At 72.2% G+C, this 56,360-nt stretch carries 52 protein-coding genes and 3 pseudogenes (1 of these 55 running past the window's edge); 31 read left to right on the top strand and 24 right to left on the bottom strand.

The window, feature by feature from the left end; all coding sequences use genetic code 11:
- Positions 1-800, bottom strand: partial view of an alpha/beta hydrolase family protein gene (locus PV721_RS03525; protein WP_416371014.1) — the 5' portion only. Its footprint begins 274 nt before the window's first position; 800 of the gene's 1,074 nt are visible here — the first part of the coding sequence; the start codon lies at positions 798-800; its stop codon lies off the left edge, out of view.
- Positions 801-885: 85 nt separating this feature from the next.
- On the opposite strand from PV721_RS03525, the gene PV721_RS03520 reads away from it, so the two are divergent.
- A complete protein-coding gene (locus PV721_RS03520) occupies positions 886-1,842 on the top strand; it encodes a winged helix-turn-helix domain-containing protein (protein WP_319721289.1) in 957 nt (318 codons plus the stop codon).
- A gap of 309 nt (positions 1,843-2,151) precedes the next feature.
- Here the strand turns inward: PV721_RS03520 and PV721_RS03515 are convergent.
- A pseudogene (locus PV721_RS03515) lies at positions 2,152-2,372 on the bottom strand (hypothetical protein); the annotation flags it as partial.
- Positions 2,373-2,376: 4 nt separating this feature from the next.
- Positions 2,377-3,285 (bottom strand): MerR family transcriptional regulator, encoded by a 909-nt coding sequence (locus tag PV721_RS03510; protein WP_319721288.1) that lies wholly within the window; start codon positions 3,283-3,285, stop codon positions 2,377-2,379.
- 509 nt (positions 3,286-3,794) lie between these two features.
- Between PV721_RS03510 and PV721_RS03505 the strand changes: the two genes are divergently transcribed.
- Positions 3,795-4,340 (top strand): DM13 domain-containing protein, encoded by a 546-nt coding sequence (locus tag PV721_RS03505; RefSeq protein ID WP_319721287.1) that lies wholly within the window; start codon positions 3,795-3,797, stop codon positions 4,338-4,340.
- Here PV721_RS03505 and PV721_RS03500 read toward each other — a convergent pair.
- Positions 4,337-4,966 (bottom strand): sigma-70 family RNA polymerase sigma factor, encoded by a 630-nt coding sequence (locus PV721_RS03500; RefSeq protein ID WP_319721286.1) that lies wholly within the window; start codon positions 4,964-4,966, stop codon positions 4,337-4,339. The two genes, PV721_RS03505 and PV721_RS03500, sit on opposite strands and share 4 nt — an antisense overlap.
- Before the next feature lie 78 nt (positions 4,967-5,044).
- Here PV721_RS03500 and PV721_RS03495 point away from each other — a divergent pair, with 78 nt between their 5' ends.
- Positions 5,045-5,944: an alpha/beta hydrolase gene (locus PV721_RS03495; protein ID WP_319721285.1), complete on the top strand. Its 900-nt coding sequence runs from the start codon at positions 5,045-5,047 to the stop codon at positions 5,942-5,944.
- Here PV721_RS03495 and PV721_RS03490 read toward each other — a convergent pair.
- From PV721_RS03490 to PV721_RS03460, 7 genes are all read right to left on the bottom strand, one after another.
- Entirely contained in the window at positions 5,890-7,077 is a 1,188-nt protein-coding gene (locus tag PV721_RS03490) for a DUF2201 family putative metallopeptidase (RefSeq protein WP_416371016.1), read from the bottom strand. The genes PV721_RS03495 and PV721_RS03490 overlap by 55 nt on opposite strands.
- Before the next feature lie 110 nt (positions 7,078-7,187).
- Entirely contained in the window at positions 7,188-8,492 is a 1,305-nt protein-coding gene (locus tag PV721_RS03485) for a MoxR family ATPase (protein WP_319721283.1), read from the bottom strand.
- 60 nt (positions 8,493-8,552) lie between these two features.
- Positions 8,553-9,965 carry a hypothetical protein gene (locus PV721_RS03480; protein ID WP_319721282.1) on the bottom strand — a complete coding sequence of 471 codons (1,413 nt, stop codon included), beginning with the start codon at positions 9,963-9,965 and terminating at the stop codon, positions 8,553-8,555.
- A gap of 118 nt (positions 9,966-10,083) precedes the next feature.
- Positions 10,084-11,421, bottom strand: a complete 1,338-nt coding sequence (locus tag PV721_RS03475; RefSeq protein WP_319721310.1) for an MFS transporter — start codon at positions 11,419-11,421, stop codon at positions 10,084-10,086.
- A gap of 136 nt (positions 11,422-11,557) precedes the next feature.
- Positions 11,558-11,908, bottom strand: a complete 351-nt coding sequence (locus tag PV721_RS03470; RefSeq protein WP_319721281.1) for an ArsR/SmtB family transcription factor — start codon at positions 11,906-11,908, stop codon at positions 11,558-11,560.
- Positions 11,909-12,003: 95 nt separating this feature from the next.
- Positions 12,004-12,843 (bottom strand): CbtA family protein, encoded by an 840-nt coding sequence (locus PV721_RS03465; protein WP_319721280.1) that lies wholly within the window; start codon positions 12,841-12,843, stop codon positions 12,004-12,006.
- Positions 12,844-12,855: 12 nt separating this feature from the next.
- Positions 12,856-13,083 (bottom strand): CbtB domain-containing protein, encoded by a 228-nt coding sequence (locus PV721_RS03460; RefSeq protein ID WP_319721279.1) that lies wholly within the window; start codon positions 13,081-13,083, stop codon positions 12,856-12,858.
- A 369-nt stretch (positions 13,084-13,452) separates the two neighbouring features.
- On the opposite strand from PV721_RS03460, the gene PV721_RS03455 reads away from it, so the two are divergent.
- The 3 genes from PV721_RS03455 to PV721_RS03445 all read left to right on the top strand — a co-directional run bounded on the left by PV721_RS03455 (position 13,453) and on the right by PV721_RS03445 (position 15,915).
- Positions 13,453-14,697, top strand: a complete 1,245-nt coding sequence (locus PV721_RS03455; protein ID WP_319721278.1) for an MFS transporter — start codon at positions 13,453-13,455, stop codon at positions 14,695-14,697.
- A gap of 151 nt (positions 14,698-14,848) precedes the next feature.
- Positions 14,849-15,214 carry a VOC family protein gene (locus PV721_RS03450; protein WP_319721277.1) on the top strand — a complete coding sequence of 122 codons (366 nt, stop codon included), beginning with the start codon at positions 14,849-14,851 and terminating at the stop codon, positions 15,212-15,214.
- Positions 15,215-15,279: 65 nt separating this feature from the next.
- Positions 15,280-15,915, top strand: coding sequence for an alpha-ketoglutarate-dependent dioxygenase AlkB (locus PV721_RS03445; RefSeq protein WP_319721276.1), 636 nt, complete (start codon positions 15,280-15,282; stop codon positions 15,913-15,915).
- An 88-nt stretch (positions 15,916-16,003) separates the two neighbouring features.
- Here the strand turns inward: PV721_RS03445 and PV721_RS03440 are convergent, their stop codons facing one another.
- Together PV721_RS03440 and PV721_RS03435 are read right to left on the bottom strand one after the other, a co-directional pair.
- A complete protein-coding gene (locus PV721_RS03440; RefSeq protein WP_319721275.1) occupies positions 16,004-16,300 on the bottom strand; it encodes a YkvA family protein in 297 nt (98 codons plus the stop codon).
- A 55-nt stretch (positions 16,301-16,355) separates the two neighbouring features.
- Positions 16,356-16,820: a MarR family winged helix-turn-helix transcriptional regulator gene (locus PV721_RS03435; RefSeq protein WP_319721274.1), complete on the bottom strand. Its 465-nt coding sequence runs from the start codon at positions 16,818-16,820 to the stop codon at positions 16,356-16,358.
- A gap of 120 nt (positions 16,821-16,940) precedes the next feature.
- Between PV721_RS03435 and PV721_RS03430 the strand changes: the two genes are divergently transcribed.
- Complete coding sequence (locus PV721_RS03430; RefSeq protein ID WP_319721273.1) at positions 16,941-17,504, top strand: DoxX family membrane protein; 564 nt, start codon at positions 16,941-16,943, stop codon at positions 17,502-17,504.
- A gap of 83 nt (positions 17,505-17,587) precedes the next feature.
- A complete protein-coding gene (locus tag PV721_RS03425; RefSeq protein ID WP_319721272.1) occupies positions 17,588-19,432 on the top strand; it encodes a glycoside hydrolase family 15 protein in 1,845 nt (614 codons plus the stop codon).
- Positions 19,433-19,461: 29 nt separating this feature from the next.
- Here the strand turns inward: PV721_RS03425 and PV721_RS03420 are convergent, their stop codons facing one another.
- Together PV721_RS03420 and PV721_RS03415 are read right to left on the bottom strand one after the other, a co-directional pair.
- Positions 19,462-21,564, bottom strand: a complete 2,103-nt coding sequence (locus tag PV721_RS03420) for a SpoIIE family protein phosphatase (protein ID WP_319721309.1) — start codon at positions 21,562-21,564, stop codon at positions 19,462-19,464.
- A 49-nt stretch (positions 21,565-21,613) separates the two neighbouring features.
- Positions 21,614-23,080, bottom strand: a complete 1,467-nt coding sequence (locus PV721_RS03415) for an MFS transporter (RefSeq protein ID WP_319721271.1) — start codon at positions 23,078-23,080, stop codon at positions 21,614-21,616.
- Positions 23,081-23,242: 162 nt separating this feature from the next.
- Between PV721_RS03415 and PV721_RS03410 the strand changes: the two genes are divergently transcribed.
- Positions 23,243-24,172 (top strand): LysR family transcriptional regulator, encoded by a 930-nt coding sequence (locus PV721_RS03410; protein WP_319721270.1) that lies wholly within the window; start codon positions 23,243-23,245, stop codon positions 24,170-24,172.
- 115 nt (positions 24,173-24,287) lie between these two features.
- Positions 24,288-25,025 (top strand): class I SAM-dependent methyltransferase, encoded by a 738-nt coding sequence (locus PV721_RS03405; protein WP_319721269.1) that lies wholly within the window; start codon positions 24,288-24,290, stop codon positions 25,023-25,025.
- Between the two features lie 105 nt (positions 25,026-25,130).
- On the opposite strand, the gene PV721_RS03400 is transcribed toward PV721_RS03405, so the two are convergent.
- Positions 25,131-26,039, bottom strand: coding sequence for an alpha/beta hydrolase (locus PV721_RS03400; RefSeq protein WP_319721268.1), 909 nt, complete (start codon positions 26,037-26,039; stop codon positions 25,131-25,133).
- A 211-nt stretch (positions 26,040-26,250) separates the two neighbouring features.
- Here PV721_RS03400 and tdh point away from each other — a divergent pair, with 211 nt between their 5' ends.
- The 3 genes from tdh (at position 26,251) to PV721_RS03385 (ending at position 29,708) form a co-directional block, all read left to right on the top strand.
- Positions 26,251-27,279 carry an L-threonine 3-dehydrogenase gene (tdh, locus tag PV721_RS03395; RefSeq protein ID WP_319721267.1) on the top strand — a complete coding sequence of 343 codons (1,029 nt, stop codon included), beginning with the start codon at positions 26,251-26,253 and terminating at the stop codon, positions 27,277-27,279.
- A gap of 141 nt (positions 27,280-27,420) precedes the next feature.
- Entirely contained in the window at positions 27,421-28,629 is a 1,209-nt protein-coding gene (locus PV721_RS03390) for a glycine C-acetyltransferase (RefSeq protein ID WP_319721266.1), read from the top strand.
- 164 nt (positions 28,630-28,793) lie between these two features.
- Positions 28,794-29,708, top strand: a complete 915-nt coding sequence (locus tag PV721_RS03385) for a LysR family transcriptional regulator (protein ID WP_319721265.1) — start codon at positions 28,794-28,796, stop codon at positions 29,706-29,708.
- A gap of 52 nt (positions 29,709-29,760) precedes the next feature.
- Here the strand turns inward: PV721_RS03385 and PV721_RS03380 are convergent, their stop codons facing one another.
- Both PV721_RS03380 and PV721_RS03375 read right to left on the bottom strand, forming a co-directional pair.
- Positions 29,761-30,537 (bottom strand): MBL fold metallo-hydrolase, encoded by a 777-nt coding sequence (locus PV721_RS03380; protein WP_319721264.1) that lies wholly within the window; start codon positions 30,535-30,537, stop codon positions 29,761-29,763.
- A 128-nt stretch (positions 30,538-30,665) separates the two neighbouring features.
- Entirely contained in the window at positions 30,666-31,445 is a 780-nt protein-coding gene (locus tag PV721_RS03375; protein ID WP_319721263.1) for a DeoR/GlpR family DNA-binding transcription regulator, read from the bottom strand.
- 190 nt (positions 31,446-31,635) lie between these two features.
- On the opposite strand from PV721_RS03375, the gene PV721_RS03370 reads away from it, so the two are divergent.
- Genes PV721_RS03370 through PV721_RS03360 form a run of 3 tightly spaced genes read left to right on the top strand, consistent with a single transcriptional unit; the run spans position 31,636 to position 33,922 of the window.
- A complete protein-coding gene (locus tag PV721_RS03370) occupies positions 31,636-32,538 on the top strand; it encodes an SIS domain-containing protein (protein ID WP_319721262.1) in 903 nt (300 codons plus the stop codon).
- A complete protein-coding gene (locus PV721_RS03365; RefSeq protein WP_319721261.1) occupies positions 32,535-33,371 on the top strand; it encodes a class II fructose-bisphosphate aldolase in 837 nt (278 codons plus the stop codon). Before PV721_RS03370 ends, PV721_RS03365 begins: the two co-directional genes overlap by 4 nt.
- Positions 33,372-33,394: 23 nt before the next feature.
- Positions 33,395-33,922 carry a hypothetical protein gene (locus tag PV721_RS03360; protein ID WP_319721260.1) on the top strand — a complete coding sequence of 176 codons (528 nt, stop codon included), beginning with the start codon at positions 33,395-33,397 and terminating at the stop codon, positions 33,920-33,922.
- Positions 33,923-34,118: 196 nt separating this feature from the next.
- Here PV721_RS03360 and PV721_RS03355 read toward each other — a convergent pair whose 3' ends face one another.
- Positions 34,119-34,670, bottom strand: coding sequence for a DinB family protein (locus PV721_RS03355; RefSeq protein ID WP_319721259.1), 552 nt, complete (start codon positions 34,668-34,670; stop codon positions 34,119-34,121).
- A gap of 174 nt (positions 34,671-34,844) precedes the next feature.
- Between PV721_RS03355 and PV721_RS03350 the strand changes: the two genes are divergently transcribed.
- On the top strand, positions 34,845-36,035 hold the full coding sequence (locus PV721_RS03350; RefSeq protein WP_319721258.1) for an acyl-CoA dehydrogenase family protein: 1,191 nt from the start codon (positions 34,845-34,847) through the stop codon (positions 36,033-36,035).
- A 466-nt stretch (positions 36,036-36,501) separates the two neighbouring features.
- Entirely contained in the window at positions 36,502-38,109 is a 1,608-nt protein-coding gene (locus PV721_RS03345) for a DUF6119 family protein (protein WP_319721257.1), read from the top strand.
- An 82-nt stretch (positions 38,110-38,191) separates the two neighbouring features.
- Here PV721_RS03345 and PV721_RS03340 read toward each other — a convergent pair whose 3' ends face one another.
- The 3 genes from PV721_RS03340 to PV721_RS03330 form a co-directional block, all read right to left on the bottom strand.
- Positions 38,192-38,845, bottom strand: a complete 654-nt coding sequence (locus PV721_RS03340) for a CBS domain-containing protein (protein WP_319721256.1) — start codon at positions 38,843-38,845, stop codon at positions 38,192-38,194.
- Between the two features lie 10 nt (positions 38,846-38,855).
- Complete coding sequence (locus tag PV721_RS03335; RefSeq protein WP_319721255.1) at positions 38,856-39,041, bottom strand: hypothetical protein; 186 nt, start codon at positions 39,039-39,041, stop codon at positions 38,856-38,858.
- 356 nt (positions 39,042-39,397) lie between these two features.
- The gene (locus tag PV721_RS03330; RefSeq protein WP_319721254.1) at positions 39,398-40,819 is read right to left on the bottom strand and encodes an MBL fold metallo-hydrolase; all 1,422 of its coding nucleotides are present in this window, start codon (positions 40,817-40,819) and stop codon (positions 39,398-39,400) included.
- 176 nt (positions 40,820-40,995) lie between these two features.
- Here PV721_RS03330 and PV721_RS03325 point away from each other — a divergent pair, with 176 nt between their 5' ends.
- The 10 genes and pseudogenes from PV721_RS03325 (at position 40,996) to PV721_RS03285 (ending at position 51,288) form a co-directional block, all read left to right on the top strand.
- On the top strand, positions 40,996-42,072 hold the full coding sequence (locus PV721_RS03325) for a zinc-dependent alcohol dehydrogenase family protein (protein ID WP_319721253.1): 1,077 nt from the start codon (positions 40,996-40,998) through the stop codon (positions 42,070-42,072).
- Positions 42,073-42,077: 5 nt separating this feature from the next.
- The gene (locus PV721_RS03320; RefSeq protein ID WP_319721252.1) at positions 42,078-42,764 is read left to right on the top strand and encodes a helix-turn-helix domain-containing protein; all 687 of its coding nucleotides are present in this window, start codon (positions 42,078-42,080) and stop codon (positions 42,762-42,764) included.
- On the top strand, positions 42,761-43,519 hold the full coding sequence (locus tag PV721_RS03315; protein WP_319721251.1) for an HAD-IA family hydrolase: 759 nt from the start codon (positions 42,761-42,763) through the stop codon (positions 43,517-43,519). Before PV721_RS03320 ends, PV721_RS03315 begins: the two co-directional genes overlap by 4 nt.
- Entirely contained in the window at positions 43,516-45,915 is a 2,400-nt protein-coding gene (locus PV721_RS03310) for a glycoside hydrolase family 65 protein (protein WP_319721249.1), read from the top strand. The genes PV721_RS03315 and PV721_RS03310 overlap by 4 nt, the downstream gene beginning before the upstream one ends.
- A gap of 84 nt (positions 45,916-45,999) precedes the next feature.
- Entirely contained in the window at positions 46,000-46,449 is a 450-nt protein-coding gene (locus tag PV721_RS03305; RefSeq protein WP_030758210.1) for a universal stress protein, read from the top strand.
- A 432-nt stretch (positions 46,450-46,881) separates the two neighbouring features.
- A pseudogene (locus PV721_RS43845) lies at positions 46,882-47,073 on the top strand (hypothetical protein); the annotation flags it as partial.
- Positions 47,072-47,434, top strand: a complete 363-nt coding sequence (locus PV721_RS03300; protein ID WP_319721248.1) for a putative PEP-binding protein — start codon at positions 47,072-47,074, stop codon at positions 47,432-47,434. The pseudogene PV721_RS43845 and the gene PV721_RS03300, both read left to right, overlap by 2 nt.
- Positions 47,435-47,477: 43 nt before the next feature.
- Positions 47,478-47,978: a flavodoxin domain-containing protein gene (locus PV721_RS03295; RefSeq protein ID WP_319721247.1), complete on the top strand. Its 501-nt coding sequence runs from the start codon at positions 47,478-47,480 to the stop codon at positions 47,976-47,978.
- 111 nt (positions 47,979-48,089) lie between these two features.
- The gene (locus tag PV721_RS03290; RefSeq protein WP_319721246.1) at positions 48,090-48,617 is read left to right on the top strand and encodes a hypothetical protein; all 528 of its coding nucleotides are present in this window, start codon (positions 48,090-48,092) and stop codon (positions 48,615-48,617) included.
- Positions 48,610-51,288, top strand: coding sequence for a cation-transporting P-type ATPase (locus PV721_RS03285; protein WP_319721245.1), 2,679 nt, complete (start codon positions 48,610-48,612; stop codon positions 51,286-51,288). Before PV721_RS03290 ends, PV721_RS03285 begins: the two co-directional genes overlap by 8 nt.
- Before the next feature lie 806 nt (positions 51,289-52,094).
- On the opposite strand, the gene PV721_RS03280 is transcribed toward PV721_RS03285, so the two are convergent.
- Both PV721_RS03280 and PV721_RS03275 read right to left on the bottom strand, forming a co-directional pair.
- Entirely contained in the window at positions 52,095-53,321 is a 1,227-nt protein-coding gene (locus PV721_RS03280; RefSeq protein ID WP_319721308.1) for a PP2C family protein-serine/threonine phosphatase, read from the bottom strand.
- A gap of 195 nt (positions 53,322-53,516) precedes the next feature.
- Positions 53,517-53,791: pseudogene (locus tag PV721_RS03275) on the bottom strand (IS5/IS1182 family transposase); the annotation flags it as partial.
- A 120-nt stretch (positions 53,792-53,911) separates the two neighbouring features.
- On the opposite strand from PV721_RS03275, the gene PV721_RS03270 reads away from it, so the two are divergent.
- The 3 genes from PV721_RS03270 to PV721_RS03260 form a co-directional block, all read left to right on the top strand.
- Positions 53,912-54,517 carry an ABC transporter ATP-binding protein gene (locus PV721_RS03270; protein ID WP_319721244.1) on the top strand — a complete coding sequence of 202 codons (606 nt, stop codon included), beginning with the start codon at positions 53,912-53,914 and terminating at the stop codon, positions 54,515-54,517.
- The gene (locus PV721_RS03265) at positions 54,514-55,377 is read left to right on the top strand and encodes an ABC transporter permease (protein WP_319721243.1); all 864 of its coding nucleotides are present in this window, start codon (positions 54,514-54,516) and stop codon (positions 55,375-55,377) included. The genes PV721_RS03270 and PV721_RS03265 overlap by 4 nt, the downstream gene beginning before the upstream one ends.
- 99 nt (positions 55,378-55,476) lie before the next feature.
- Positions 55,477-56,360 (top strand): squalene/phytoene synthase family protein (locus tag PV721_RS03260; protein ID WP_319721242.1); only part of this gene is annotated, 884 nt, incomplete at its 3' end.

Here is a 56,360-nt window from a genome sequence, read left to right as displayed (position 1 = left end):
AAGCCGGCCGGCATCGGGTACAGGTCGAGGTAGCCCTCCAGGTTCACCACCGCGCCGACCCGGCGGTCGTCACGGGCCGCGTACACCGCCGCCGTGCCGCCTGCGGAGTGCCCGTACATCCCGATCCGGCAGGAGTCCACGACCGGTGCGAGCGGCAGGTCGCCGAGCCGGTCCAGGACCAGGCGGAGGTCCGCGATCCGGGTGTCCACCATCGTGCGGAAGGTCGCCGGGTCCGGGGGTCCGATCAGGACGGTCGTCCGCATTCCGGTGGGCAGCTCCACCTGAGAAGCGTCACCGGGGTGGTCGACGAGGACGACCACTCGGCCGTTACTCGCCAGGTCCTCGGCGAGGGTTGTGCCGAGCGTGCGGGAGTCACCGCCGCCGGGTGAGTACACCAGCACCGGCCGCTGCCCAGGCAGCGGCGGCGCGTCCACGTACCCGTGGGTGAGGACCGCGCCCCAGTCCACCACTCCCGGCTCCGGCAGCCCCGGATGAACGTGCGGCGCGTACTTTGCGAACTCCCTGGCCTCGGCCGGGGTGAGCTGCGGGGCCCGGGAGAAGCCGCGTACCGATCGGGCCGGGTACAGGACGGTCAGCATCAACTCCCGCACGCCGCCCACCCATGGGTCGGTCCGGGACGGGTCCGTCAGATGGACCGTCTGCATGCCTACGGGGTACGGGCCGGCGGGCGCGGGCAGCCGGAGGATCGAGCCGCCACCGGAGGCGGACGCAGCCGTGGGCAGCAGGGCGGCGGCACTCCCGAATAGGGTGCCTTTCAAAAGAATGCGTCGAGAAGTCATACGAACATCCTTGGGGCGGGGGCCATCACGGTGCGAAGGTTCAGGCCCTGGCCAAAAGGCTGGCCCAGGACGAGGAGCTGTGAGGGTGCTGCGAATCCACTTCACCGCGCAGGACTTCGCCCGGATCCGCTTCGCACCCCGCCCGGCGCCGCTCCAAGAGCTGCACGCCGCCCTGACGACAGCCGTGGCCCAGCGTGGCGGGCCGCGGTTCGCGAGGTGGCGCGGACGCGTCCTGCGCTCCCTCCCGGCCGCAACCAACCCGCTCGCCGAACTGGTTCCGGCGGGCCGCCCTCCTTCCTTCCTCGACGTCCTCGGCGACACCATGGCCGACGGCTTCGAACAGATCCGCGCCACCAGCCCCGGTCTCGTCCGCTCCGAGCTGGAGCGGGTCTACGGGACGATGCCCGCGCCTCGCTGGATCCGCGGCCTGCACGCGGGCGACGGGACGGCCTGGCGCACCCTGCACCGCGCCCAGCGGGCTGCGTACGAGACGGTCCTCGCCCCGGTCTGGTCCGTCGTACAGGATCTGCACCGTGAGGAGTTCACCCGCTACGCCCTGACGGTCGCCGAGTACGGCGTGGCCGCCACCTTGACCGGCCTGGCCCCGGGCAGCCGGCTCCACGAGGGTGTGTGGGAATGGCCCGGCGCAGCGCCGGACCGCGACGTCTGCCTCAACGGGCGTGGCCTGGTTCTGCTGCCCACCTTCCACCACCCGGCGGGCCCACTTCTCCACGACACCCCGGGCCGTCCCGCAGTCCTGACGTACCCGGCCGGTCCCGGGCTCCCGCCCACTGCGGGGCGCCCGGTCGTCCCCGCCGAGACCCTGGCCGCCGTCCTGGGCCGCACCCGGCTGGACGCCCTGCGCCTCCTCGCCGAGCCTCACACCACGACATCCCTGGCCCGCGCCCTCCACGTCAGCAACGCGACGGCCTCGTCCCACGCGGCGGCGCTCAGATCGGCAGGCATGGCGACGACGACCCGCACAGGCCGCTCGGTCACCCACCAGCGCACGGCCCTCGGCACGCTGGTTGCGGGCGCCTGACCGCCGTTGCCACCGGCACGATCCGGACCCTAGCCAGCCCCGGCGCAGGCCCGGAGGCATTTCACCGAACCCCAGCGGCGACGTGGATCACTGTGCTAGCCGACCATGATCGCTCTCACCGATAACCGCTGTACCGGTGTTCCCCGAGGCCGGGGAGCCCCGCGGGTTCAGGGAAACAGGAGGTCCTTCAGCGCGAACCCACGGGTCCATCGGTGTGCGTCAGGCCGATGCATCCGTGGGTTCGGGTGCAACACGAGGATGCTGAGCGATCCGAAGGGTCTCGACGGTGACGTCGGCCTGGATGACCTCTCACGACCGCCTGCCGAACTGCCAGTTGTGCACCCAGGGTCGGCGTACCGGTCCGGGGTCGGGATGGCGCGTGCCGTGTCCGGGTCCGGCCTCCGGACCAACGCCGCAGTCCCCAGCCGGGTGGCGCCGTTGTCGGACAGCCGCGGCCCGTAGGCGATCAGCTCGTCCCGGTCGAGCGGCCCCGCAAGGTCGGCGGCCTGCCCCGTGCCGAGGTCGAGCACCGGGTCAGGTCTGATCCGCGGCGCGCAGGGCCCGCGCCAGCCATTCCAGCTCCTCGGTTGCGTCGGGCGACGAATTCTGCCCGCGCACACGGGCGACGAGCCTGCGGTAGTGCTCCGCTCCTGCCTCGATCCCGGCCTCCAGGCTGCGCAGCACGGCGGCCCGATCGGCGCCACCGAACAGCTCAGACAGCACCTCGGCCGCTGCCGGCCCCTCGGGAGCGACCCCGCCCTTTCTGACCTCCGCGACGGTCTGCACGATCTGCCTGGCCCACCAGATGGACGCCCCGGGGGGACGGCTCTGCCCCGGTACGGGCGTGTTGAGCTCCATCCATGTGCGCAACCGGGCGCGGAACCCGGGGTCCCGAACCAATTCCGCCAATTCGATCCAGGCGTCGACCTGCTCAGGTGTGGGATCGTCGGGCAATTCGATGCTGAAGGCGCGCATGCGGTCGCGCAGGCGCGGGTCGTCGAGGCCGCCGAACACCTCCTCCTTGAACTCGTCGATGATCTGCTTGCGCTCGGCGGCGGAAAGCCGCGCCAACCGGTTCATCAGTGCTGTCTCCTCAACGGTCGAACCCCGTTTCGCCACGGTGGACAGGACGGCCCGGCTCACCTTGAGGGAGCGGATCTGCGCGTCGAGCGCGGCCACATGCGCGTCAGCGACCCCGGCGACCGTGGTGCGGCCGCTCAGGACACGGCACACGTCGTCGAGCCCGAGGCCCAGCTCCCGCAGGGTGCGGACCAGCTCGACGCGGGCCACGGACTCGGCGTCGTACAACCGGTAGCCGCCCGCGGAACGGCCCACAGGCGGTACCGCCCCCTCGTCCGACCAGAAGCGCAGGGTACGTACCGGGAGTCCCGTGCGATGCGCGAGCCGGCCAATGGTGAGCACGTCGGGGCGTTCGTCGTCCATGAGTAAGATCCTGAACCCTCCGGCGGCTGGAGACTCAAGCGCCTCAGTGCGACATCCCGTGAGTTCTCCAGAACTCTGCCGAGTTTTCTCACCACCGCCAGCGTCGACAGCATGCGCCTCCCCGCCTTCGACCAGACTGCAGACTGATCAGATCGGACGAGAAAGCTTCAGGAATCCCGAAGTCACGTCACTGACCGGCCGATCACGCGAACGAGAGAGAAGCCCCAGGCCAGGGGCTCAGGCTTCCGGCAAGAACCACGGGAACCCACGGGATGTCGCACAGGTGCGGCGCTCGGCCTGTCTGCACCGGGGCGCCGCCTCGACGTCGCCGTCCTCTCCCTGCTCCGTGCGGAGTGGGAGGCGCAGGCACGCTCGAGGTCCTGGGACCTCTGACGCCGCCGCACGCCCGGCGGGGGCGTGGTTTGATGACCGGGCCGGGCGGGCGCATCCCCCGGCGCGCCGTCACCACAACGGGCGGCGCCGCACAGCGGCATGACGGAGGACCGGGCGTGGTACTTGAGCGTGGGCGGCGGCGCAGGCCCCTGCTGATCGGCGGCGCGGTGGTCGCGGCGGCCGGGCTGGCCTTCGGCCTGTACTGGTTCGAGCCCTGGAAGCTGTGGGTGGAGGACACGGTGAACGAGGCCGTCCCCACCGTCTCGGCCGCCCCGAAGGCCAACGCGTCGGCGAGCCCGCCCGCCGCACCGCGGACGGTGGCCCAGGGCACCCTGATCAGCCACGAGCACGCCACCACCGGCACCGTCACACTCCTCCGCCTCGCCGACGGCTCGCACGTCCTCCGCCTGGAGGACCTGGACACGAGCAACGGACCCGACCTCAAAGTCTGGCTGACCGATGCCCCGGTCGTCGAGGGCGTCGCCGGCTGGCGCGTCTTCGACGACGGCGAGCACGTCAGCCTCGGTGCTCTCAAGGGGAACAAGGGCGACCAGAACTATGCCGTTCCGGCCGACGTGAACCCGGCCGACTACAGCAGCCTCGCCATCTGGTGCGACCGCTTCGACGTCTCCTTCGGCGCCGCCGCCCTCAAGCCCGTCTAGACGGCGTTCGCGCCGGCGCCGAGGTGGTCGCGCTGGATCCGGTGGGCGAGGGCGCGCCGCACCGAGGCCGACGCGGTGCTCGTGCCGGTGGCAGGGGCTGCGGCCTGCGGCGGGACGTCGAGGCCGCGGCTGATCCGGTCGTACGCCGTCCGGTAGCCGGCGGGCAGCCCGTCCCGGTGCAGCATCAGGTCCTCTTCGACCAGGCGCCGCAGCTCGTCGACGGTCCGGGGCGTGAAGCGCTTCCTTCCCCGGGCGACGGCGTCGACGTAACGGGAGCAGCGGGCGGTGTCGCCGAGGGTCTCGGAGATCTCCTCGGCGAGGCCCCACAGACGGCCTTCGAGCCAGGGCGCGTCGTGCTGGTCCAGCGAGAGCGCCATCGGCGTCGGCGGCTCGCCCGTCCGGTGCTTCGCCGCCTGCTTGGACACGGCGGGCTGGCTCATGTCGGCGAGCCGGGCGATCCGGTCCTGGGTCCAGCCCAGCCCGGATAGCACCTGGATCATTTCGGTGCGCAGCTTCCGCATCTCCTCTCCGGCGCGGATGACCTCGTTCATGCCGGCGAACATCCGCTCGGCCTGTTCCTCGGTCAATGCCCCGGGGCCGCGGTGCGTGTCCTCTTCCCCTGTCATGACCCGGTTATACACCCCGGCCCCACCCTCGCCATAACCAGGTTGTACAACCTGGTTATGGCTGGCAGGATCCGCGGCATGCCCACCTTCTCAGCGCCCGACGGAACCCGGCTCGCCTACCGCGTGACCGGGGACGGCGAGCCGCTCGTCTGCCTGCCCGGGGGTCCCTCGGACTCCCGCTACCTCGGCGACCTCGGCGGCCTGTCCGCGCGCCGCCGGCTCATCGTCCTGGACCTTCGCGGCACCGGCCGGTCCGCGGTTCCCGAAGACACCGCCTCCTACCGCTGCGACCGCCTGGTCGGCGACGTCGAAGCCCTGCGCGAACACCTCGGGCTGCCCCGGATCGACCTGCTGGCCCACTCGGGCGGCGCGAACCTCGCGGCGCAGTACGCGGCGACGTACCCGGACAAGATCCGCAGGCTCGCCCTGATCGGCCCCGGCGTCCGGGCCGTCGGCATCGCCGTCACCGGCGAGACGCGACGCGAACTCGCGCTGCTCAGGAGGAACGAGCCGTGGTTCCCCGCGGCCTTCGCCGCCCTGGAGGCGATCACCGGGGGCACCGGCAGCGACTGGGACGCCGTCGCACCCTTCTTCTGCGGCCGGTGGGACGCTGCGGCGCAGCAGCACCACGCGGCCGGTCGGCCGGCCAACGGCGAGGCCGTCGCCCTCTTCGCGGCCGAGGGCGCCTTCGACCCGGAGAACACCCGTGCGGCGCTCGCCGCTCTCGAGGCACCCGTACTGCTCCTCGTCGGGGAGTTCGACCTGAACAGCCCTCCCCGGACGGTGACCCGGTTCGCGGAGCTGTTCCCCGACGCCACGCTCGCCGTACAGCCCGGAGCGGGCCACTACCCGTGGCTCGACGACGCCGACCGCTTCGTGGCGACCGCCACGGCGTTCCTGGACCGACGGGCACCGGCCCGCGCTCACGCGTCGATGGTCACCACGCGGGCCCACCCGGGCGGAGAGTCCGGCACGTAGTCGGGATCCTCCTCGTCCCACTGGGCCGGGCGCCCACGGGGGAAGAGCCCCACCACCGTCCGGCACGGCGGCCGGGTGTCCGGCCAGGGGGTCTGGCCGTCGGTCAGGACCACGATCACGTCCGGCCGCGGCCCCGTCCGGAGCGCCTTGGCGAACCCCTCACGCAGGTTCGTACCCCCACCGCCCAGCAGCGGGATGCCCTCGCCCCGGCACAGCGGGTGCACGATCCGGGCCGCCGCGTCGCACGGCACCACGGTGACCAGGTCGCGCCGGCCGCCCACGGCGCGGGAGATCGCGGCGACCTCCAGGAGCGCACTGCCCAGTTCGGCATCGCTGACCGACGCGGAGGTGTCGATGACCACCGTGACCCGGGGCGGCCTGCGCCGCAGGCTCGGCAGAACGGCCCCGGGCACCCCGGCCGAACGCCGGGACGGACGGCCGTAGCTGTAGTCCTCGCCCGCACCCGAGCCGGAGATCGCCGACCGGATGGCCGCCCCCAGCAGGTCGCGCCACGGCTGCGGCGGATGGAACGCCTCGTCCGCCCACCGCTGCCACCCCTTCGGGGCGCTTCCCGGACGGCCGTTGATGCCCTGGGCCACCCGGAACCGGACCGCGTCCCGTTCCTGCGTGCTGAGCCCGTGAGCGCCGTCCGGGCCCAGGTCCCACTCCCGGTCCAGGCCGTCGGCGCCACTGCCGCAGTCCAGCCAGGCCAGACCCTGCGTATGCGCCGAGAGCCGGAACTGGCGCAGGTAGTCCTCCATCAGCTGACCGGCGGGCAGCCCCAGGGCCTCCGGCGTCACGGCGTCCCCGGGCCCGACCAGACCGTCTCCGAAGGCGTCGTCGTTGATTTCGCAGTCCGCGGCGATGTTCATCCGCAGCCGCTCTCCCGGGCCGGTCAGCCCGTGCGCCCGCGCGTAGCGGTCACCGCGCCCGTGATGGTCGCGCAGGAGGTGCGACACCTCGTGCACCCAGACCCCGGCGAGCTCCTCCACCGGCGTCCGGTCCACGAAGGAGGGCGAGACGTAGCACCGCCAGTGCCGGTCGACGGCCATCGTCGGCACCCGCCGTGACTCCACGGTGTGCAGGGCGAAGAGGGCCGTCGCCAGGTACGGCCGGACCCGGGCGGCCTGCAGTCGGGCGGCGAAGAGCTTCTCGAAGTCGAGGGCGAGGCCGAGGCAGAGGTGCTGTCTCCCCGGTGTCGCCGGTGTCGCCGGTGTCGCCGGTGCCCCCGGTGCGTCCGGGCTCACCGGCCGGCCTGGACGGGGACCGCGGTCCGCGCCGCGGCCCGGTCCGCCGCCCGGTCCGCCCGCCGGGACAGGGACACCACTCCGGCGAGCCGCTCGATCGATGCCGGAACGTCCCAGTCCTCCTGGCGCAGCGTGGCGAGCGTGGTCGCGGGCACGACCAGCAGGTCCGGGGCTCCGGTCTCCAGCGCCCGGACCAGCAGCGCCCACGCGGCGTCCCAGCGGGACTTCTCCGGACGCTTGCGGACGGCCGCCACCACCGCGTCGAGCACGGCCTGGCGCAGATCTCCCCGCTCGGGCAGGACGGCACCCGCCGGGTCGGCGAGCAGATCCTCGGGGTCGGGGAGGTCCATCCGGTCCATGCCCGCCAGCAACTCCAGCGCGGGACCGTCCCCCACGGTGCCCCGGACCAGCAGGGAGAGCACCTCCCTGGAGGAGCCGGCGGCGGTCGCGAAGGCGATCAGACTCAGTGTCATGTCCCAGCTGCGCGGGGACGGCCAGGGACCGCCCCGCCGCGTCTCGCTGTTGGGCAGCCGGTGCACGAGCGCGGGGCGGGCGGAGAGGAACCCGCACACCGCGCGGCGGGCGTGGTCCACGGCCGCCGGCAGGGCCTGCGCGTCGAGGCGCGGCAGGCTCGCGCGGGGCCACGTCCCGCCGAGCCCGCGCACCACGACCTCGTGGTCGTGGGTCCACTGGAGATGGACGAACCGGTTGGCCAGGGGCGGGCTCAGCTCCCAGCCGTCGGCAGCCGAGGACCGCGGGTTGGCGGCCGCCACGATCCGTACCCCGGGCGGCAGTTGCAGGGCGCCGATCCGCCGTTCGAGTACGAGGCGCAGCAGGGCGGCCTGGACGGCCGGCGGGGCGGTGGACAGCTCGTCGAGGAACAGCAGCCCCCGGCCGGCCCGTACGAGCCGGACGGCCCAGTCCGGCGGGGCCATCGGGACGCCCTGTTCCGCGGGGTCGTCGCCCAGGACGGGCAGCCCGGAGAAGTCGGACGGTTCGTGGACGCTGGCGATGACGGTCGTCAGCGGAAGGTCCAGCGACTCCGCGAGCTGGGTCAGGGCCGCCGTCTTCCCGATCCCCGGCTCGCCCCACAGGAGTACGGGCAGGTCGGCGGCCACGGCCAGGGTCAGCGCCTCCAGTTGTGCGTCGGGGCGCGGTTCGGTGGTGGTGTCGCGGAGCAGCGACAGCAGTGCGCCGGCGACGTCGAGCTGGGAGGCACCGGCCGGGTCGGCGGGGGAAGGGTTCGGAGAGGAAGGGGTGCCGGCGACGTCGGTGGCAGCGAACGGAAGGGTTGCGGGCATGGTCGATCACCTTGTGGTTTCGTGAGGGCGGAGCGGGCGCGGGGGAGGGAAGTCCCCCGGTCAGCGCAGGGCTTGGCGCGGGTGCGAGCGGTACCGCCGGGGGCGGCGGGCCCCCCGGTCGATGCGGCCGGGTCCGGGTCCGGCCAGGCCGGCCCGGAACAGCCCGTAGGTGATCCGCCGCAGGGCGGCCGCCTCCAGGGCGTCCCGCAGGGCGCCGGCGCGCAGCAGTGCGCCGGGGCCCAGCAGACCCTCGACGACGGCCAGCGCACCGGCGGTGTCGCCGTGGTCCAGGCGTTCGCGCACGCCGGTCAGACAGTCCGGATGGCGGTGCGCCGCGTCGATGACCTGCAGGCAGGGGAGCGGAGTGCCGGTGAGCGCCACCAGCAGTTCCTCCCGGCGGATCTCTGCCGGATCGTGGTCCAGCGGGGCCAGCACGCCGTCGACCAGGCCGATCCGGTGCAGGGCTCCCCGGCATTCGACGAGGCGCGGTTGCCCCGCCGGGTCCGGGATCCGGGGCGGCCCGGCCGGCGCGTGGCCCGGTACGAGTGCGGCGGCGACCAGGGGGTGCAGCCGGTCGGCATCGAGCGCACCGGCGCGGAGCAGGTCCAGGTCGGGCAGCACCCGGACCGCCGCGTCGGGCAGGACCGGCAGGGCGGAGACGCCGCCGTCGGCGGGCGGTGCCCCGACCCGCAGGGCAAGGGGCCCGTCTTCCGTGTCCCCGTCCCCGTCCGCGACCAGGTCCAGGACCAGCCGCCGCCGGGCGCCGAACCGTACGGTGACGGCCCCGGGGGGCCGTCCCTCGGCGCGGAGCAGGATCTGTGCCTCCTCGGTCCACCGGTCCACGGCGCAGTGGTGCCCCGGTGGGAGCATCGCCCTTAGATCCGGGTCCTCAAGGCACCCGTGGGCGGTCGGCCGTTCGGCCCCGGACCGGGCCCTCAGCTCGTCGGACCTGCGCGCGTCCCACGAGTGGCGGTGCAGGTCGAGGCGGAACCGCCGTTCGGGACGGGCGCGGGGGCGCGGATCACCGCAGGCGCCCGATCCGTCCCACAGTGCGAGGCTGATCCGCTGACCGGCGTCCGCCCAGGCCGGGGCGGTCCGGGCGACGAGGTGGACCGGACGTGCCCTCGACCGCGGCCCGTCCCCCTCCGCGACCTCGTACCGGGCCAGGGAGAGGGTCAGGTCCGGGCGCAGCAGCCCGTCGGGAGCGATGCGCGGCATGTGCCAGCGCAGCAGGTCGGGCGCCAGATGGCGGAGATCGGCCCGGATCCGGGCCGTGAGGTCGTGGCCGTAGGAGCGTGCCACGGAACGCAGATGGAGATCGACGTCGACGCCTGCGGCGGCGCAGGCCCCGGCCCAGTCCCCGACGGAACGGCGGGCGGTCGCGGTCTCGATCATGGACGGCGGCACGGCGTACTCGCGTACGCGCAGCCAGAAGGAAAGGCGGGAATCCCCGTACGCGGTCTGAGTGGGCATCAGCACTCACCTTGCGCGGACGGGACCCCCGATCTGTGAGCGGTATGAGTGGTCATCGCGGTGATCGTAACCCCCTCGGCGGCGACCGACCAGCGATTTTCGGTGGCCCCCGGATCCGTCAGGGCCAGCGGTGGTGGTGCCGGTCGATGACGTAGTGGTGGTCGTGCCGCCAGCCGCCGCCGGAGGGGCGGGCGTCGGCGAGGTGGGGGTGGCCGGGAGGCAGGTCGGGGTGGACGTGTTCCAGCCGGTACGGGTCACGGGCGGGCCAGATCACGGCAGCGGCCGTCGTGGAACCGAGGGCGACGGCCGCCAGGACCAGGGCGGTCGGCGGCAGGCCCGCCCCCGCGCCGAGCCACCCGGCCAGCGGATAGGTGAGCAGCCAGCAGCCGTGGGAGAGGGAGAACCGGGCGGCGAAGGCGGCGGGCAGGTCCGCGTCGGCGGTGGAGCGGCGGATCAGGCGGCCCCCGGGAGTCAGGACGGCGGAGCAGGCGGCGCCGAGCGCTGCCCAGAGCACGAGGAGCGCGGGCCAGGACCAGGAGCCCGGGCTGGTGGAGGTGACGGCCGCCGCGGCGGCCAGGAGCGCCGGGAGGGCGAAGGCGGCGCGGAGCATCACCGTGCGGTCGGCGGCGTGCTGCAGGAGCCGGGGCAGGACCAGTGCGGCCAGCACGGATCCGGCGCCGTACGCGCCGAGCGCGAGCGAGACGGCGCCGGCCGCGCGGCCGAAGTGGCCGCGGACCAGGGCGACGGTGCCGACGAAGACGAGGGCGCCGGCGGCGGCGACGGCGAGGTCGAGGGCGAGCAGGGCGCGCAGTCGGGGAGTCGCCAGGAAGAGACGGATACCGAAGGCGGCCCGGGCGCGGAGGCCGTCGGCCGGTTCGGCGGGGGCGGGCCGGGGCAGCACGGTGGCGACGACGAGCGCGGCGGAGGCGAGGAAGCCGAGGGCCGTGCCGGCGAACAGCCAGTCGTAGGAGACCAGCGTCAGCAGGGCCGTGGCCAGGACCGGGCTGAAGAGGCTCTCCAGGTCGTAGGCGAGCCGGGTCATCGACAGGGCCCGGGTGTAGTCGCGTTCGGCGGGAAGGACCTCGGGAACGGTGGCCTGGAACGTCGGCGTGAAGGCGGCCGACGCCGCCTGCAGCAGGAAGATCAGGACGTGGATCTGCCAGACCTCGGTGACGAACGGAAGGGCCGAGGCGACGCCGGCGCGGGTGAGGTCCATCGCCGCCATGAGGCTGCGGCGGGGGATCCGGCCGGCGACCGCGCCGATCAGCGGGGCGATGCCGACGTAGGCGATCATCTTGATCGCGAGCGCGGTGCCGAGGACCGCCGAGGCGTCGGCGCCCGCCAGGTCGTAGGCGAGCAGGCTCAGCGCGACGGTGGCGAGACCGGTTCCGACCAGGGCGACGACCTGGGCGGTGAAGAGGCGGCGGTAGGTGCCGTTGCGCAGTACGGACAGCACGGGCGGCCCCGTCCGGTCGGCGGATCGATGACTCCACGTCAGCGTAGCCAACATGTGCGCACCTGTGCACGTGTTGGACGTGCGGACGGGTGGACGTACGGACGGACGGATTGCGGCGGTCCGGCCGGTCGCCGGCTCAGTCGTGCGGGGGCAGGGAACCGAGCTGGTGGTCGGCGGCGTTCAGGGCCTCGTCCACCAGCCGCCGCAGATGCCCGTGGCGTACGGCGTAGACGACCCGGCGGCCGTCCTTGCGGGTGGTCACCAGCCCGGCGAGGCGGAGCTTGGCGAGGTGCTGGCTGACCGAGGGCCTGGCCGCCCCGCACGCCTCGGTGAGGGTGGTGACATCGGCCTCGCCGCGGGCGAGCCGCTCCATCAGCGCCAGGCGGGTGCGGTCCGCGAGCAGGGCCAGAACGGACGCGGCGACCTCCAGCCGGTCACCCCGCTCCTGCGAAACCTGTGCACCTGCCAGATCCGTGCCTGCGCTCATGCGCACATCGTAGGGCGGTCACGGTGCAAAGCCACGGGCCCCGTCACCCCCGGCCGGGGGTGACGGGGCCCGTGGTGCAGGCAGGGCGGGTGGGATCAGCCGAGGGCGGGCGCCGTCTGCTGGGCCGTGGCCTCCGTGCCGTCCGCGCGCGAGGCCAGGAGCCGCTGGGCCAGGACGCCGAAGACGATGGCGAACACCGCCCACAACACCAACTGGACGGCCAGCGAGGCGACCCGGAACTCCCAGAGCAGGGCGGCCGGGAAACCGGGCTGGACCGCGTCGCTGTTGTCCGGCAGGAACACGAACGCCAGGGCGGCGGCGACGACGAAGGCGCCGCTCGCGGCCAGCGTCGCGTTCCAGTTGCCCAGACGCGGTGCCAGCCGTCGCCCGAGGATGATCGCGCCGATGCCGAGCAGCACGCTCAGCAGGATCATCAGGAAGAACAGCGTGGTGCGCTGTCCGATGGTGTCCGGATTGCCCACCGCCGGCGGAGTGGCCGGGTACTTGAGGAACGGCACCAGGTAGACGGTGGCGAACGCACCGGCCGCGGTGAGCGCCGCCGTGGCCCGCGGGCTGAACCCGCCGATGCGGCCGAGGGCGAACGAGAACGCGAGCGAGGCGATGCCGCCCAGCGCGACCCCGTAGACCAGGAGGCCCGTGGCCAGACCGAAGGTGGACTGCACCGGCCGGCTGACCAGTTCCTCCTCTTCGGCGGCTTCGGCGGCTTCGGCCGGTGCGGCGTCGCCGCCGCCGTGCCCGGCGTGAGCGCTCGGGGCGCCCGCCGCGTCCTGGGCGGCCTGGGCCTCCTCCACGGCGATGGAGCCCCGTACCGGGGGCTCACCCACCACGTAGGCGACGGCGAAGGCGAACAGGCCGGCGATCAGGCCCGCGAGCATGCCGCGGACCAACAGACCTCTGACAGTGGAGGCGTGCATGTGCGTGGCCTCTCAGTGGCAGGGGAAGCCGAGCAGGTGACGACCGTCGTGGACCCACTCGTGCACGCCCTCGCCGGCGAACACGGCAGTGGCGCCCTGCTCGGCGCCGACGAAGTACAGGGCGACGAGCGCCAGGAGACCGATGAAGAGCGCCCAGGGCAGGACCGCGCGCACGGGCAGCGGGGCCGACAGGGAGCCTGCGGGGGTGGATACGGCAGCGGAAGCGACAGCCTCGGCCATGATGGAACCTCCTCGGGGAACAACGCGTCCCATACGGTGGTGCAGGACGACGGTCCTCGGGTCTGACTCGCCACGGCGCCCCCCGGAGGGGATGTCACCGCAGCACACAGTGGCGCGACCATGCCGGATTCACACCGGGCTTCCGTCTCGCCGTCGTCGCTATGTGCAAATGTCGCGGTGACGCTACCGTGCGGCGGGCCTGCGGCCAAGTGCGTGAGTTTCTGATCACATGCGGCTGCGGCGGAGATGCCGCCCCGGACCTGGGCAGATGGCCGGAAGCGTCCAAGGAGTGGTACGGAAAAGACTGCTAGAATCCCGGTGTTGGCCTTCGGCGTGCGTGCCCCGTGCACGTGTCCGGAGGCTTTTTTCATGCCTTCTTCCCTTCCTCCCTCTCCCTCCTCTCCTCCCTCTCCTTCCTCCAAGCCGTCCTCCAGGCCTTCCCGGCACACCACCGGCTACCGCGACCTGCTCCGCAACCGGGAGTTCACCGGCCTCTACGCCGGCTTCACCCTGACCGTCGCCGCGAGCACCCTGTCGGGCTTCGCCCTCGGCACCCTCGTCGCCCAGCAGACCCGTTCCCCCTTCCTGACGGCCGTGAGCATGTACGGCGCCACGTTCGCGACGGTGCTCGGCGCGCTGACGCTGATGTCGGTCGCGGACGGGAGCCGGCCGCGCCGGACCGTCGTCGCGCTCCAGTTCGCCTCGCTGGTCGGTGTCTGCGCCCAGGCCGTTCCGGGGCTGCCGCTGGCCGCCCGGTTCGGGCTGCTGCTGGTGCTGGGCTTCTTCCAGTCCCTCGGGACCGGCACCCGGCTGGGGCTGCTCGCCGAGATCGTGCCGAACTCCGCCTACGCGCCCGCGCGTTCGCTCATGAACATCACCTCGGGCGGCACGGCGATCCTCGGCTACGCCGCCGGCGCCGTACTGCTGTCGCACCTGAGCCCGTACGGGGTCTTCCTCGTGGCCGCCGCCCTGGCCGCCCTCGGACTCGCCGTGGTGGCGGCCACCGTCCGGGAGCGCTCGATCCGGCTCACCCGTCGCCCCGGACTGCGCCGGACCTGGACGACGAACGCCGAGCTGTTCTCCCACCCGGGCCGGCGGGCACTGCTGCTGAACCTGTGGGTCCCCAACGGTCTGATCGTCGGCTGCGAGGCCCTGTTCATCTCCTACGACCCCGGCCACGCCGGCACCCTCCTGGCCGCCGGATCGGCCGGCATGCTCCTCGGGGACCTGGCCGTCGGCAGGCTGCTGAGCGCCGAGCGGCGCCGCCGCCACGCCTTCGCCCTGCGGCTGCTGCTCGCCGTCCCCTTCCTGCTGTTCGCGTTCCACCCGCCCCTCCCGGTGGTGGCGGCCGCGGTGTTCCTCGCCAGTGCCGGATTCGCTGCGACCATGCCCCTCCAGGAGCAGCTCCTGGACCTGACCCCCGACCGGGTCCGCGGCCAGGTCCAGGGGGTCGAGTCGGCCGGCCGGATGACCTGGCAGGGCCTCGGCGCCGCCCTCGCCGGCGGCCTGGCCCAGTACCTCGCCCCCGGCGCGGCGATCGCGCTCGTCGCCGCCGTCTCCGTCGCCGTCACCGTCCTCTCCCGGCCGTGCGTCGTCCGCGCGGGTGGCAGTTGAGCGGGCGCGCCGAAGCCCCGGCCCGCCGCTGCCGGTACGGGCGGGTGCGGCGGGGCGGGGCGGGACCTACGGTGGGAGGACGGTCCGGGCGCGGCTCGCATGCGACGTGTGCTGCGTGCTGCGTGACGGAATCGGGTGACGGGAGTCGGCGATGGCCGGTGAGCTTTCCTTCTTCGAGCTGGGCGCGGGCGACAGCGAGCAGGCCCGTGTCTTCTTCGGCGGACTCTTCGGCTGGACCTTCGAGCCGGGTCCGACCGGCGGCGGCGGGTTCGCGATCCGGACGCCCAACGTCCCCGGCGGACTGCACGGCAACGACCCCGGCGCCGGCCCGTACCTCTTCTTCGCGGTCGACGACATGGAGACGGCGCTGGAAAGGGTCCGCGCGCTCGGCGGCTCCGCCGACGGCACCGACCTGGGGAGCGGCGACGGGTCGGTCGCCCGGTTCGGCCGCTTCCAGCTCTGCCGCGACGACCAGGGCACGCCGTTCGGCCTGCACCAGCCCCCGTCGGGCCGATGAGGACGAGGCCGTCGCCAAGGCCTGAATTCGCGCATGTGTTCGGTTTATGGGGTTAGGCTGGGGTCATGCACGCAGTCCAGGGCCTTCAGGGTTCCCTCTTCGACCAGGGTGACGAGATCCGGCTCGGCCCCCTGGGCGGCATGCGGCGCACCGGGCTCGGCGCCGGGGCCTGGGTCGACCACCTGCCCGGCTGGCTGAGCGGCGCCGACGCGCTCTTCGAGCGGCTGGCCGCCGACGTGCCCTGGCACGCCGAGCGGCGGCAGATGTACGAGCGCGAGGTGGAGGTGCCCAGGCTGCTCGCCTTCTACGGGGAGGGCGAGGCCCTGCCGCACCCCTCGCTCACCGAGGCACGCGAGGAGCTGACCCGCCACTACGCCGCCGAGCTCGGCGAACCCTTCGCCACCGCCGGCCTGTGCCTCTACCGCGACGGCCGGGACAGCGTCGCCTGGCACGGGGACCGGACCGGCCGCTCCTCGACCGAGGACACCATGGTCGCCATCGTCTCCGTCGGCGACCCGCGCGACCTCGCCTTCCGCCCCCGCAACGGCGGAGCCACCCTGCTGCGACTGCCCCTCGGTCACGGCGACCTCGTCGTCATGGGCGGCTCCTGCCAGCGCACCATGGAGCACGCGGTGCCCAAGTCGGTGCGGGCGGTCGGGCCCCGCATCAGCGTGCAGTTCCGGACCCGGGGCGTGCGTTGAGCGCCGGCTCCGGGCCCGGCCCTCGGCCGGTCCTCTTCGGCCAGCAACGCTGAGTCCGTACGCGCCGACCGACCCGTACCCCCACGGCTCACGCGACGGCGTCCGGCTCCTTCGTCGTGCGGGCGGCCCCGGCCGCCGCGTGCAGGGAGCGCAGCGCCAGCATCAGCACGCCGATGTCGTCCAGGTACACCGGGTCCGGAATCAGGTCCACCGGCGAGACGGTGTAGACCACGGCGACCCAGAACAGGGCCTTGTCGCGCAGCGGGATCCCCGCGTCGAGCAGCAGCCGCCGCGCCTTGAAGACCCGTACGAGCAGCACGGCCGCAGCGATCGCGAGCCCCACCGCGACGACCGCGAACAAGGAGAGCCAGACCTTTCCGTCCATGCCGCCCCTATACCCCGGGACCGGCACCCGCTACCGGGCCCGCGGCCGGATCCACTCAGGCGCCCTGTTCGCGCAGCCTGCGGCCGACCTCGCCCAGCCCGTCGGCGAGCGCGTCGAGCTGTCCGGGGGTCAGGACGTCGACGAGGATCTCCCGGACCGTCGCCACGTGCCCCGGTGCGGCCTCTTCCAGCTTGGCGCTGCCGGCGTCGGTGAGGACGGCGAAGACGCCGCGGACGTCGGAGGGGCAGCTGCGGCGGCGGACCAGTCCGGCCTTCTCCATCTGGGTGACCTGGTAGGTCAGCCCGCTCTTGGAGTTGATCAGGCCGTTGGCGAGCTCGGTCATCCGCAGCTCGCGCCCGGGTGCCGCGGCGAGCCGTACGAGGATCTCGTACTGGGGGTGCGAGAGCCCGGCCTCGTCCTTGAGCTGTTGGTCGAGACGGCGGTTCACCAGGGCCGATGCGGCCAGGAAGCCGCTCCAGGCCCGCATCTCGCGGTCGTCCAGCCATCTCGGTTCAGACATGGCCCCAGCCTACACGGGTTGTTCCAATTTGAATCAATGGTTAGGGTCGAGCATCAGCGGTTCGAATTTGAACAACTCTCTGCCCTCTCCACCGGGCCGCCCGACCGGAAGGACCCCCCCATGACCAGCCCCTCCGTCACCTCGACGAAGCCGCAGGCCGCCGCGCCGGCCGTACACCCCGAGCCCACCGCCCTCTCCACCCCGGGCCACGACACCGGCCTGCTCCTCCTGCGCCTCGTCCTCGGCCTCACCATGGCCGCCCACGGCACCCAGAAGCTCTTCGGCTGGTTCGGGGGCGGCGGCATCAGCGGCACCGGCCAGTTCTTCACTGCCAGCGGCTACCCTGCCGGTGACGCCATGGCCGTCCTCGCCGGGCTGACCGAGACCCTGGGCGGACTCGGCCTCGCCCTCGGGCTGCTCACCCCGCTCGCCGGCGCCGCGATCGTCGGAACCCTCATCAACGCGATCGCCGTCCACGGCGCCGGCGCCTTCTTCGCCCCCAAGGGCATCGAGTACGAACTGCTGCTGACCGCGGGCGCCGCGGCCCTCGCCCTCACCGGCCCCGGCCGGTACGCCGTCGACCGCTTCCTGCCCGTCCTGCGCGGCCACCGCCTGGCGCACGGCGCCCTCGCCGTCGCCCTCGGCGTGGTCCTCGCCGCGGTACTGCTCCTCGTGCGCGACTAGGCCCCAGAGCCTCACGTAGCGCGCAGGGGGATGGCCGGGGCCCGAGCTGATTGGCCCCGGGCATTCGCGGGAAGAGCGCACAAATGACACAACCCATCGAAGACTACGCACTCATCGGCGACCTCATGACGAGCGGACTGGTCGGCCGTGACGGGTCCATCGACTGGCTGTGCCTGCCCCGCTTCGACTCGGCCGCCTGCTTCGCCAAACTCCTCGGCGACGAGGAGAACGGCCACTGGCGCATCGCCCCCGTCGACGCCGCCGACGGAGAGCCGTGCACCCGCCGCGCGTACCTGGACGGCTCGCTCGTCCTGGAGTCGTACTGGGTGACCGACAGCGGGACCGTCAAGGTCATCGACTTCATGCCGCAGCGCGACAGGGCCCCCGACGTGGTCCGCATCGTCGAGGGCATCAGCGGCACCGTGCGGATGCACAGCACCCTGCGCCTGCGCTTCGACTACGGCCACGTCGTCCCCTGGGTGCGCCGCGTGGAGGAGGACCGGGTCGCCGTCGCCGGGCCCGACTCCGCGTGGTTCCGCAGCATCCCCCCGGTCCGCACCTGGGGCGAGGCCAACAGCACCCGCTCCCAGTTCCCGGTCACGCCCGGCCGGCGCGTCGCCTTCGTCCTCACCTGGCACCCCTCGCACGAGCCGCGCCCCGAGCCCTGCGACCCCTTCGAGGCGCTGGAGCAGGGACTCGCCGACTGGCGCGAGTGGAGCGCGCAGTGCCGCTACGAGGGCCCCTACGCGGAGGCCGTGACCCGCTCCCTGATCACCCTCAAGGCCCTCACCTACGCCCCGACCGGCGGCATCGTCGCCGCCTCCACCACCTCCCTCCCCGAGGAGCTCGGCGGCGTCCGCAACTGGGACTACCGCTACTGCTGGCTCCGGGACTCCACCCTCACCCTCGGCTCGCTCCTGTCCACCGGCTTCCTCGAAGAGGCCCGAGCCTGGCGGGAGTGGCTGCTGCGCGCGGTCGCGGGCGACCCCGCCGGCCTCCAGATCATGTACGGGATCGCCGGCGAGCGCCGGATCCCCGAGAGCGAGCTGCCGTGGTTGCACGGCTACGCCTCCTCCGCCCCGGTCCGGGTCGGCAACGCCGCCGTCGACCAGCTCCAGCTCGACGTGTACGGCGAGGTCATCGACTCCCTGCACCTGGCCCGGTCCTCCGGGCTCCCTTCCGAACGGCACGCCTGGCGGATCCAGCTCGCGCTCCTCGACTTCCTGGAGCGCAACTGGCGCCGGCCCGACGAGGGTCTGTGGGAGGTGCGCGGACCGCGCCGGCACTTCGTGCACTCCAAGGTGATGGCGTGGGTCGCCGCCGACCGTGCCGTGCGCGCCCTGGAGAAGGACCCCTCGATGCCCGGCGACGTGGAGCGCTGGCGGACCATGCGCGACGAGGTGCACCGCGACGTGTGCGAGCGCGGCTACGATCCCGAGCGGGGCACCTTCACCCAGTACTACGGCTCCAGCGAGCTCGACGCGGCCACCCTGCTCATCCCGCGGGTCGGCTTCCTGCCGCCCGACGACCCGCGCGTCGTCGGGACGGTCGACGCGGTCCGGGAGGAGCTCGGCCGCAGCGGGCTGGTCCGCCGCTACACCACCGAAGGGCCCTCCGTCGACGGGCTGCCCGGCGACGAAGGGGCCTTCCTGGCCTGCTCGTTCTGGCTGGCCGACGCCCTGTACCTGACGGGCCGGGAGAAGGAGGCCCGCGACCTCTTCGAGCGGCTGCTGGCCGTACGCAACGACGTGGGACTGCTCGCGGAGGAGTACGACCCCCTCGCCGGACGCCAACTCGGCAACTTCCCCCAGGCGTTCAGCCACGTCGGACTCGTGAACACCGCACTGATCCTGGCGGGCGGCGCGGGCGGCGCGGGCGGCACGAGCGGCACGAGCGGGTCCACGGGCCGGTCCCCGCACGCCGGCTGACGGGTCCTACGGGTCGGGTCCTACGGGTCCTACGCGTCCTCGCGCTTGCGGGACGCCAGCAGCAGGGCGATGTCGTCCGGCCGGTCGGCGGTACCGTCCGCCTCGGCGACCAGCCGGTCGGCGGTCTCGGTCAGCGGGGACGGGCGGGCCGCCGCCAGGGCCGCCCGCAGCCGCTCGACCCCGTCGTCGATGTCGATGCCCGGCGTCTCCACCAGCCCGTCCGTGTAGAGGGCGAGCACCGCGCCCGTCTCCAGCCGCAGTTCCGTGACCGGGTACGAGGCCTCCGGGTCGATGCCGAGCACCACCCCGCCCGACAGGTCCAGCACCTCGGTCCGGCCGTCGGGATGGCGCAGCAGCGGCTGGGGGTGACCGGCCCGGACGGCCCGGACGGCGCCCGAGGCCGGGTCGAGCAACACGTAGCAGCAGCTGGCGAACTGGCCCGGATCCAGGTCGATGAGCAGCTGGTTGGTGCCCCTCATCACCTGCTCCGGCGTACTGCCGCTGAGGGCGAAGGCCCGTACGGCACTGCGGAGTTGACCCATGGTCGCCGCGGCCGCCACACCGTGGCCCTGGACGTCCCCGATGACGAGGGCCAGCAGGCCGCGACCCGTCTCGATGACGTCGTACCAGTCGCCGCCGACGTCCATGCCCGCGGTGCCCGCGAGATAACGGCCGACCGTGTCCACGTTCTCGCGCACCGGCAGCCGGTGCGGCAGGAGGGCCGACTGCAGCCCGCGCGCGAGGGCCGCCTCGCTGTCGTAGCGCCGGGCCCGCGCCAGGGCCTGGGCGATCAGGCCGGCCAGCGCCGTGAGTACCGTACGCTCCTCCGAGCTGAAGCCGCGGGGCGAGTCGAAGCCCAGGATGCACGAGCCGACCGGCCGGCCGGAGGCGATCAGGGGCAGGAAGGCGCGGGCGCCGACGCTGGCGTCCAGCGGAATGCCCGGATAGGCGGCGGCGAGGTGCTGCATCGACTCGAAGAACATGGGCCGGCCCGTGGTCAGCGTCTCCACGCCCGGCAGCCGCACATCGAGCGAGACTCCGTCGAACCGGTTGAGGAAGCCCCGCGGGAAACCGGTCTCCCAGGCGAGGTACAGGTGCCGCTCGTCGAGCAGGTAGATCGCCAGCTGGCGGCCGCCGAAGGCCGGCAGCAGCTCCTCGGTGACCACCGCCGACACCTGCCGGGCCGTGACCGCCTCCGACAGCGCGATGGCGAGGGCCACCGGCCGGTACAGCGCGGAGGCCTGGTCGACGGGCGAACCCCGGCCCGCATCCGGCTGGACCACCGACGCGGGGGCGTATGCGGGCTTCTCGGTTCTGCTGATCGTCAGGGTCACGCCGTCGGGGGCGGGGTGCAGGTCCACCGACAGCCACTCCCCGGGCGGGTGCCGGCCGCGACGGGCCGGGAAGTGCGCCGGCTCACCGGACATGAAGACGGCCCGGAAATGGTCGTCGTAGGCATGGTGCCCCAACCACGGCAGAGCCTCCCACAGCACCTTCCCGTACAGCTGCGGGCCGGCGAGGCCGAGCAGATCCTCGGCCCCCCTGTTGACGAAGCCGATCCTGCCCTGCCGGTCCAGGGAGAGCACCGCCAGCTCGAGCCGGTCGAGAGCCGCGCGGGCCCCCGCGGACCCGGTGTCGGGCGGGGGCGTCGGCACCGCCACCGGGTCGCCCTCCCACGTCACGGGCGCCCCTGCCGCCGAAAGCCCTGCGAGCTCCTGGGCCAGCCGGTCCGCGGCCTCCCGCAACCGTTCCCGGTCGAGGGCCCCGACCGGGATGCCGGGGGTCGCCGGGCGCAGCACCAGCAGTACGCCGAACCGCTGCGCCCCGGCGGTCACCGGCTCGTACAGCGAGGCGAAGGGGAACGGCAGGCTGGCCACGAGCTGCGGGAAGCGGCCCACGGCCGACTCCGCGTCGGCCAGATGCACGGCCTGCCCGGTGCGGTAGGCCTCGGCGGGCGGGTACGGGCGGTTCACCTGGATCCGCCACCACGGGCGGAACAGCGGCAGCGGCAGTCCCATGAACACCGACAGCAGCAGGAGGCCGGCGGTGGGCGAGCGCATGTAGACCCCGCCCGCGTACCCACCCACGGCGTTCACGGCGCCCACGGTCGCCCGGGCGAGCGCCCGGGTCATGGCGTCAGGGGCCGCCACGCCGCCGCTGTCCGCTCTCGCGATCACACAGTCAGGATGCGCCCTCGGTGGCGGCCACTGCATCCCGGCCGCGCCCGCGCCGCCCCGCGGCCCGGTACCCCGCCACCACCGCGGCCGACGCGCACAACAGCGCCACGGCCACCGTGCGCAGCGCGGCCCCCATCGCGTCCGTGAACGCGGCGACCTGGGCCGGATCCTGCGGGTTCCCGTGGAAGCGCGAGGCCAGCACGGTGCCGACCACCGCCACTCCGAGGGCGGCGCCGATCTCCCGGGCCGCGGTGTTCAGGCCGGAGCCGAGCCCGGCCTGGTGGGAGGGCAGCTCGGCGACGACCGTCAGCGTCAGCGAGGGCGCGGACAGGCCCGTGCCCACGGAGAGCACCAGCAGGTAGAGCGCGTACAGGGGGTACGGGGTGCCCGCGTCGGCGGTGGAGACGAGCAGCAGCCCCGCCCCGATCAGGCCGAGCCCGGCGCCGACCGGCAGCCGGGGCCCGGTGCGCTCCTGGAGCCGGGCGCCGAACCCGGGCACCAGGGCCATGCCGACGGTCAGCGGGACGATCGCGAACCCCGTCTCGGCGGGGGAGAAGTCCTTCGCGTACTGGAGGTACTGGGCATTGACGAAGAACAGTGCGAAGAGTCCGAAGAAACCGGTCGCGATGCCGAGCGTCCCGGCACGCAGCCTGCGCGAGGCGAAGATCCGCGGGTCGAGCAGCGGCCGGGCGGCGCGCAGCGCATGGCCGGTGAAAGCGGCGAGCAGCCCGGCACCCGCGCCGAAGGCGGTCAGCACCTGCACCGAGGCCCAGCCGTACGCGGGGCCCTCGATGATCCCGTAGACCACCGCGAGCAGCGCCCCCGCGAGCAGCGCCGCTCCGAAGGGGTCGACGGCGGCGGCGGGCTGCGACGGGGTACGGGGAACCGCACGGGCGACCGCGAGCGCGAGCAGCGCGGCGAGCGGGACGACGGCCCAGAACAGGGCCCGCCAGGTCAGGTACTCCCCGGCCAGGCCGCCGCCGACATTGCCCGCCAGGCCCCCGAGGCCCGCGGACAGCGTCCAGGTGGCCAGTGCGCGACCGCGCCGCTCGGGCGGACTCAGGTGGACCAGGACGGACATGGTGGCGGGCATGATCAGGGCCGCGCCCGCCCCGCACACGCCGCGCCCGGCGATCAGCACGGCGGGGGCCTGGGCGAGCGCGCTGGCCGCCCCGCCCGCCGCGAACAGGCCGAGCCCGGCGAGCAGGGCGCCCTTGCGGCCGTACCGGTCGCCGAGTGCCCCGGCGGGGATCAGCAGCGCGGCGAAGACGATGACGTACGCGTCCACCGACCACAGCAGCTCGCCGGGATCCGGACGCAGGTCGGACGCGGCGAGCTGGGGGATCAGCAGGTTGACGGCGGCGACCATCCCCTGGGCGACCAGGACGCAGGCGCACAGGGCGAGCAGGGCTGGCCGGGTGAGAGAGGGCGCGGGGACGGTGGGACCCTGCGCGACGGCATGGCGGAGCACGGCTCCTCCTCGGAGTCGGTGGCGGTACGGCGGAAGGCAGGCAGGCAGGAAGAGAAGGAAGAAGAGGGTGAGGGGGAAGGGAAGGCCGGCGACGGCCATCACCCTTGGATCACCGTAGAGTTGGGATGACCTGCTTTCCAGTGCAACTTGTGCAAGGGATTCATGCGTGTGACGCAATCCGGTCTCGATCTGAATCTCCTCGTCGCCCTCGACGTCCTCCTGGAGGAGGCGAGCGTGTCCCGGGCGGCGGCCCGCATGCACCTGTCCGAGCCCGCCATGAGCCGGACCCTCGGCCGGATCCGGAAGGCCCTCGGCGACCCCGTCCTGGTCCGGGCCGGCCGGGTCATGGTGCCCACCCCGCACGCGCTCGCCGTGCAGGGGGAGGTCCGCGCCGTCGTGGAACGGGCCCGCGCCCTCTTCCTCACCGGCGCGGAGGTGGACCTGCCCACCCTCACCCGCACCTTCACCGTGCTGGCCAACGACGCCTTCACCGCCGTCTACGGGGCCACGCTCTTCACCCGGGTGACCCGCGAGGCGCCGGGGGTGCGGCTGCGCTTCCTCCCGGAGAGCCACGTGGACGTCCCCGCGCTGCGCGAAGGCGTCGCCGACCTGGAACTCGGCGTCGTCGACACCCGTTCCCCCGAAGTGCGCGTCGAGCACCTGTCCGAGGAGCGCATGCTGGGCGTCGTGCGCCGCGGGCACCCGCTGCTCCGCGGCCGCCTCACGGTGCGCCGGTTCGCCGCGGCCGAGCACCTGACCGCCTCCCGGCGCGGACGCCTCGAGGGCCCGGTGGACGCCGCCCTCGCCGAACAGGGGCTGTCCCGGCGCGTGGTGGGCAGCGTCGGCACCTTCCCCGCCTCGCTGTTCGTCCTGCGCGAGAGCGACCTCGTCGGACTGCTGACCACCCAGGTCGCGCCGCTCGCCGCCGCACTGGGGCTGGAGACCTTCGAGATACCGCTCGCCCTGCCGCCCCTGCCCTTCGGCATGGCCTGGCACCCGCGCCACGACGCCGACCCGGCGCACGCCTGGCTGCGCGCCTGTGCCCGCGAGCTGATTCCGAGCGGCCGGCAGGGGCCCGAGCACCCGCGATAGGCCGACCGCCTCCCTCGTCCGGGGGACGTACGGGTGTACGGGCCGCCCCCAGGTCGCGCCGCGGGGCACGATACGCACGCCCCCACCCCCCCGGCAGGTCCCCGGAAGGCAGAGCATGCGGTTCCAGTACGACACCATCGGCGAGCGTTACGCGGAGTCCAAGACCACGGCGGCCTTCTCGGCGGCCGACACCTACACGCTGCACGGAGCCCTCGACGCGCTCGGCGGGGTGCGCGGGCTCGACGCCCTCGACCTGGCCTGCGGATACGGCTACAACACCCGGCTGCTCGCCCGCGGCGGGGCCCGCCGCACCGTCGGCGTGGACGTCTCGGAGGAGATGATCCGGCTGGCCCGCGAGCACGAGGCCACGAAGGACCGGCCGGACGTCGAGTACCACGTCGCCGACGCCGCCGGCCTTCCCCACCTCGGCCCCTTCGACCTCGCCACCGCCGCTTACGTCTTCAGCTACGCGCCCGACCGCAGGTCCCTGCACGCGATGTTCCGGTCCGTCCGCGCCAACCTGCGCGCCGGCGGGCGGCTGCTGGCGATCGTGCCCAACGCGGGGGCCTTCCCGCGCGTCGACTGGTCGCCGTACGGGGTCCGCATCCTCGACCGGATCCCGGACGGCGACGCACCGCTGCTGAAGGCGCACTTCCTGACCGAGCCGCCGGTGCCGTTCGAGTTCCGCGAGTGGGCCCACTCCGACCTCGCCGAGGCGGCCGTCGAGGCGGGCTTCGCCACCGTCGGCTGGCAGCCGAACCGGACCCCGCCCGCCGACGACGTACGCGACGAGGCGTACTGGACGGCGTACCGGGCCTGGCCGATCAGCTCGCTGATGACCTGCACGGCGTAGCGCACTGTGATCCGCGGTCACGGGTGGGCAGGTCACAGCTCCGCCGGCGGGTCACAGTCCGCCGTCGGGTCACAGCCGGCCGTCGGGTCACAGCCGGCCGTCGGATCACAGCTCAGCCGTCGCCCTGATCAGCTCGACGATCCGGTCGCGCGCCGCCCGCCCCTCCGGCACCGGCAGCAGCGGGTACGCGTGCGGCAGCCCCGCCGCCTCGTGGAACTCCACCTCGGCCCCCTCCGTGCGGGCCCGGCGCAGCAGCTCCCTGCTGTCCGTGATCAGCACGTCCCGGGTCCCGGCGAACACCGTCAGCGGCGCCAGCCCTGCGAAACTCCCGTGCAGCGGGCTCACCCGGGGATCGTCGACGGCCAGGGTCCCCGCGTACAGCCGGCCGGCCTCCCGCAGCCCCGGACGGGCCAGCATCGGGTCGGCGGCCTCGATGGCCGCCTGGTCCGGATGGCTCATGGTCACGTCCAGCCAGGGCGAGATCAGCACGATCCTGGAGGGCTGCGCGCCGGTGCGGTCGCGCAGCCACTGCGCGGCCGCCAGCGCCAGCCCGGCCCCCGCCGAGTCCCCGATGAGCACCGTCCCGCCGCCACCGCCGCCCGCGATCAGGCCGCTCAGCAGATCGGCCGCGACCGGGACGTTCCGGTCGGCGGTACCGCGCGGAGCGAGGACGTACGCCGGTACGACGACCCGCGCCCGCGCCTGCGTCACCAGGGTCCGGATCAGCGCCCAGTGCGGGCGGACCAGTTCGTTGATGTACCCGCCGCCGTGCACGTACAGCACCTGTGCCGCGGGCTCCCTCCCGAGGGGGGAGACGTCGTACACGGGCCAGGCTCCGACGAAGGTCCGCGAGATGTCCGCGACCCGCCCCAGCGAACGCGGCGGCAGATGGGAGGCGGGCCGGCGGGCGGACTCCGCCACCCGGGTCCGTACCGCCTCGGCGCTCGCGAACCATCTTCGCCGTCCCGCCGCGATCAGCGCCGCCGACAGCGCCCTGCTGCGCAGACTCGGCACGCCCCTCACCTCCCCTTTTCCCCGCGCCGGCATCGGCACGGGACCCTGCCCCGTCACCCGAGGAGCATAGGCGTGAAGCTGCGCTGTCGGCCCGCTTAAGAAAGTCTCGATGGACTGATCACTGCGCCGATCGGCAGATTGGTGCCCGTCACCGACGCCGTCCGGGCCCGCACGCCCGCGGCGCCTCCTTCCGCATGCCTGGAGCCACCCCATGAAGGCACTCGTCAAGCACAAGGCCGAGCCCGGACTGTGGCTCATGGACGTCCCCGAGCCCGAGTACGGCCCCGGCGATGTGCTGATCAAGGTGCTGCGCACCGGCATCTGCGGAACCGACCTCCACATCCGGGCCTGGGACGGCTGGGCGCAGGGCGCGGTCAAGACCCCGCTCGTCCTCGGCCACGAGTTCGTCGGCGAGGTCGCGGCGCTCGGCGCGGACGTCCGCGACATCGAGATCGGCGCGCTGGTCAGCGGCGAGGGCCACCTGGTGTGCGGCAGGTGCCGCAACTGCCTGGCCGGCCGCCGCCACCTGTGCCGCAGCACGATCGGGCTCGGCGTCGGCCGGGACGGCGCCTTCGCCGAGTACGTGGTGCTGCCGGCGCAGAACGTCTGGGTGCACCGCACCACCGTGAACCTGGACGTCGCCGCGATCTTCGACCCCTTCGGCAACGCCGTGCACACGGCCCTGTCCTTCCCGCTGGTCGGCGAGGACGTGCTGATCACCGGCGCCGGCCCGATCGGGATCATGGCGGCGGCCGTGGCCAAGCACGCCGGCGCCCGCAACGTCGTCATCACCGACGTGAGCCCCGAGCGCCTGGAGATCGCCCGCAAGGCGGGTGCCACCCTCGCGGTGAACGTCGCCGAGTCCTCGATCGCCGAGGCGCAGACGCGGCTCGGCCTGCGCGAGGGCTTCGACGTCGGCCTGGAGATGTCCGGCCGCGCCGAGGCCATGCGCGACATGATCGACAACATGACGCACGGCGGCAAGATCGCCATGCTGGGCCTGCCCGCGCAGGAGTTCCCGGTGGACTGGGCGAAGGTGGTCACCTCGATGATCACCATCAAGGGCATCTACGGCCGCGAGATGTTCGAGACCTGGTACGCGATGACCGTGCTGCTGGAGGGCGGGCTCGACCTCAGCCCCGTGATCACCGGCCGCTACTCGCACCGCGACTTCGAGGCGGCCTTCGACGAGGCGTCGACCGCCCGCAGCGGCAAGATCATCCTGGACTGGACGGCCTAACCGCCGGACCGGACCCACTGAACCATCTCCCTCCGGCCGGGCCCCGCAAACCCTCTCCCCCCGACTCCGTCCGGGGGAACCCCCTCCGCGGGGCCCGGCCCCCCTCTTCGCCCGACTCCGCCGCACAAGGAGAACGCACCCATGTTCGAGTCCGTCCGCGAGGACCTGCGCACCACCCTCGACGAGATCCGTGCCGCCGGCCTGCACAAGCCCGAGCGCGTCATCGGCACCCCGCAGAGCGCGGCCGTCGCCGTCACCGCGGGCGGCACGGCGGGAGAGGTCCTCAACTTCTGCGCCAACAACTACCTGGGCCTCGCCGACCACCCCGAGGTCGTCGCCGCCGCGAAGGACGCACTGGACCGCTGGGGCTACGGCATGGCCTCCGTCCGCTTCATCTGCGGCACCCAGGAGGTGCACAAGGAGCTGGAGGCGCGGCTGTCGGCCTTCCTCGGCCAGGAGGACACGATCCTCTACTCCTCCTGCTTCGACGCCAACGGCGGAGTCTTCGAGACCCTCCTCGGCGCCGAGGACGCGGTCATCTCCGACGCCCTCAACCACGCCTCGATCATCGACGGCATCCGGCTGAGCAAGGCCAGGCGCTTCCGCTACGCCAACCGCGACATGGCCGAGCTCGAAGCCCGCCTGAAGGAGGCCACCGAAGGCGGCGCCCGGCGCAAGCTGATCGTCACCGACGGCGTCTTCTCCATGGACGGCTACGTCGCCCCGCTCGCCGAGATCTGCGACCTGGCGGAGCGTTACGACGCCATGGTCATGGTCGACGACTCGCACGCCGTCGGCTTCGTCGGCCCCGGCGGACGCGGCACCCCCGAACTGCACGGGGTCATGGACCGCGTCGACATCATCACCGGCACCCTCGGCAAGGCCCTCGGCGGCGCCTCCGGCGGTTACGTCGCGGCGCGCGCCGAGATCGTGGAGCTGCTGCGCCAGCGCTCGCGCCCGTACCTCTTCTCCAACTCCCTCGCCCCGGTCATCGCCGCGGCCTCCCTCAAGGTCCTCGACCTGCTGGAGTCGGCCGGCGACCTGCGCGAGCAGCTCGCCGCCAACACCGCGCTGTTCCGCGCGAAGATGACCGAGGCGGGTTTCGAGATCCTCCCCGGTGACCACGCCATCGCCCCCGTGATGATCGGCGACGCGGCGGAGGCGGCCCGCATGGCGGAGCTGCTCCTGGAGCGCGGGGTCTACGTGATCGGCTTCTCCTACCCGGTGGTGCCGATGGGTGCGGCGCGCATCCGCGTGCAGCTCTCGGCGGCCCACTCGACGGCCGACGTGGAGCGCGCGGTGGCCGCCTTCACCGAGGCCCGTGCGGCGCTGGCGGCCGAGAAGGCCTGACCGGCGCCTGACCGGCCCGGCCGGCCTGAGCCCGAGTCGCCTGGCGGGCCTGAGGGGTGTGAGCGGCTTATGGGGCCAGAGCGGTCCGAGTGGCAAGGGCGGTGGGGGTGGCAAGAGCGGCCTCAGCGGCCTGAGGGACCCAGGTGGCCTGCGACAATGGAGGGGTGATCGACCCCCGCCGGCTGCGCATCCTGCGGGCCGTGGCGGACCACCGTACGGTGACCGCCGCGGCCGCAGCCCTGTACCTCACCCCCTCGGCCGTCTCCCAGCAGCTCGCGGCGCTGGAACAGGAGACGGGCCACTCGCTGCTCACCCGCAGCGGCCGCGGCGTGCGGCTCACCGCGGCCGGTGAGATCCTCCTCGGCCACGCCCACGAGGTGCTGGCGCAGTTGGAGCGGGCGGAGGCCGAACTCGCCGCCTACGCGGGCGGCTCGGCGGGCGAGGTCACCGTGGCCGCCTTCGCGACGGGGATCGCCGAGGTCCTGGCCCCGGCGATCGCGCGGCTCGCACTGGAGCAGCCGGGCATCCGGCTTCGGGTCCGGGACGCGGAGGGCGACCAGAGCCTGCCGCTGCTCCTGGACGGCGAGGCGGACGTGGCCCTGGCGGTCGAGTACCGGGGCGGGCCCGGAGCGGACGACGCCCGGCTGTCTGTCCTCCCGCTGTACGCGGAGCCCTTCGACGCGGTGCTGCCCTCGGGTCACCCGCTGGCCGACGCGCCCGCGGTGTCGCTGGCCGACCTGTCCGACTCGGACTGGGTGGGCCAGTACCCCGGCAACCCGTGCCACGACGTGACGCTCCTCGCCTGCGAACTGGCGGGCTTCCAGCCCCGGTTCGTCCACTCCTCCGACGACTTCCGCGCCGTGACGGCGCTGGTGGGCGCCGGCGCCGGGGTGGCCCTCGTACCGCGCTCGGCGCTGCGGGGCATGGACCTCAAGGAGGTCCAGGTCCGACCGGTGACCGGCCCGGCCGCCACCCGCAGGGTCTTCGCCGCCACCCGCCGGGGCGGCGAGACCCATCCGCTGATCGCCCCCGTGCTGGCCGCTCTGGTCCGCGAGTCCGAGCGGCTGCCGGCGCACTGATCGAGGTACGCCGCACGCCGGACGCAGGCGGACGCAAACGGACGCAGGCGGGTCAGGCGAGCGTGAAGACCGTCCCGGGCGCCGCGTGCCCGACGGGCCCGCCGTAGTGCGCCGAGGCGCGCGAGACCGCCTCGGCAGGGGTGAGGCCGCGGCCCACGTGCGTGACGACCAGCCGTCCGGCGCGTGCGGCGGCCGCAGTCGCACCGGCCTCCTCGGGCGTGTGGTGGAGGTGTTCGCCCTCCTCGGGCGACGGTCGGCGGGCGCTCTCCGCCTCGCACAGCAGCAGGTCGCACCCCTCGGCGAGGGCCGTCAGCGCAGTGCACGGCGCGGTGTCCCCGGAGTAGACCAGCGAGCGGCCGCCGGCCTCGACGCGGACCGCGAAGGCGGGCATCCCGTGCGCGACGGCGCTGCTCGTGAGGGTGAGCGCCCCGATCCTCGCCCGGTGTCCGTCGTGCAGTTCGTGGACGGCGAAGGCGGACTCGACGGGGCTGCGCGCCGCGCCGTTGGTGAGGAAGCCGGCCAGCCGGTCCGCGATGCCCGGAGGGCCGAACAGAGGGAGCGGCGCCGCCCGTTCGACGTCGGCGAAGAGCAGGCCGTAGTACGCGGTGAGGAGGTCCGCGCTGTGGTCGGCGTGCAGGTGCGAGATCCAGACCGCGTCCAGCGCGCCCAGCCCGACGTACCGCTGGAGCGGTCCGAGTGTCCCCGTGCCGGCGTCCACCCAGACGCGGGTGCCGCCGCCGGACACCAGGTAGCCGGAACAGGGGTTGTCCGGGCCCGGATACGGAGTGGCACTGCCGAGGACGGTGAGGCTCAGGGGATGGCTGTCCATCCGGGGAGTCTACGGAGGGCCGGACCGGGCGGGGATCAACCGTGCGGGCGGTGATCGACGGTGCGGGCGGTGATCCGGCCGGGCCGGACGCAGATCCACTCCGCCCGGACGGCCGCCCGGGCCGCGGCTCACACCCGTAGCACCTGCACCCCCGCGGCCTCGAACTCCCGGGCCACCCCGGCCGCCAGGCCGGTGTCCGTCACCAGCACGTCCACCGACGAGGTGGCGCAGATCCGGGCGAACGCCCGCACGCCCAGCTTGCTGGAGTCGGCCGCGACGACCACCCGGCGGGCCCGCTCGCACAGCAGGCGGTTGACCGAGGCCTCGTCCTCGTGCCGGGTCGCCGCGCCGTCCGCCGGGTCGAAGCCGTCCACGCCGAGCACCGCGGTGTCCACGGCGAGTTGGCCCAGCACCTGCTCGGCGAGGGGCCCCGTGAGCTCGTACGACTGCGGGCGGGCGACGCCCCCCGTCAGCACGATCTTGAACTGCGGCCGGATCACCAGCTCGCCCGCGATGTTGAGGGCGTTCGTCACCACGGTGAGCGCCGGCGAGCCCTGCGCCAGGTCCGGGCGGCCGGCCAGGGCCCTCGCCACCTCGGTGGTCGTGGTGCCGCCCGTCAGGCCGATCACCTCGCCCGGGACGACCAGGGCCGCCACCGCCTCGCTGATCCGGCGCTTCTCGGCGGCGCGGCGCGAGGTCCGGTAGCGCAGCGGGAGTTCGTACGAGACCCCGTGCAGGACCGCCCCGCCACGGGTGCGGACCAGCAGCTGCTGTTCGGCGAGCTGGTCGAGGTCGCGGCGAATCGTCGCGGCCGACACGCCGAGGGCCTCCGCCGCCGGCTCCACCTCCAGCTCACCCCGCTCCACGAGCAGGTCCAGCAGTGTCTGCCAGCGCTCCTTGCGCGTCATCGTCCGCCCCTCCGGTGTTCTGCGACATTCGTTCCACGGCCCTCGCCGGTGAGTTCCCCCGGCCTCCACCGGCCCACCCGGCGACACTAACTCAGTCGATCACCCCGTGGATGCTTGAAGTTGCGTGAAACTGCCCGATACCTTGCAGGAACACGCATTCAGACCCGCCATGTCGCACGAGGGAGCCTGTATGAGTCACGTCGCGTACGAGTTGGGCACGCAGCCCGCATGCTGGGAACGGGCCGCCGAACTGGCCCCGGCCCAGCGGTCGGTGCTGCCGCAGCCGGGGGAGCGTACCGCGATCGTCGGGTGCGGGACCTCGTACTTCATGGCCCAGGCGGCCGCCGTGCTGCGCGAGGAGGCCGGGCAGGGCGAGACCGACGCCTTCCCCGCTTCGGAGTTCCCCCGCCACCGCCGCTACGACAGGGTCGTCGCCCTGACCCGGTCCGGCACCACCACCGAGGTACTGGACCTGCTGGGGGCGCTCCGCGACACGGGCGTCCCCACCACCGCGGTCATCGGCGATCCCGCGACCCCGGTGATGACCCTCGCGGACGAGCTCGTCGTGCTCGACTTCGCCGACGAACAGTCCGTCGTGCAGACCCGCTTCGCGACCACCGCCCTCACCCTGCTGCGCGCCCACGTCGGGCGGCACACCCCTGCCGTGGTCGAGGACGCCCGCACCGCCCTCACCGAGCCGCTGCCCGCAGAGCTCGCGAGCCGGGGGCAGTTCACCTTCCTCGGCCGCGGCTGGAGCGTCGGGCTGGCCAACGAAGCCGCACTGAAGATGCGGGAGGCCTCGCTGTCCTGGGCGGAGTCCTACCCGGCGATGGAGTACCGGCACGGGCCGATCAGCGTCTCCGGGCCCGGCACCGCCACCTGGTCGCTCGACGAGGCCCCCGAGGGGCTCGCCGCGCAGGTGCGGGCCACCGGCGCCCAGTGGGTGGCCGGGCGGCTCGACCCGCTCGCCGAACTGGTCCGCGTGCACCGCCTCGCCCTCGCCGTCGCGGCCCACCAGCAGCTGGATCCGGACGCGCCGCGCCACCTCACCCGCTCGGTGATCCTCACCACCGGCGAGGAGGCGGTCCGATGAGCCTCGTACCCGCGGGACCCCTGGTCCTGGAGGCGGCCCGCTCGGGCCGAGCCGTCGCCGCCTTCAACATCATCACCCTGGAGCACGCCGAAGCCGTCGTGGCCGGGGCCGAGGCCGCCGGGCTGCCGGTCATCCTGCAACTGAGCGAGAACGCCGTGAAGTTCCGCGGCGGGCAGCTGCTGCCCATCTCCCGCGCGGCCGTCGCCTGCGCTGAGGCCGCCGCGGTCCCCGTCGGCCTGCACCTGGACCACGTCAAGAGCGCGGAACTGCTCCGGCAGGCCTGCGACGCCGGGTACAGCTCCGTGATGTACGACGCCGCGCACCTCCCGTACGGGGAGAACCTCGAGGCGACGCGCTCCGCCGCCGACTGGGCGCACGCCAACGGGCTGTGGATCGAGGCCGAGCTGGGCGAGGTCGGCGGCAAGAACGGCGCCGCCCCGCTGGATCCGCACGCGCCCGGCGCCCGTACCGACCCCGACGAGGCACGGAGGTTCGTCGCCGACTCCGGGGTCGACGCGCTGGCCGTCGCCATCGGCAGCAGCCACGCCATGACCAGCCGGACCGCGGCCCTGGACCACGTGCTGCTGGCCCGGCTGGCCAAGACGGTGGACGTGCCGCTCGTCCTGCACGGGTCCTCCGGGCTGCCGGACGCCGAGCTCGCGGCGGCCGTCGCCGGCGGCATCCGCAAGGTCAACATCGGGACCGCGCTGAACCTGGCCATGACCGAGGCCATCCGCACCCACCTGACCCCGGCGGACCCCCGGCCGTACCTGACGGCCGCCCGTACGGCGATGGCGGCGACGGCGGCGGCTATGATCAGCGCCCTGAACTGACGGGCATCGGGGCGGGGGCGGTCGTGGAAGCGCAGCCGGGACGTACGGACCGGCGCAGGTTCCTGCTCATCGCCGGCCTCCCGCTGCTGGCCGTGGGCGGTCTCACGGCGTACGCCGCGTGGCCGCAGCCGGACCGGCCCCGGGTCCGGGTCCGCACCGACCTCGAGCCGCTGGAGTCCCGCTTCGGGACGCACGTGGGTGAACTGACCGAGGCGCACTGGCTGGGCTACGACATCGACGAGGGCGCCGGGGACCGCACCGTCCCGAGCCCGGACTCCCGGATCCGCCTGGTCGGTGTCGCCCGCCTCGCGGCCGGCGGCGCGGCCGCGATCGTGCGCAACGCCGAGTACGCCTTCGCGCCCGCCGCACCCACGTCCGGGCTGCCCGCCCCGCTGGAGCAGTACCTGCCCGCCGACGCCGCCTGGCAGCACAGCCCGCAGTTCGACGCGCACGCGAACCGCCCGCAGTCGTCCGCCCTCCCCTCGGGCGCGTACCACTTCGACGGGGCCCGGGACCTCGTCCGCTTCGACCTCCTCTACCTCTACACCTGACGGCGGCGGACGTCCCACCCGGTACGGGCCCGGCGCGAGCGGTCCCGAGCCGGGAACCGGGGCCGTCGGCCTGCCCGGTGCGCTCGACGCCGGGGGAGTGGTCCGACCCTGCGCCGGCCGGAGGAGCACATGAAGCGGCCGGGCCTGGCCGGCACCGGCATCAGCACGGCCGGGCCACGGTGAAGTACCCGGCGGCTCAGATGCCGACGGCTCCGTCGATCCTCTCGCGCAGCAGGTCGGCGTGACCGTTGTGCCGCGCGTATTCCTCGACCATGTGGATGAGGACCCAGCGCAGGGACACCTTCCCGCGCCACGCGTCCACGGCCTCGACGTCGAGGTCGGGCGCCTCGGCGACGAAGCGTTCGGCGAAGGCCACCTCGTGGCGCCACGCCTCCCAGGCCGCCTCGACGGCCGCGGGGTCGGCCTCGGCGCCGTCGAAGTCCCCGTCCGGTGCGGCCGCGGAGGAGTACCGCGGCGGCGCGTCCTGCCCGGCCAGGACCTTCCTGAACCAGCGGCGCTCCACATCGGCGAGGTGCCGGACCAGCCCCAGCAGGGAGAGCGTGGACGGCTCAACGGACCGCCGCGCCAACTCCTCTTCCAGGCCTGCGCACTTCAGTTCCAGGGTCGCGCGGTGGTCCGCCAGGAAGGCGACCAGCATGCGCCGTTCGTCGCCGGTCGCGGGGCCGCTGAAACGGCCGTCCCGCTCGGGCGCGACGAAGAATTCCGCTCTGCTCCGTGGGCTCGTCATGGACGGGAGTATGAACGGCGGCGCGGAACCGCCGGCACGCGGGTCCTCGAGCCACCGGCACCCCGGGAACGCCCGGGCCCCGCGCATCCCCGGCCCTTCCGAATTTCTGAAACTGGTTCTACTCTGACCGCCGCCACAGCGAACCGGCTGGACCGCGAGACTCCCGGAGGGGCCGTGCACCTCGAATACACGCCTGAGCAGCAGCAGTTGCGCACCGAGCTGCGCGCCTACTTCGCCGAGCTGGTCCCGGACGACGTCTACGCCCGCTACGAGGACCCGGCCGCCCAGAAGCGGTACTACCGCGAGACGATCCGACGCCTCGGGGCGGACGGCTGGCTCGGGGTCGGGTGGCCGAAGGAGTACGGCGGCCGCGGGATGTCCCCGATGGACCAGTTCATCTTCTTCGACGAGGCCGCGCAGGCCGTCGTACCGCTGCCTCTGATGGCGCTCAACACCGTCGGGCCGACCATCATGCAGTTCGGCACCGACGAGCAGAAGGCGTACTTCCTGCCGAAGATCCTCGCGGGGGAGATCGACTTCGCCATCGGCTACAGCGAGCCCGACGCCGGCACCGACCTCGCGGCGCTCAAGTGCAAGGCCGTCCGCGAGGGCGACGAGGAGAACGGCACGTACGTCGTCAACGGCCAGAAGATCTGGACCACCAACGGCGACACCGCCGACTGGGTCTGGCTCGCCGTGCGCACCGACCCGGACGCCCCCGCGCACAAGGGCATCACCATGCTCCTCGTGCCGACCTCGGACCCCGGCTACTCCTGCACCCTGATCAACACCCTCGCCTCGCACGACACCACCGCCAGCTACTACGAGAACATCCGCGTCCCCGCGAGCCGCCGGGTCGGCGCGGAGAACAAGGGCTGGCGCCTGATCACCAACCAGCTCAACCACGAGCGCGTGACCCTGGCCGCGCACGGCACCATGGCCATCCGGGCCCTCCACGACGTCCAGCGCTGGGCCGCCGCGACCAAACTCGCCGACGGCCGCCGGGTCATCGACCTCGGCTGGGTGCGCGGGCGCCTCGCACGCACCCACGCCCGGCTTGACGCGATGAAGCTGCTCAACTGGCAGATGGTGAACGCCGTCCAGGCCGGCACCCTCACCCCGCAGGACGCCTCCGCGGTCAAGGTGTACGGCTCCGAGGCCCGCCGGGACGCGTACGCCTGGCTCATGGAGATCGTCGGCGCGGCCGGCTCCCTCAAGGACGGCTCCGCCGGCGCGGTCCTGCACGGCGAACTCGAACGCGGCTACCGCAGCGCCGTCATCTTCACCTTCGGCGGCGGCAACAACGAGATCCAGCGTGAGATCATCTCCTGGATCGGCCTGGGCATGCCCCGGGTCCGCCGCTGACGTCGTGTGACTCACAACGATAGTTGGCACATAACAGCCGTTGTTGTCACCGGACGTGTGTGCGAACGCTCGGTGGACTCAGATGCTCCGTTCACCAACCTGAACCCACGATGCTTCGGCGGTCCGTGGGGCGGCGCGTTACGGCGTGCGTACGGCGCCCGGGCGCGCGGCAACGGTCGCCAGCCGGGGAGAGGGTGCGTGCCGCTGGTGTCTGACGTCGGGCAGGTCTTTGCCGGATCTGGGGGCAGCAGCGTTGGAAGGACTCCCCGCCCCTGCTGGCACCCTTTCTCGGCTGGCATCCGCGCGAAACTCGGGTGGTCAGTTCAGTGGCGGGGACGCCTCCTGTCTGCTTTCTTGGTAGGTCCTGCGTTGCACGTGCGTGGAGGCCACCGTGGGCAATACCCGCAGAACCCGACCCGCCACCCGTAAGTCCACGCTCCACCGGTTGAGGGCCGAAGGGCATGCCGTGGAGCTGAGCGAGTTCGTGCGTGACAGGTACCTTGACGGCGCCGACTATGAGGTCCGGAACTTCACCCGTGAAGGCATCGAGGGACTGCTGATGACGGGAGGAGTGCCTCGTGAGCGCGCTGACTGGTGCGACACCCTCGAGTCCATCACCGGCCTCAACGTCAACGAGAGGAATCGCGCTGCAGCCGGCCTAGTCATCATGCGTACGGCCCGTGGGGTCTACGCGCTGAGTTACGGAGTGGGGCACCACATGCTGGACCCCTACTACCGCGACGACGAGTTCGGTCTGGAATTCGCAACCCGCTGCCTCGACGACGCCGGAGTCATCAAGGTCCGCAATCAGATCATGGACGGCCGGGGCCGGGTTGACGAGTACTCGGTCTCGCGCGGCGAACGCATCGACGATTTCGGACTGGACCGCTTTGGTGCTGTCGTCCGCCGCATATGCGGCACCGTAAGCGGGCTGGCGCTGACGTCATTGGAATCGGGTCGGATACGTCGAGTGCGGGTTGAATGCTCCCAGGCCACCATAAAACTGCCTCTGGCCACCAGCCTGGAAGAGTTCCTCAGCGACCTACGGACGATCGAAGACGTCTGCGCAAGACCCGATCCACTACCTCAGCTGCGATTCGTCAGCAGGGTCCATACCCTCAACAACGGCAGCCGCAAGGCTGTCGAAGCCCAGAAGATCCTCGAGGGCCTCCTCGCAGACCCGGGCAGTCCCCGCCTGACCACCGGAGTTCCCGACGCCTGTCAGGAAAGCCACAGCTCGGCCCAAGCGTTCCGCATCCGACGCGGAGCCCGAGTGATCGAAACCAACGAACTCGAATTGAGCCAGCTGCTGGCCTTCGTGAAGGACAAGCCGCACGGCGAGCGACTGAAGGCGCTCGCCGACGTCCGGGTGACCATGTTCAGCGACGACGACTGCCAAACCCCTGCCGGCGTCACCACCAATGGCAAGGAGTGGCTGATCGCTGACATACAGGCCAACCCCGACCGGCTGTTCTACGGCAACGGAAAATGGTTTGAGGTGGGAGCTGGCTTCATTGAAACCCTCGAAGAGGAGCTCACCAGCCTCTTCGAGGCCCCGCGGACCGTCACGCTGCCCAGCTGGACGAGGGGACCGCTCAACTCAGACGGTCAAGATTCCCACGATGAAGACTGGTTCAACCACCGGGCAGCAGAGCAGGACGGATATCTCCTCTTCGACAAGAAGAATGTCCACACCGGCAAATTCAAGGGAGGGGGGTTGGAGATCTGCGACGTCTTGGGCCCTGACAGTCAGCTGATCTGCGTCAAGAAGGCCACCTCGAGTACCGCCCCCCTCAACCACCTCTTCGCCCAAGGGGTGGTCGCCGTGGAGACCTTGCGGAGCGATGCGGAGGTGCGAGCCAAGTTCCTCAAGCAGATAGCCGCCCACAGCCCAAACCACCGCCTCATCCAAGACTTCGGTACGCTCCGCGTGGTCTTCGGCATCCTACTGAAGGACGGCGAGGATATTGCCGTCAACTCTCTCTTCGCCTTCGCTCAAGTCTCGCTGCTACAAGCGGTGCGGAGGCTGCGCGCCATGAACGCGGACGTCGAGGTCATCGCCATCCGGCGCTGACCGCAGGGCTTGCTCGTCGCTGCGCTCCTCGTCGGTACGGGCTCTGCGCGGCATCGTCCCGGCACGGCTCCGCGGTCAGACCTCACGCCTCGGCCGGTGCATCCAGTCGGCAGTGGACGTCCACTATGCCCTCGACGGAGTGGGTGAGGCGTTCGGCCAGGGGGATCAGGTTGCCGTCGCGGACCTGGCCGGTCAGCGTGGCGATCCCCTGGGCCACGGTGACCTTGACCGCTTCGTGGGAGAGGGGGAAGAGGCGTTCGACGACGGTGCGGCGGATCTCGGTGGCGAGTTCCTCGTCGGTGCGGAGGAAGACCTTGAGGAGGTCGGCGCGGCTGACGATGCCCTGGAGGGTGCCGTCGGCGTCGACGACCGGGAGGCGCTTGATGTGCCGGTCGGCCATGAGGCGGGCGGCCTGAGGCAGGGTGGCGTCGGGGCGGATCGTGACGGCCGGGGTGGTCATCATGTTCTCGGCGCGGGTGGAGCCCGCCTTGGCGGTGTCGCCGAGGCGGCGCATCTGCTCGATCAGGCCCGGGCGGTGCTCGTGGAACTCCTCCTTGGGCAGGAGATCGGCCTCGGAGACCACGCCGACGACGTGGCCCTCGCCCTCGATGACGGGTAGGGCGGTCACCTTCCACCGCTCCATCGCGGTGGCGATGTCCTTGAAGCCGGTCGAGGGGGTGACGGCGATGACCTTGGTGGTCATGACGTCTGCGACGGTGTACGGGGTGGAGGTCATGGCGGGGTCCTCAGCGTGCGTAGGCGAGCGGGGTGCCGCTGCCGTGAGGGGCGAACAGGTCGAGGAGCCGGGTGCGGGCGGAGTCGAGCCGGTCGGCGATGACCGCGCCCACGGCGACAGCGACGGAGCGACCGACGGCCGAGTCCTCGTTGCACAGCCGGCGTACGGCCGCTGCGTCGAACTCCAGGGCGCGCACCTCCCGGTGGAGCCGAGGTGCCAGCTGTAGGGAGCAAACATCCAGGACCAGCCGAGGAGTCGCCGTAGCCGAGGAGGTTGACGACCACGTTCTGGGGGCCGGGGACGTGAGTGTCGCGGGTGCCGCACTGGATGATCCAGAGCTTCTCGGCCCGCCGGCGTTCGTTGAAGTGCGGATGCTGGCCCGGAAGGTCACCTGGTGGGAGTGAGCGAGCCGGGCTTCCGGTGCCATCGCTTCGAGGACGGTGTGCATGGTGCTCATGGAGTGCCTCCTACCCTTCGCATCCACCCTGCTCGGTGGGCCACCACGTCCGGGAGGGCCGCGCGGTGCACACCGCGGGGACCGTCCGGCCCCGGTCAGCGGACCAGGACGGCCTCCCCGGACTTGGGTACGACGGCCGTCCATCCCAGTTCGTGGTCGATGCGGTCTCGCAGGGTCTCGGAGGCGCTCTCCTCGCCGTGGACGAGGTAGGTGGTGTGCGGGGCCGGGGCGGCGCGCAGCCAGTCGATGATCTGGCCGGCGTCGGCGTGCGCGGAGAAGTGCGGTACGTCGGCGACCTCGGCGCGTACGGGGACGTACTCGCCGAACATCTTGAGGGTGCGGGCGCCGTCCACGAGGTCGCGCGAGCGGGTGCCGGCGGCGGCGAAGCCCACGATGACCACGGCGTTGCGAGGGTCGGGCAGGATGCGGTGGAGGTGGTGCAGGACGCGGCCGCCGGTGGCCATGCCGGCGGAGGAGACGATGATCGCCGGCCCGGTGGTGTTGTTGATGTCGATCGATTCCTGGACGGTCCGGGCGGCCAGGAAGGGCTCCGGGCTGATCGCCGCCTCGCCCCGGGCGAGGATCTCGGGGCGCAGCTCGGGCGAGTGGGCCCGTACGGCGTCGCGGTAGACGTCCAGTGCGGCCAGGGCCATGGGGCTGTCGACGTAGACGGGTACGTGGCGGGGCAGGGTGCCGTCGCTGCGCAGGGTGGCCAGCTCGTGCAGGACGACCTCGGTGCGGTCGATCGCGAAGGCCGGGATGACGACCGTCCCGCCACGGGACAGCGTCCGAGTGATCACCGAGGCGAATTCGCGCTGTGCGCTTTCGTGGTCGTGGCGGCGGTTGCCGTACGTCGACTCCATCAACAGAACGTCGGCGCCGGAGAACGGCTCGGGCGGCAGCAGGAGCGGGTGGCCGGGGCGGCCGAGGTCGCCGCTGACGGCCAGGGTGTGGCCGTCCTCAAGGGTCAGGTGCGCCCAGGCGGAGCCCAGGATGTGACCGCCGTGGTGCAGCATCAACTTCGTGCCGGCCATGATCTCGACCTCGCTACCCACCGGTACCGGGTCGAAGTACTTGATCGTCTGGTCGACGTCGTCATCGCCGTAGAGCGGCTTGGCGGGGCGGTGCTTGGACCAGCCGTGCTGGTTGGCGTGCTCGGCGGCTTCCATCTGGAGGCGGGCACTGTCGCGGAGCACGATCTCGGCGAGCCGGGCGGTGTGGGCGCTGGTCAGGATCGGGCCGCGGAAGCCGTGCCGGACCAGTCGCGGCAGGTAGCCGCAGTGGTCCAGATGGGCGTGGGTCACGACGACGGCGTGGATGTCCGAGGCGTCGCAGGGCAGCTTGCCCCAGTTGCGACGGCGCAGGTCCGCGACACCCTGGAAGAGTCCGCAGTCGACGAGGATCCGGGCGTGGTCGCTCTCGACCAAGAACTTGCTGCCGGTGACCGTCCGCACTCCGCCGAGGAACCTCAGCAGGGCCGGGCGGGCGGAAGCAGGAGACGGGGCGGGCTGGGACATGACAGCAGCCCTCCTTCCGGAACGGGTGCCGGTCTCCACCGTCGCACCGGAACGCCCCATCCGCTGGGGACCTACCGGCCCCGGATGGGGGCCGACCGGCCCAAGCGGGACGGAGGGATACGGGCACAGCCTGACGGTGACCCCTCCCGCACAGCACACAGAGAGTAGGCCGCGCCATGAAGGCTCTCGTCTTCCAGGGGCCCGGACAAACCTCCTGGCAGGACGTCCCGGACCCCTCCGTCAAGGACGCCGCCGACGCGATCGTCCGGGTCGACGCCGTCACCATCTGCGGCACAGACCTGCACATCATCAAGGGCGACGTCCCCGAAGTGACACCCGGCCGCATCCTGGGCCACGAGGCCGTCGGGACCATCGTCGAGACCGGCGGTGACGTCCGCAGCGTCCGCCCCGGCGACCGCGTCTTGATCTCCTGCATCTCCGCGTGCGGCCGCTGCCGCTTCTGCCGCGAAGGGCACTACGGCCAGTGCCGAGGAGGCGGCGGCTGGGTCCTGGGCCACACCATCGACGGCACCCAGGCCGAATACGTACGCGTCCCCTTCGCCGACCTCTCCGTCCACCCCCTTCCCAGCGCTCTGGCAAGCCACGAGGCGGTCCTGCTCGCGGACATATTCCCCACCTCGTACGAGGTGGGCGTCCTCAACGGCGCCGTGCGCCCTGGCGACACGGTCGTCGTGGTCGGTGCCGGACCCATCGGGCTGGCCGCCATCGCCACGGCACAGCTCTACAGCCCGTTCCGCATCGTCGCCGTCGACCTCGCGGCCTCCCGCCTGGCAGCCGCACGGGATCTGGGGGCCGATGCGACCGTCAGCGCGCAGGAGGAGCCAGAGCAGCTGGTGGAGGACCTCACGGACGGGCTCGGCGCGGATGTCGTCATCGAGGCCGTCGGTGTGCCCGAGTCGTTCGAGATGTGCACCCGCATGGTCCGTCCGGGCGGACGCGTCGCCAACATCGGCGTCCATGGCAAGCCGGCCGTCCTCCACCTCGAGGACCTGTGGATCAAGGACGTCACCATCACCACCGGTCTCGTCGACACCTCATCCACTCCCATGCTGCTGCGCATGATGGCCGCCGGCCGCCTCCCCGGCGCCGCGATGGTCACCCACCGTTTCGAGCTGGACCAGATGGAAGAGGCGTACGACGTCTTCTCGCGCGCCGGCGAAACCGGCGCCCTCAAGGTCGTGCTCGGCGGACCGCAGCACGACACGGTCGCCGTACCGCCCCAGGAGCAGTGAGTGCCGTGAAGAGCACACCGAGCACCCACCCGCAGCAGTCCGGCGAGACGACCGGACGCACCGACCTGGGCCGCCGCCTGGCGGCCCGCCGCGAAGCCCTCGGCCTGAGCCGCGACGAACTGGGCCGGCGGTGCGGCGCCGACGCCACGTACATCGCCTACCTGGAGGAGCACGCCGCCAGCCCTGCCATCGGCACCCTTGTCCAGGTGGCCGACGCCCTCGGCCTCACCGTCGACGACCTGACCGGCGCCAGCGCCCACCGCGTCGCCGGCCGAGCCACCGCCCGGCGCGACAGTACGCTCGTACCGCTGGACGAGACCGAATGCTGGCGGCTGCTGAACACCCATGGCGTCGGCCGCATCGCCATCTTCACCCCCGAAGGCCCAGCCGTCCTCCCCGTCAACTACCTCGTCGCAGGACCCGACATCGCCTTCCGCACCTCCGCGGAAGCCGTCACGGCCAGAGCGGCGGGTACCGAGGTCGCCTTCGAGATCGACAACATCGACGACGTGACCGCCACTGGTTGGAGCGTGCTGGCCGTGGGCGAACTCGCAGCCGTTACGGACCAGCACGAGATGCAGCACCTCAACACCACGGCGCGCTCCCAACCTTGGGCCGGTGGTCCGCGCAGCCACTGGATGAAGCTCACCCCAGCCCGGATCACCGGCCGCCGCGTGGTGCACGACTCATGAACGACCTGCGCGCGGTCGTCTTCGACACTGACGGAGTGCTCCTCGCCACGGCGGACCGCCACGCGGCCGCCTGGAAGGAGACCTTCGACGGCTGCCTCCCCGAGTGGCAGCCGTCGCACTCCGGTGCACGACCGCGCCAGTTCGATGCCATCCGCGAATACCGGGACCTGGTCGACGGCAGGTCCCGCCTCGACGGCGTGCGCGCCTTCCTCGGTGCCCGTCACATCGACCTCCCACCCGGAACGCCCGAGGATGCGCCCGGGTGCACCACCGTCCACGCGGTCGCCGCCCGCAAGGAGGAGATCTTCTCCGCGATGCTGCGGACCGAAGGAGCCCGCACTTTCGGCGATGTCAGGCCCGCGCTCCAGCGACTACGGGAGATGGAGGTGCGATGCGCAGCCGTCTCGGCTTCGCGGCACGCCCGCTCCCTCTTGGAGTCCGCGGACCTCATCGGCTACTTCGACGCCCTGGTGGATGGCCAGGACGCGGCCGCACTTGCCCTTCCGGGCAAACCCGACCCTGCCCTCTTCCTCGAAGCTGCCGGCCGTCTCGGCGCGCCCCCCGCTCACACCGCCGTGGTGGAGGACGCACTCGCCGGCGTCGAAGCGGGACACCAAGGCCGTTTCCGGTTGGTGGTGGGACTCAACCGCGAAGCCGACCCGCACATGAGGGACGCCCTGCGCGCACACGGCGCCCACCTCGTCCTCCCCGACCTCGGCGGGCTGCCCGCCGCACTCGAAGGCGACCGCCCGTGACCACGGCCTGGTGCTGGGAGTACCCCCACTACGACCCCAAGGCCGAGCGGCTGGTCGAGTCCCTGTGCACCCTGGGCAACGGCCGCTTCGCCACGCGCGGTTCAGCGCCCGAGAGCATCGCCGACGACATCCACTACCCGGGCACCTACCTAGCAGGCTGCTTCAACCGGCTCGACTCCACCGTCGGCGGACGAACGGTCTCCAACGAGGACATGGTCCGGCTGCCGGACTGGACCGCCCTGGGGTACCGCTGCCTGCCCGCGGGTGCACCGCCCGGCGACTGGCTCACACCCGACCACCCGACCCTGCGCCACAGCCACGTGTCGCTGGACCTCCGTGCTGGGACGCTTACCCGCCGCATGCTCTTCCACGACGCCGAGGGCCACCGCCTGGGCGTCACCCACACCCGCCTCGTCCACATGGGCGACCCGAACCTGGCTGCGCAGAACACGGTGTTCAGAGCGTACGGCTGGAGCGGCATGATCGAGATCGAGTCCGTGCTCGACGGAGACGTCACCAACGCGGGAGTCGACCGCTACCGCGCCCTGGCCGGGCGGCATCTCGTAGAGCACCGGGCCGGAGTGGAGGCGGAGGGCATCGCCTGGCTGTCCTGCACCACGACCACCTCCCGGGTAAAGATCGGGTTCGCGGTCCGGACATCAGCACGTCCTGTGGCACCGGTAGGCCGGGCATGCACAGCCACCACCGCCACACAGACACTCATCCTGCCGATCAAGCGGGCAGCCCCGGTCGTCGTCGTGAAGACCGCCGCTTTGTGCACCTCGCTCGACCGCCCCTCGGCCGATCCGCTGCGGCGGAGCATCGACTGCGCCACACACGCCCCCGACTTCCCCTCCCTGCTGGCCTCCCACCGCGCATCCTGGCAACGCCTTTGGAGCGAAGGAGAGTTGAAGGTTCCCGGCGAGACCGGCAAGGTTCTGCGGCTGCACGCCTTTCACGTGCTGCAGACCCTCTCGCCGCACACCGCGGAGCTCGACGCCGGCGTCCCCGCCCGGGGCCTTCACGGCGAGGCGTACCGGGGTCACGTCTTCTGGGACGAGCTGTTCGTCCTGCCCTACCTCGCCCTCCACCTCCCCGAGACCGCTCGCGCCCTGTTGATGTACCGGCACCGGCGGCTCCCCGCGGCCCTGGAGGCCGCCCGCCGGGCTGGGGCGAAGGGAGCCATGTTTCCCTGGCAGAGTGGTAGTTCCGGCAGCGAGGAGACGCAGCGGCTGCACCTCAATCCGCGCTCCGGCCGCTGGCTGCCCGACCACTCGCACCTCCAGCACCATGTGGGGTCGGCCATCGCCTGGAACGTGTGGCGGTACGGCCAGGCCACCGGTGACGCCGGATTCATGCACGGCCCGGGCGCCGAACTCCTGCTGCACACAGCCCACTTCTGGGCCGGCGCGGCGACATGGGACACCGGCCTCGGCCGCTACCGGATCCGGGGCGTCGTCGGACCGGACGAGTATCACGATGCCTACCCGGACGCCGCCGCTCCCGGTATCGACGACAACGCTTACACCAACGTCACCGCCGCGTGGGTACTCGCCCGCGCACTTGACCTGTACGGGGAACTTCCGGCAGCCCGACGCGCCGAGCTCCTCACGCAACTGGGCATCGGCCCCGACGACCTCACCGCCTGGGAGGACGTCTCGCACCGCCTGTACGTGCCGTTCCACCATGACGTGATCAGCCAGTTCCACGGCTACGGGGACCTCGCCGAGCTCGACTGGGAAGGCTACCGCGCCCGCTACCACGACATCCGCCGCCTGGACCGCATCCTGGAAGCCGAAGGCGACACGCCCAACCGCTACCAGGCGTCCAAGCAGGCCGACACTCTCATGCTCGGCTACCTCTTTCGCCCCACGGAACTCGAGCAATTGTTCCTTCGGCTCGGACATCGCCTCGACGACGGGCTCTGGCGCAGGACGGTGGACTACTACCAGCGGCGCACCTGCCACGGGTCGACGCTCAGCAGCCTCGTCCACGGCTGGGTCCTCGCCCGGGAGCAGGGCCCGGAAGCGTGGCGCTACTGCCAGGAAGCCCTGCTCAGTGACATCACCGACGTCCAGGGCGGCACCACAGGCGAAGGGATCCACCTCGGTGCCATGGGCGGCACCCTCGACCTCGTCGAGCGCGGCATCGTCGGACTCGAGCCCCACGACGACGGCCTGCACATCGACCCGGTGCCCCTCTCCGAAGTGCCCCGGTCCTCGTTCTCGATCTCCTACCTGGGGCACCGGGACATCCGTATCCGGTTCCGGCCCGGACGGTTCGGCATCAGCGTGCCCACCTCGCCCCTGGGCCCGGTGCCCTTGGTTCTGCCCGGCGACCGGCACGAACGCATTGCCGCAGGCCAGGAGCGGTGGTTCCGGCTACCCAAGGGCTGACCCGGTAGCCACCCCGTGCTCGCGTGGCGGGGCGATCGCGATGCGCACACTGTGGATGTATCAGCCGTTGGAAGGGTGAACGGGATGGACAGGCAGCATGAGGCTCCGCGGATCGTGGTGGGCGTCGACGGATCGCCCTCGTCCCAGGCCGCACTGCGCTGGGCGGTCCGGTACGCAGGGTTGGTGAACGGGCGAGTAGAAGCGGTCGCGGCGTGGGACCTTCCCGGTGCCGCTTCGTGGTCGGCTCCCGCGGTGGACACCGACTTCGACGAGGAGGAGGCCGAGCGGCGTCTGGTCGAGGAGGTCCACACGGTTCTCGGTGAGGACGGCGCCTCCTCCGTGCACCAGCGTCTGGTGCGCGGCAATCCGGTCGATGTCCTGGTGGATGCGGCAGAGGGTGCGGACATGCTGGTCGTGGGCAGCCGCGGTCGCGGCGGCTTCAGCCGAGCCATGCTCGGTTCGGTGAGCCAGCAGGCGGCGCTCCATGCGCCGTGCCCGATCACCATCGTCCGGGCGGACATCCCGGTCGAGTGATCCCGCCGCGGGCATGCCCGGCGTACGGTCAGTGGGCCACGGCTTCAGGCTGCAGCGTGACCTCCTGAGCCCAGCGCGCACATCGTCGGCCGTGACGACGCGTGGTGGCCTGCTCCTGTGTACGCAGGTGCGGCGAGACTGACTTCCGTGACACCTGGGGCGGGTGCCGGCTACGACGCCAGCCCCTGGGATCTTTGGCCTGCTCCTGCGAGCGCCGACTCGGTGCCGGGGCCCGGGGCCGATCGGCCCCGCTCCGCAGCGTCCCAATCGGCCCCCGGGGATGGTCCCCTCGGCACTGCGGTCCCCTTGGCCTACCGCGTGATCGTGGAACCCGGACGCCACCCCGGCGCCACCTTCCGAAGTGGGTGACCACGATGCAGCGCATTCGGATCCAGACCCGGCCCACGCAGCCCCACAAGCCCGCCCCGCTGGATCTGCGCACGCCGTCCGGCCGCCCCTTGCCGTACTGATCCCTGCCGACCTGCAGCCACCGGAGGACGTCATGGGGCACACGCGACGCGTCGTCCGTTCACCGCGCTCGGCCGAAGCGACATCGGCCGGGTCGGCGGCAAGAACGCCTCCCTCGGAAAGCTGACCGGACAGCTGACCGCGGCCGGCTTGCGTGTGCCGCCCGGCTTCGCCACCACCGCCGACGCCTACGAGGAACTGCTCGACGGACACGGAAGCCCTTGCCCACGTCTTCGACGAGAACGACCCGGCCGTCACCCGCCTCATCGAGATCCTCCTCCCGCGGGTCCAGGCCCTGGGCAGTCCGGTGGGCCTGTGCGGACAGCGCCCCAGCGACGACCCGGCCTACGCCGCCTTCCTCGTCCGCGCCGGAATCGACTCGATCTCCGTCGCCCCCGACAGCTTCGCCGCCGTCAAGCAGCACGTCGCCTCCGCTGAAGCGGAGCGCTACGGGGAGGACCGAATGGCCCCGGTAGGGATCCGTCCGGCCCAAGCGGAGCAGCCACCGGCCGCGTGACAGTGGCATCAGATCCGCACCAAGGAATCAAGGAGCACCCGCCATGAGCACCAAGCGCGTCCTGGTCGCCTACGGCACCAAGCACGGCGCCACCGCAGGCATCGCCGAACAGATCGGCAAGACCCTCCGCGAGGACGGTCTCGACGCCGTCGTGCTGCCCGCCGACGACGTCCACGACGTCCGCGCCTACGACGCCGTCGTCCTCGGCGGCTCCCTCTACGCCGGCCACTGGAGCAGCAAGGCCAAGCACTGCGCAGAACGCAACGCCGAATCCCTTCGGCACCGGCCGGTCTGGATGTTCAGCAGCGGCCCCCTCGACCGCTCGGCCGAGGAACACGACATCCCCCCGGTCTCCGCCGTCGCCCGGGAGATGCAGCTGGTCGGCGCGCGCGAGCACATGACCTTCGGCGGCAGCATCACGGCCCACACCCCGGGATTCCTCGCCAAGACACTGACCCGCCAGGGCAAGGGCGGTGATTTCCGCAACCCCGAACGGATCCAGAAGTGGGCCCACCACATCAGCGCCGAGCTCGTCGCCGCCTGAAGGGACGGCCCGGCTCGGCACGCACCAGCACGGAGGCGTGCCATGCGACAGCGGACGCAAGGGACGGGGGGCAACCCGCTCAGGAGGGATGCCGACCGCACCCGGACCCGAATGCATGCCGCCTTCGCGCTGGCCTGCCTCCTGGCCGTCATCGCCGGTGTGGCCCTCGGACGAGCCGCTTGGACGGACGGCAACCGCGCTGCCGAGGACATCGCGCGCCACCGGCACACCGTGACGGCCACCACGGTCAGCCAGACCACCTACCGAGCGGGAGACCAGCCGAGCAGCCGGCCTGTCACCGTGGCGACCGCCACGTGGCGCTACCCCTCTCAGCGCCCGCACACGGCAACCATTCCGGTTCCGGCAGGAACCCGGAACGGTGACACGGTCCGGGTGTGGGTCGACGGGAACGGCAGTGCAGCCACAGCGCCGCCGGGTCAGGCCGACATCGCTCTGAAGGCGGTCGGAGTCGGCGCCGGAGCGCTGGCCGGGATCGTACTCGCAGGCAGCGCCCTCGCCGTGGTGCGCCTGCGAATCGTAGAGGCGCGCTCCACACGGGCCTGGGAATCCGAGTGGGCGAGCATCGAGCCCCTCTGGTCCGGCCGCCTCCGCCCCGGTCAGGGAGCCGGCGATGACTGACACCGGCGCCGGCCCGGACCTCACGCCGGACACCGCGCCGGATCCCCTGGAACCCCTTCCCCTGCTCCGTCGCGAGCTGCACACCGGCCCTCTGGGCCTGTCGAGCCGGGAGGCGGCACGCCGGCTGGCCGTCTACGGCCCGAACGAGGTCCGCCGCACCGCCCGGACAAGTGTCCTGAGGGAACTGCTGCGGCAACTGGTCCACCCGCTGGCACTGCTGCTGTGGGCTGCGGCGGCCCTCGCCTTCACCGCATCCATACCGGTGCTCGGCTGGGCGATCGTCGCGGTCATCCTCGTCAACGCCGGATTCGCCCTCGTCCAGGAACAGCAGGCCGAGAAGGCCGTTGAAACCCTGGCCCGATTCCTTCCCGCACAGGCCCAGGTGATCCGCGACGGACAGGTACAGCGCGTCCCGGCGCGGGAGTTGGTTCCCGGCGACCTCATCGCCCTCGACGAGGGCGACCGGGTACCCGCCGACGCCCGCCTGACCGAGGGAGGAATCGAGGCCGACCTTTCCATGCTGACGGGCGAGTCCACCCCCGTCGAGCGTCTTGCCGGCCCGGGGCTGGAAGGCCTTTCCCTGCTGCAGGAGCCCAACCTCGTCTTCAGCGGCACCACCGCCACCGAGGGGCAGGCGCAGGCGATCGTCTTCGCCACCGGAGACCACACCGAACTCGGCCGGATCGCCGCCCTCAGCCAGCGCACCCGCCGCGAACCGAGTCCACTGGAGACGCAGGTCAAGAAGGTCGCCTGGCTGATCGCAGCGGTCGCGGTCGGCATGGGCGCCGTCTTCCTCGTGACGGGAGTGGCGGTCGGCCTGCCGCTGACCGACTCGCTCATGTTCGCCATCGGCCTGCTCGTCGCGAACGTGCCCGAAGGACTGCTGCCCACCATCACCCTCGCCCTCGCCGTGGGTGTCCGCGTCCTCGCCCGGCAGGGCGCGGTGGTCAAGCGGCTGAGCGCGGTGGAGACCCTCGGCACCACCAACGTCATCTGCACCGACAAGACCGGCACCCTCACCCGCAACGGGATGAGCCTGCACGCCACCTGGACTTCGTCCCACCCGGAGGCGAGCGGTTCGGAGGGCGCCGAACTGGTCCGTGCTGCCGCCCAGTGCACGACCGTCACCCGCGAGAGGGACGGCCGGCTGCACGGCGACCCGACCGAGATCGCGCTGGTGGAAGGAGCCGCACAACATGCTGCGCCGCTCGACCCGGCCGACCGGGACGCCCGCCGCCGAGCCTGCTTCCGCTTCGACCCGCGCCTGCGTCGCATGTCTGTGGTCCAAGACGGGGAACCCGGCAGCCTCCGCGTGATCGTCAAGGGCGCCCCCGAGGCCGTCCTGGCGCTACTGGCCGCAGGAGAGCCGACCGAGGAGGCCCAGGATGCCGCCGACACCCTGGCCGCGGACGGTATGCGCGTGCTGGCCGTCGCGGTACGTGAACTGCCGTCCGACACGGCGGCTGCAATTTCGCAGCGGCAGGTCGTGGAGCGGGACCTTCACCTGCTCGGGCTGGTCGGCCTGTACGATCCGCCGCGCCCCGAGGTCGCCGCCGCGGTCCGGCGCTGCCACGAGGCGGGTCTCACCGTCCACATCGTCACCGGCGACAACGGTGCCACCGCCGCCGCCGTGGCCCGCGCCGTCGGCATCGGTACACCGAATCTCCAGGTCATCGCCCAGTCCGAGGCGATCGACGACCACGAGCTGGACCACCTCCTCCGCCAGGACGGCACGGAGATCGTCTTCGCCCGCTCCTCGCCCGAGACCAAGCTGAAAGTGGCCGATGCCCTCCGGGCGCACGGCCAGATCGTGGCCATGACCGGCGACGGGGTGAACGACGCCCCGGCCCTGCACCGTGCCCACATCGGCGTGGCCATGGGCCTCTCGGGCACCGACGTCGCTCGCGAGGCGTCGACCATGGTCCTGACCGACGACAACTTCGCCACCATCGTCACGGCCATCGAGTCCGGCCGCCGTGTCTACGACAACGTCCGGAAGTTCATCGTCTACATCTTCGCCCACCTCACCCCCGAGGTCGTGCCCTTCCTGGTGTTCGCCCTCTCCGCCGGGGCCGTGCCGCTGCCGCTGACCGTCCTGCAGATCCTCGCCATCGACCTGGGGACCGAGACCCTTCCGGCCCTTGCCCTCGGCCGTGAGCGCGCCGAGCCGGGGGTCATGTCCCGACCGCCCCGGCCCAGTTCCCAAAGCGTGATCAACAAGGACATGCTCGTGCGCAGCTGGGGCTGGCTCGGCACCGTCTCCGCCGTCCTCGTCATGACCGCCTTCTTCTACGTCCTGTGGCGCGCAGGCTGGCACCCCGGCGACCCCACCGGACCCGGAGCCCCCCTGCACCACGCCTACCTCACCGCGACCACCGCCACCTTCGCGGGCATCGTCACCTGCCAGGTCGGCACGGCCATCGCCGCCCGAACCGACCACGCCGCGCTGCGCGACATCGGCTTCTTCACCAACCCGCTGCTCCTCGCCGGCATCGCTTTCGAGCTCGTCTTCACCGCGGCGCTCGTGTACGCGCCGCCGCTCCAGAACCTCTTCGGCACCGCCGCTCTCCCGCTGGACGTCGTCCTCCTCATCTCGGCCTTCCCGCCGCTGGTCTGGGGAAGCGACGAGATCCGACGCTGTGCCCGACGCCGACACCATCGCTATTCCTGATCCGGCCGGAGGCACACCATGTCGCACACGAGCGAATGGAAGTGCACTGCCATGAGCGTCAAGGGCCGGTCGGTCAGCGGCCTGGACCAGTACGACGTCCGCCGATACGTGGGCTGGTATCGGAAGAAACGGTTTTGGCGCCATGGTTCCACTCACCGTGGCAGAAGTTCGCCGGCTCCTGGCGCTTTGCCTCGTCCCAGACACCAGCCCCGGCCGGGCATTTGGGCCGCCACGTGCTGAGCTGGTCACTCTGGCGCCGCAGACGCCGCGCGACAGCCCGCCGCTGCCCCTACCAACGACGACTGCACTCGTTGGGGGGCCCTCCGCCAAGACCACCACCGGCACCCCACCGACCACTACACTCCCGACGGCACCTGTGACCAGGCCAGATAGCAAACGCTGCTGGAGTACTAGGCTCTGTGTTCGCCAGCGGCCGGTCAGGACGTGGCCGGGCGCGGCCGGACGAGTGACCTCTCTGTGGTCGGCTCCGGGCGCCGCTCCACGCCAAAGGTTCGCGATAGGGCGGGGCATACGCAGGGAGATCACGCAGGAAGGAGGAGTCGTACGCCCAGGGCAGCGCCGTAAGCTGTCGAACGCTCTTCGGCGTCCGGTCTCGCGTCAGGCAGGGGATCCAGGAGGCCTTCAGTGCTGTACATCCCTTGTCAGGGTGGCGAGCAATCCTCCGACCTCTGATCCGTGAGTGACCAAAACCCACGGCCGAGCGTCGCGCCACGCTCGCGGAGTTGGGCATGGAGTGGGCGTACAGGCACTACACCGATGACCGGTCGCACCCGAGGTCGAGGTGTTCAGTCAAGGACTGCGAGGTGGTCGGCGGCGCCTCCACGCCACTCGATCATAAAGAGGGTGGCGTCGTCGCTGGTACGCCCGCCCCGTTCTTTCTTCAGCGCGTGGGAGAGCCGGCGCAGATCCCCCCGCATCCCCTCCGAAGGGTCCCGCCCCAAGCGGTTGACGCAGCCGATGAGGCGTTGCTCACCGAACGGCTCCCCACCCTCAACGCGCTCCTCGATGATGCCGTCGGTGTAGCACAGCACCCGGTCGCCCGGCTGGAGGGTGTGCTCTTTGACACGGGGCGCTTCACCTCCGAAGCCGACGGGCAGCGTCGTCGCGCTCTCCAGCTGACGCTCGACGTGACCGTCACGGATCAGCAGCGGCGCCGGGTGGCCTGCGTTGACCAGCTCCATCTCACCGGTAGCGATGTTCACGTGCATCAACTGGGCCGTGACGAAGTGGTCGGCCCCGAACTGCCGGGAGATGGCATCGTCCATGAACGCGTACTTCTCGGCCAGGCTGATGAACACCCGTCGGGCATGACGGTAGGCGCCGATGGCGACGGTCGCCATCACGGCGGCGTCCAGGTCGTGGCCCATCGCGTCGATCACGGCCATGTGCAGGATGTTGTCGTTGAGGGCGTAGTCGAAGCTGTCGCCGGCGACGAGGTAGGCCGGCTCCAGGATGCCGGCCACCTCGACCTGGGGCACGGACATCGTCAGCGGCGGCAGCAGACCCCATTGGATCTCCGCGGACACGCTCATTGGCTCCCGGCGCCGAGCCAGTAAGAACTGGTCGGTGTAAGCGTTCTTGGTGACCAGTAGATCGGCAACCAGTCCGGCGAGTCGGCGCAGCAGGCGCCGGTCGTCGTCGCCGACGGCGTCCAGGGTCAAGGCCATCACGCCCACCTGATCGCTACCGTCCAGCAAGGGCAGATACATCCGCACTCCGCCACCGGCTTGCCGTTCTTCGACGACGTCCGCGCGTTGAAAGGCCCGGCCGGCGGGAGAGCCGGCCACCGGCTCGGGCTGGGCCACGTACAGCATCCTGCCCGGCAACGGCACCAGCAGCTCCTGCGCATAGTCCTGGAGCAGGATGGACACCTCACGCCCACCGATCCTGGCCACCCCGTCCGCAATCAGCGGGGCGATCAGCTGCGGCGGCAACAACCGCGCCCGATCCAGCAGTCCGCCGAGCAGCCGCTCGCCGAAACCCTCTGACCTGTCCACGCTCCCCTCGCCCATGGACCGGTGCCACCGCCTTCCTGCCACCAAAGGCGGTGACTGCCTAGGGCAACGAGACCTGGTCAAGCCGCCGGAGCGCGTCATTACGCCAGGCGCGGCATGTCGGCCCGCGTCGGCGCGCGACAGTACGGCGGGACGCCCAGCCTGGTGCCGAGCGGGTGCGTCACGGGCAGGCAAGGCGCCGGTCCACCGGCACCCACCGCGGGACCGGCCGGGCCCTGGCCAGCCGCCGAATATGATGGATCTTCCAGTTGGTCTCCCATCGGCGCCCCCTTCCTCGGGCACCGGCGGCGTACTGATGGGCCCGGTCGATCGTGGAGCTGACCCACCGACCCGACCGAGTCTTCCAGGACCTGGACTTCCTCGAGCAAGCGGGCCCACGTCCCGTCGGCCTCCCAGCGGGCGAACAGCTCGTACGCCGTCTGCCACGTGCCTCCCAGGACGCCTTCAAAGGTCCAGCACGCCGCGGTCGTGGGGTGACCCGGCTCCGCGACGGCTGGCCCGTGGTCGTGGTCCATCCGTGTCGTACCGGCACCGTGATCGTTGGGGCTTGTACATGGGGCCGGTTCGAGTGTTGGGGGAGTGTGAGCGTGGAGGTCAAGGCTGTTCACCACGCCTACGGGCGGCGTGTGGTCCTGCGTGGCGTCGGCTTGCGGCTCGGGGCAGGGAGATTGTGTGGGATCGTCGGGGAGAACGGGGCCGGCAAATCAACTCTGCTGAAGATCCTTTCGGGTGAGTTGCGGCCTGCACGGGGGGTGGTCCGTCATGGGGGCCGGTTCGGTTACTGCCCACAGCACGTGGTCCTCAACGACGCGCTGACCGTCCGGCAGCACTTGAGGTTCTTCCAGAAGGCCTACTGCCTGGCAGATCTGCGGTATGCCGAGGAGGTCATGGACGTGCTCGGGTTCGCCGGATACGCCGATGAGCGGGCCGGGGTGCTCAGCGGCGGGACGCGGCAGAAGCTGAACGTGACGCTGGCGCTGATGCACGATCCCCAGGTGCTGTTGCTGGACGAGCCGTACCAGGGGTTCGACTGGGACACCTACCAGCGGTTCTGGGATCTCGCCGTGCGGCTGCGTGATGCGGGACGCTCTGTCCTGGTCGTCTCCCACCTGGCGTACGACGCCGAGCGCCTGGACGAGTTGTGGCGTCTGGATGGCGGGGTGCTCCGCCCGGACCGGGCGGTGGCCGCGTGAGGTTTCACTTGACCCGGTTCGCTCTCGCCACCGGCTTCGCCCTGACTGAGCACGGCCGCAACCGGTTCGCCATGGTCCTCGTAATCCTGTTCGTCCCCCTGTGGACGACCCTGGCCTACCTTGCGATGCCCGACACCCCGGCGCACCTGCGGCTGCACGCCACCGGGGAGACGCTGGCGCCGCACGGCAACGAACTGACCGAGATCAGCGGCGCACTCAACGCGGTCACCCTGATCACCGGTTTCATGATGTTCGCCGCCACCTTCTCCGGCAACCGCTTCGACCGCCGGCTGGCGATGGCCGGCTATCCCCGGGCCCACCTCGTCCTGGCCAAGGTCACCGCGCTGGCGCTGATCTCGGCTGCGGTCGCCGCCTACGCCACCGCGGTCACCTGCCTGGCGTGGTCACCCAGGCAGCCTCTGCTGCTCGCCGCCGCGCTGTTCAGCGCGGGACTCACCTACGGCGCCCTCGGCGTCGGCTTCGGCTCGGTGCTGCGCCGGGAGGTCGAGGGCATGTTCGCCATCGTGATGACCAGCATCATCGACCTCGCGCTGCAGAACCCGGTCATGAGTGCCGGGGCCGACAACCCGGTCATGCGCTACCTGCCCTCTTACGGAGCCATGCAGGCCAGCACAGCCGCCGGTTTCTCCACCACTCCGGTACCGCGCTATCTGGCCGTCCAGCTCACCTGGTTCGCGGGAGCGGCCCTGATCGCTCTGATGGGCTTCCGCCGCAGCACCCGCAGCACCCTGCCCGTCAACGCTCAGTTCCCCGAGCCGGTGCCGGGTAGCGGCGCTCCCTCCCTTCCCACGCCGCGCCGAACTGTCGAGCCCTCGGCGCCCGACACGAAAGCACCCTGAGGTCCACGCCGCGAGATGCGCACAAAATTCCAGCCCACCCCCGCACCCCTCGACACGGCCACGCACGCGCGGCGGAGCAGAGTCACCGCCCGTGCACCGATGGGCGAGGACCCCGCCCTGCGTGCGGCGTACCGGCTGTGCCGGCGCACCACACGCTTGCACGATCCCGGGATCTACGCCCTCATCCAGCTGATGCCGGCCGTGCTGCGCCCGCCCTGCTGGGCCTTGTGGACGGCAGCGAGCGTCCTGGACGACCTCGCCGACCAGCGAGATGCGGAACAGGCCGAACGAGCGGTCCGCGTTCAAGCGTGGACCCAAGCCCTGCAACGCGACCTGGCGGCCGGCACCAGCACGGATCCGGTCCGCCACGCCCTGGTGGACACCGCCCTGCGGTGGCGCCTAGACCTGTCCAGCCTGCAAGGCGCCGTGGCCCGCACAGTCGACGACGTCCGCGACCGTCGCTTCGTCGACTGGGCCGAGTGGCGTGCCTGGTGCGAGGCACTGGTGCCCTGGGTCGACCAAGTACGGCACCTGTTCGAACAGGCCGGAGCGCCGATGACGCTCAGGCTGGACCGGCAACAGGACTACAAGCGGTTCATCGACGGCGCCCAGCTCACTGACCTTCTCACCGACCTGAGCGCCGACCTCGCCCAAGGGCTCCTGCTCCTGCCGCAGGAGGCCCTGGACGCCTTTCCCGGCGCGGAAGACGACCTGCGACAGGGGCGCTGGAGTCCCGCTGCCGCGGCTTTGATCGGCGACCTGACGGCTCTGGCCCGCCGGTGGGTGACCAGGCCACTGATGACCAGAGGCATGCACCCGGGAGCCGCCACCGTGCTCAACACGGCCGCCTGCCTGATGCGCGCCCAGCTCGATGCCGTCGACGCGGCCGGTCCCGCCCTGCTGAAGCGCGCCCAGCGCCCCTCTGTCGTCGCCCGTACCCGCATCCTCGCCCCCGCCCACCTCCGCTCAGCCCTGGCCTGGAG

The sequence above is a fragment of the Streptomyces sp. MB09-01 genome (genome assembly GCF_033794505.1).
GTDB lineage: Bacteria > Actinomycetota > Actinomycetes > Streptomycetales > Streptomycetaceae > Streptomyces.
Note: the sequence above shows the minus strand (reverse complement) of the source record. Positions and strands in the feature narration are given on the sequence as shown.

What these genes read in the sequence shown, in the direction of transcription:
- PV721_RS03375 (WP_319721263.1), bottom strand. Translation starts at nt 31,445, where the DNA reads ATGACGCGCAAGGAGCGCTGGCAGACACTGCTGGACCTGCTCGTGGAG.
- PV721_RS03410 (WP_319721270.1), top strand. Translation starts at nt 23,243, where the DNA reads ATGCGTGTGACGCAATCCGGTCTCGATCTGAATCTCCTCGTCGCCCTC.
- PV721_RS03450 (WP_319721277.1), top strand. Translation starts at nt 14,849, where the DNA reads ATGGCCGGTGAGCTTTCCTTCTTCGAGCTGGGCGCGGGCGACAGCGAG.
- PV721_RS03365 (WP_319721261.1), top strand. Translation starts at nt 32,535, where the DNA reads ATGAGCCTCGTACCCGCGGGACCCCTGGTCCTGGAGGCGGCCCGCTCG.
- PV721_RS03510 (WP_319721288.1), bottom strand. Translation starts at nt 3,285, where the DNA reads ATGGACGACGAACGCCCCGACGTGCTCACCATTGGCCGGCTCGCGCAT.
- PV721_RS03430 (WP_319721273.1), top strand. Translation starts at nt 16,941, where the DNA reads ATGACCAGCCCCTCCGTCACCTCGACGAAGCCGCAGGCCGCCGCGCCG.
- PV721_RS03370 (WP_319721262.1), top strand. Translation starts at nt 31,636, where the DNA reads ATGAGTCACGTCGCGTACGAGTTGGGCACGCAGCCCGCATGCTGGGAA.
- PV721_RS03315 (WP_319721251.1), top strand. Translation starts at nt 42,761, where the DNA reads ATGAACGACCTGCGCGCGGTCGTCTTCGACACTGACGGAGTGCTCCTC.
- PV721_RS03420 (WP_319721309.1), bottom strand. Translation starts at nt 21,564, where the DNA reads ATGACCCGGGCGCTCGCCCGGGCGACCGTGGGCGCCGTGAACGCCGTG.
- PV721_RS03445 (WP_319721276.1), top strand. Translation starts at nt 15,280, where the DNA reads ATGCACGCAGTCCAGGGCCTTCAGGGTTCCCTCTTCGACCAGGGTGAC.
- PV721_RS03295 (WP_319721247.1), top strand. Translation starts at nt 47,478, where the DNA reads ATGAGCACCAAGCGCGTCCTGGTCGCCTACGGCACCAAGCACGGCGCC.
- PV721_RS03280 (WP_319721308.1), bottom strand. Translation starts at nt 53,321, where the DNA reads ATGGGCGAGGGGAGCGTGGACAGGTCAGAGGGTTTCGGCGAGCGGCTG.
- PV721_RS03290 (WP_319721246.1), top strand. Translation starts at nt 48,090, where the DNA reads ATGCATGCCGCCTTCGCGCTGGCCTGCCTCCTGGCCGTCATCGCCGGT.
- PV721_RS03455 (WP_319721278.1), top strand. Translation starts at nt 13,453, where the DNA reads ATGCCTTCTTCCCTTCCTCCCTCTCCCTCCTCTCCTCCCTCTCCTTCC.
- PV721_RS03355 (WP_319721259.1), bottom strand. Translation starts at nt 34,670, where the DNA reads ATGACGAGCCCACGGAGCAGAGCGGAATTCTTCGTCGCGCCCGAGCGG.
- PV721_RS03435 (WP_319721274.1), bottom strand. Translation starts at nt 16,820, where the DNA reads ATGTCTGAACCGAGATGGCTGGACGACCGCGAGATGCGGGCCTGGAGC.
- PV721_RS03285 (WP_319721245.1), top strand. Translation starts at nt 48,610, where the DNA reads ATGACTGACACCGGCGCCGGCCCGGACCTCACGCCGGACACCGCGCCG.
- PV721_RS03485 (WP_319721283.1), bottom strand. Translation starts at nt 8,492, where the DNA reads ATGCCCGCAACCCTTCCGTTCGCTGCCACCGACGTCGCCGGCACCCCT.
- PV721_RS03425 (WP_319721272.1), top strand. Translation starts at nt 17,588, where the DNA reads ATGACACAACCCATCGAAGACTACGCACTCATCGGCGACCTCATGACG.
- PV721_RS03440 (WP_319721275.1), bottom strand. Translation starts at nt 16,300, where the DNA reads ATGGACGGAAAGGTCTGGCTCTCCTTGTTCGCGGTCGTCGCGGTGGGG.
- PV721_RS03495 (WP_319721285.1), top strand. Translation starts at nt 5,045, where the DNA reads ATGCCCACCTTCTCAGCGCCCGACGGAACCCGGCTCGCCTACCGCGTG.
- PV721_RS03480 (WP_319721282.1), bottom strand. Translation starts at nt 9,965, where the DNA reads ATGCCCACTCAGACCGCGTACGGGGATTCCCGCCTTTCCTTCTGGCTG.
- PV721_RS03325 (WP_319721253.1), top strand. Translation starts at nt 40,996, where the DNA reads ATGAAGGCTCTCGTCTTCCAGGGGCCCGGACAAACCTCCTGGCAGGAC.
- PV721_RS03390 (WP_319721266.1), top strand. Translation starts at nt 27,421, where the DNA reads ATGTTCGAGTCCGTCCGCGAGGACCTGCGCACCACCCTCGACGAGATC.
- PV721_RS03405 (WP_319721269.1), top strand. Translation starts at nt 24,288, where the DNA reads ATGCGGTTCCAGTACGACACCATCGGCGAGCGTTACGCGGAGTCCAAG.
- tdh (WP_319721267.1), top strand. Translation starts at nt 26,251, where the DNA reads ATGAAGGCACTCGTCAAGCACAAGGCCGAGCCCGGACTGTGGCTCATG.
- PV721_RS03500 (WP_319721286.1), bottom strand. Translation starts at nt 4,966, where the DNA reads ATGACAGGGGAAGAGGACACGCACCGCGGCCCCGGGGCATTGACCGAG.
- PV721_RS03305 (WP_030758210.1), top strand. Translation starts at nt 46,000, where the DNA reads ATGGACAGGCAGCATGAGGCTCCGCGGATCGTGGTGGGCGTCGACGGA.
- PV721_RS03460 (WP_319721279.1), bottom strand. Translation starts at nt 13,083, where the DNA reads ATGGCCGAGGCTGTCGCTTCCGCTGCCGTATCCACCCCCGCAGGCTCC.
- PV721_RS03380 (WP_319721264.1), bottom strand. Translation starts at nt 30,537, where the DNA reads ATGGACAGCCATCCCCTGAGCCTCACCGTCCTCGGCAGTGCCACTCCG.
- PV721_RS03465 (WP_319721280.1), bottom strand. Translation starts at nt 12,843, where the DNA reads ATGCACGCCTCCACTGTCAGAGGTCTGTTGGTCCGCGGCATGCTCGCG.
- PV721_RS03330 (WP_319721254.1), bottom strand. Translation starts at nt 40,819, where the DNA reads ATGTCCCAGCCCGCCCCGTCTCCTGCTTCCGCCCGCCCGGCCCTGCTG.
- PV721_RS03470 (WP_319721281.1), bottom strand. Translation starts at nt 11,908, where the DNA reads ATGAGCGCAGGCACGGATCTGGCAGGTGCACAGGTTTCGCAGGAGCGG.
- PV721_RS03340 (WP_319721256.1), bottom strand. Translation starts at nt 38,845, where the DNA reads ATGACCTCCACCCCGTACACCGTCGCAGACGTCATGACCACCAAGGTC.